Origin of the sequence: Pseudomonas sp. GM102 (assembly GCF_000282555.1) — a bacterium.
Lineage (GTDB): Bacteria > Pseudomonadota > Gammaproteobacteria > Pseudomonadales > Pseudomonadaceae > Aquipseudomonas.
Map to the genome: position 1 here is coordinate 1 of NZ_AKJB01000064.1, position 55951 is coordinate 55951.

A 55951-nucleotide genomic window follows, 5' to 3' on the forward strand; every position below is an offset into this window, starting at 1 on the left:
CTAGGTTTTCACACAGTCTGCTTCGGGGCTCCGTTTTTTTATGGGTATTCAGTAAGACCGAGTCGCGTCCATCGCGGGCAAGCCTCGCTCCTACGGAAATTGCGACCTTGTAGGAGCGAGGCTTGCCCGCGAAGGCGTCATCGAACTCCCCCGGCCTCTATGACCAACACCTCAATCACCAAATCCCCCGCCGGTCGCTTCCACAACACTTCATCGCCCACCTGCGCCCCGAGCAACGCTCGTCCCAACGGCGAGCTCCAATTGATCAAGCCATGGGCGGCATCTGCCTGGTCTTCTCCGACCAATTGCACGCGCTGCTCATGATCGTGTTCGTCGGCAAAGGTCACCCAGTTGCCGATCTGCACTTTGTCGGTCGAGGAGGCCTGTGCGACCACCTGGGCGCTTTGCAGGCGCTGCTTGAAGTAGCGCCAGTCGCGATCGAGGTCGGCCTGGCGCTGCTTATCGGCCAGTTCGCCTTTGGCGCTTTCCTCATCAAGCAGCTTTTGCAGTTCGGCGACTTTCGCCTGAAGCTGCGCCAGACCCACTGGCGTGACGTAATTGGGCTGCGCGCTGACCTGCCGTTCGACTGGCTGATCGGCTTGCGCGGCGGCGTTATCTTCATTGACGAAGGCGCGACTCATGCTGTTCTCCCGTTATAGGGTTTGGGCCACGGTCGCAGGCTTTAAGTTTCGACGAATGTCTGTAAACGACTTATTGCGAGCGATAGGCTCGCGCGGCGTCCCTGTCTTTCTCTTGTTGCCAGGCCCGTTCGCGCTCGTCCCAATGGCGGTCCTTGTACTCGTTACGATCCTCGTTTTCACGCATGGCCTGGCACTGACGGAAGCCATCGGTCCAGCCTTCGGCGTATTGCTTGTCCTTGAGGTAACGCGGAACATTTTTGCGAAACTCACCGGTGATCGCCCCGGCGGCTTGCCGGCCACTGCTGCAACCGTCATCGAAGCCATCGGCGAACGCCGGTGGATAACCCTTGGCGATCAGATCCTCGTGGGTCGATTGGCACCCCGTGATCGCTACCAATAACCCCAACACACCCACGCAACGCCACATCTCGGACTCCCGAGCCGTTCAACGGTCTCTAAGAGAAGTTTAGAAGCGGATTTGTCGGGTGTATGTGAAAGGCGTGTGATTAATCTGTGGGCGTACAAGGATTCAATGTGGGAGCGAGCAAGCCCGCTCCCACAAGGGATTTTCGTCAATAGTGATACCACTTCACCTCAAGCATCACTTCGTTTTCGGGCGAAGCCAGGTGGCTGAATTCGCGCTGGGCGCTCAGACGCACCCCAAGATTGCGCGACAGTTCCCACTGCTGATTCAGGCTCACATTCCGGCGCACTTCGCCATTGGTGAAGTAATCACCCTTGGCCTCCAGGCTGAAATTGCCCAGCGGGTTTTTCCACAGCAGGCCGCTGTTGAAGCCTGCCGCCGGGGCGATGAACTCCGCGAAGTCGTTGTTATGCTCAACACGCACGGTGCCCAAGGCGAAACCGAGCATGTCGTCACCCAGCTGCCAGGTCCCGCCGCCACCGCCATTGACATGGCTGACCAGGGTTTCGTCGTCATGCTTGCCCGGTACGCGCTCCAGGCCGCCGGTGACTTGCCATGACAGCGGTTGCAACAATTCATTGCGAGGCGTCAGCGAGCGGATGGTCGCCAGGTCCAGTTGCTGCAACTGCCAGTCATTGCCTTCGTATTGGCGCAGCTTCATCTGCAGAATTTCGATCTGCGCACCGAGAGGGAAGCTTTCCATGTTGTCGTTGAGGTCGTGATAGGCCATGCGCAGGCCATATTCGCCGAAGGCTTTGTCGCCTCGGGTGCCGATGCCGGCCTGCCAGGTGCGGGATTCGTGACCGTCCTCGGGCAAGCCGGGTTGGGGGATTTCCAGGTCCGGGGGCGGGTTTTGATTGATTGCGCGCAGCAATTCGAAACTGCGTTGAGCCCGTTGCGGGTCACGCTCCTGACCGTTGGCGCGATAACGCTCCAGACGATAAGCCGCATCGATGATCAACGCCTGACGGTCGCGAGGCTGAGCCTTGAACGCCGGGGTTTGCAATTGCTTCTGATCGGCACTGACTTTCAGTACCCATTCCTGCTCTTCAGAGGTTAATGGCTCGGCACGGCTTAGCAGTTCGCGCTCACGGGACGGGCGATACTCGATCGATTCCACCAGTCCGGCTTCTTTCACCGCTTTGACCGTGTCGGTGGGGATAGCGGTCAACGGGAATTGCTCGGTCAAATGCAGGCTCGGTCGCGCCACTTGCAGCAGCTCAAGCAGGCGGTAGGAACAGTTTTCGTCGAAGAAGAAGTAGTCGAACTGGATCTGCTTGAGTTCCCAGACGTGCTCGACCATGCGCTCGGTTTCCTGCTGCGTCAGGTTCAGGCGGTATTCCCACAGATCGCGGTTCTCGAGGCTACGGTATTCCGAGAGCTTTTCCTGATATGGCACCAACGCGAACAGTCCGGGATAGCCACCCATCAGACCTTTCCAGGCATACAGAATGCTGTTGTCCGAACCTTCGATGTAGGCGCCGAAGTTGATCGCGTAACTGAGTAGCGATGTCTTGTCACTCTGCACATTGGCCTGATCGATGCGCAACAAGGTGTGGCCAAACATCGACGATGGGCTGTTCAGATAGGCCGCCGGGAAAATCATTACCGCGCTGTGGGGCGCAACATCCTTGAACCATTGCTTGAACTCGGCGCAGTCCGGTGTCGGCATATCGCTGAGCGTCAGTTGCGCCTTGAGCCAGCGGGTGCGGGCCGGATAAACGCATTGGGCATGCTGCTCGCCGGCGCTGGCCGGGGCATACAGTGCCTGCACGGTCGCCGCCAGTTCACGGTCGGGGTGTTCGTTGCCATCGGGGGCGAGAAAGAACTTCTTGTCGCTGACATAGCTGCGCCAGCCACCGAGCTTGGCGGCTTCGTAATGCCCCAGGGAAATCCAGAAGGGGTCGTTGGCCAGTTGCTGCAAACGTTGATTGTCGATATGTGGCGCGGCGGACAGCGGGGCGCAGACACAGAGCGCCAGCCAGGCAAGGCGTTTGAGCATAGTGAGCAACTTAAGTCGAAAGAAACAAAGACCCAAAGGGGCAGGCCAAAAGGGCCAGGTCCAAAAAACAAAACCCGCTCCCCGAAAGGAGCGGGGTGGGTCGTGATTAAGCTTGAGTGGCGTACTTGGCCAGACGAGGGTCGCTTTTCAGCACGGCCAGGGTGTTGGTATGCACGTCATCAGCGGTCACGTCAGCTTTGCTGAAGATTTGCTGGAAGTGCTGATGAGTCACAGCGGCGAAATGCGCACGGTCTTCCGGCGCCACGCCCAGTACCACGGCGTAAGTGGTCAGCGCTTCGCCCTGACCTTTGGCCATGTCTTCGGACAGCTCGTTCATCATGCCATTCATGGCGATCCAGGATTTGCCGCCATAGGTCAGCGACGCGTTGGTCGAGCAACCGTTGGTGCCGGAGGTCATACCGAACGTTGCGTTACCGGAAGTGCCGTTGGTGGTGGATGCCAGGAAGTGTGCCGGGGTGCCACGCTGACCTTCGAACAGCATGTTGCCCCAACCGCAGTCCGGACCGCCTGGCGCCTGAGCCATGGCGTTGATGGATACAGCGGTGAAGAGAGTACCGAGAAGAATCCGTTTCATAGCTATGTTCTCTTTGTGTGCATACCAATGGACAAGGGTGCTGGCCCCTAATGGTGCCAGTGGGCCGGTTATCATCCAGCCGCGCAGCTTGGAGTTTAGGCAGGTTCCGGGGGTTCCGTAATCTTTTGCGAAACATTCCTTGAAAACACTGATTTTGAGCCGCTCGGCCCGGGGCTGACGCTTTGTCTAGACTTTGGCTTGAGGCGCGCCTTGCCAGTGAGGTACGGGCAGCGCCAGAATGCCGCTATCTGCCCCGCCTGATGTAAGGAAGCCCGATGCCTGATCCTGTTGCTGCCAGCTTGCGTCTAGCGCCTGAAGCGCTGACCCGTCCGTTTTCCGCTGAACAGTTCAGCTTCTCTACCACCAATGATCTGGAGCCCTTCCGCGGTGTGCTTGGCCAGGAACGTGCGGTTGAAGCCTTGCAGTTCGGTGTGGCCATGCCACGCCCCGGTTACAACGTATTCGTCATGGGCGAGCCCGGCACTGGCCGGTTTTCGTTCGTCAAACGCTACCTCAAGGCCGAAGGCAAGCGCCTGCAGACCCCGGCGGACTGGGTCTACGTCAATAATTTCGATGAGCCACGCGAGCCTCGTGCGTTGGAACTGCCGTCGGGCACCGCCGGTGCCTTCATCGGTGATATCAACGGCTTAATCGACAACCTGCTGGCGACCTTCCCGGCGGTGTTCGAGCACCCGTCCTATCAGCAGAAGAAAAGCGCCATCGACCGCGCTTTCAACCAGCGTTATGACCGTGCACTGGATGTGATCGAGCGTCTGGCGCTGGAGAAAGAGGTCGCGCTGTACCGCGACAGCAGCAACATCGCCTTCACTCCGATGAGCGAAGGCAAGGCACTGGATGAGGCGGAATTCGCCCAGTTGCCGGAAGCCGAGCGCGAACGCTTTCACGAGGACATTTCCGGGCTGGAAGAGCGATTGAACGAAGAGCTCGCCAGCCTGCCGCAATGGAAGCGCGAGTCGAGCAATCAACTGCGTCAGCTCAACGAAGAAACCATCACCCTGGCCTTGCAGCCATTGCTCGCGCCGCTGTCGGAAAAATACGCGGAAAACGCCGGCGTTTGCGGTTACCTGCAAGCGATGCAGGTGTACCTGCTCAAAACGGTGGTCGAGCAACTGGTGGACGACAGCAAGACCGACGCCATCGCCCGCAAATTGCTCGAAGAGCAATACGCCCCGAGCCTGGTGGTCGGTCATCCGTTCAGCGGCGGTGCGCCCGTGGTGTTCGAACCGCATCCGACCTACGACAACCTGTTTGGCCGCATCGAATACAGCACCGACCAAGGCGCGCTCTACACCACCTATCGGCAGCTGCGACCGGGTGCGCTGCACCGGGCCAACGGCGGTTTTCTGATCCTCGAAGCGGAAAAAATGCTCAGCGAGCCTTTTGTCTGGGATGCGCTCAAACGCGCCCTGCAATCGCGCAAGCTGAAAATGGAGTCGCCTCTGGGTGAGCTGGGCCGTCTGGCCACCGTGACGCTGACACCGCAACACATTCCGTTGCAGGTGAAAGTAGTCATCATCGGCGCCCGGCAGCTCTACTACACGTTGCAAGACCTCGATCCGGACTTCCAGGAGATGTTCCGCGTCCTGGTGGATTTCGACGAAGACATCCCGATGGTCGACGAGAGCCTGGAGCAATTCGCCCAGTTGCTCAAAACCCGTACGTCCGAGGAAGGCATGGCGCCGCTGACCGCCGATGCGGTGGCGCGCCTGGCAACTTACAGCGCGCGTCTGGCCGAGCACCAGGGGCGTTTGTCGGCGCGAATCGGCGATCTGTTCCAGCTAGTCAGCGAGGCAGATTTCATTCGCGACCTGGCGGGTGACGACATGACCGACGCCGGGCACATCGAGCGCGCGCTTAAGGCCAAGGCCACCCGTACCGGGCGTGTTTCGGCGCGGATTCTCGATGACATGCTGGCCGGGATCATCCTGATCGACACCGATGGCGCGGCGGTCGGCAAGTGCAACGGGTTGACGGTGCTGGAAGTCGGCGATTCGGCTTTCGGGGTGCCGGCGCGGATTTCCGCCACGGTTTATCCGGGCGGCAGCGGCATCGTCGACATCGAGCGCGAGGTCAACCTTGGCCAGCCGATCCACTCCAAAGGCGTGATGATCCTCACCGGGTATCTGGGCAGCCGTTATGCCCAGGAATTCCCGCTGGCGATTTCCGCGAGTATCGCTCTGGAGCAGTCCTACGGTTATGTCGACGGTGACAGCGCGTCTCTTGGCGAAGCGTGCACGCTGATCTCGGCCTTGTCGAAAACCCCGCTCAAGCAGTGCTTTGCGATTACCGGTTCGATCAACCAGTTCGGTGAAGTGCAGGCGGTGGGTGGGGTCAACGAGAAGATCGAAGGTTTCTTCCGACTCTGCGAAGCCCGTGGTTTGACGGGGGAGCAAGGTGCGATCATTCCTCAGGCCAACGTCGCCACGCTGATGCTCGACGAAAAGGTGCTGGCGGCGGTGCGCGCGGGGCAGTTCCATGTCTACGCGGTACGCCAGGCCGACGAGGCCCTGAGCCTGTTGGTCGGCGAGCCGGCCGGTGCACCGGATGAGAATGGTGAATTCCCTGAAGGCAGCATCAATGCGCGGGTAGTGGAACGCTTGCGGGTGATTGCGGAAATGGTTAGCGAGGAAGACCTCAAGGAAGCCGAAAAAGAGTTGGCGCAGGAAGCAATGCTTGAAATCAAACCGGCCTGAGTTGCCCGCCAAAAGTAGCAAGCTCCTGTGGCGAGGGGGCTTGCCCCCGTTCGGCGGCGAAGCAGTCGTAAAATCGATTGATACAGTTTTTCTGATAAACCGCTTCAGCCGCTTTCGGGGCCGCTTCACGGCCCAACGGGGGCAAGCCCCCTCGCCACAATTATGGCGTCAATATTCACGCAGTGACCACTCGGCACCTTCTGGTCTCGGTTCGCGTGCGAGCCAGACTTTTCTTCTATTATCTGCTCAAGGATATCGACAGTAATCACTGGATCGAGACAGCCTTCCCGTGGAGGCTGAATACCGGATCTACCGAGGGTCGCCGCCATGTCGCGCAACCTCTGCCTCACCCGTCAATGCCTGGGCCTTGTGACCCGTATCGAATGTGCTATCCGCCCGCTGGCGGGAGATACGGGCATGTGGACCTTGCTCTTCGCCGCCGGAATGGCCGGCGAGCAGCCTTCTGCCATCAAGGCCCAAGGCCCGTTCCGTGGGCCTGTCGTGGCTGAATCGATCCTCGACACTATTGTTGAAAGCCTGACTTTGCATGGCTACGAGCTGGCCGACGACCCGCAAATCTGGTGTCTGCATTTGCAAGCCCAGTTGCGAGAGATCAATGGTGGTCGTTACCGCAACCTTAGCGGTCCCGAGTTTCGGCCCGAGCACTGAACAGACTATTGATCAAGGTTGCCTGGCTCTGCCTTGTCGAGTTTGACCTCAAACCCATATTGCACGGTGGTGAGGTTGGTTCGCTGATAAGTTTCCAGACGTGTGGGCTGGCCATAGAAATAATGCACTGCGAATAACGCCGGGCCTTGCGCGCTCGCGTCGTGACTGACCGAAAGAATCTCCTTCAAATAGTTGCCACTGTCGTCCTTGGCGAAAAAACGCCAGTCCTGGGCTGGAAACAGTTTCAAATCCACCACCAACGCATTCCCTTTGAGCTCAAGGCCTTTGGGCAATTGGTGGGTGTCGTATGTTTGCTGGTCGACAGTCGCCAGGTACTGCGGCATGGAGCCCACGGCGTAGGCCGGGGTTTCTGGAAACAGGTTCAGATCATAGGTGATGTCGCCGCGTATCGGATCGACCTGATACGCCTCCGGCGGCAGCTCGATTGGCCCATCGCGCTGGCCGTTGCGGTCTTGGGTAAAGAACGTCACCGGGCTTTCACCGGGATTGAAAGAGGAGCCGAGCAGCTCGTCATTGAAGCTTCTGGGGTGATCGAATTCGATGCGCGCGGCACTCGGGTCATCCACCGACTGACTGATGCTGATACTTTTTTTCAGTTGTTCCTCGCCCAGCGTTGCGCCCTTGAGCCAGGTCGCGGCCTGGTCGTCATACACCACCACCGGCAAGATCAGTGGCTGGATGGTTTTTTCCGTGGTGTGCGGGTCGAAGCGGCGTATCGGCAGGTTCAGGTCCTTGTGGGTCACCGTGACCGCCGAAAAGTCCAGCAAGCTGACTTCGAGGGTGTCGATCGGCCCGTTGAAGTAGACCTTGGTGTAATGCCGGGTTTGTTGCTTTTCAAACGCACGCTGCTCGTCATCGAGCTGTTTTTCGAACGCTTCGCTCCAGGCTTTCTGCTGTTGCATCTGCGCCAGTTGTTTTTGATAAAACGCAATTTGCGCGGCGGTTTCGTTGATCGCACCCGAGCGCGAGAGGAATTGCCCGGTGGCGTCCCTGGCCTGAACGATCAGTGGGTTGAGTGATGTGTCACGTATCTCGGGGGCCAGCGGCGCGCTGTTACTGAATTCGATTTCGGCGTAGTTATCGCCCAGTTTCAATAAGGTGACACTGAGATTGTCGTTGGTGCGAGTCTGGCCGACGTCCTTTTTCGTCAGGTCGAAACTGTAGAGCCGGCGTGGGGCGATGACGTCCACCTTGCCTTGCAGGCTCACCGGTTGTGGTTGGCTTTTCTTGTCCGCCTCCAGGCCTTCGATGAAGGGGTAGGTCACCGTCAAATCATCGGGGTTGGTCAGGTTGGAGCTCGACGGGCTCAGCTGAATGCCGGGATCGGTTTCCGACCATTCCGGCTGGAACGCGATGACGTGCTTGTTGCTCAGGGTCACCGATTGCCATTCCAGGCCATGAGGAAAAAGGAACGCGCCCGGAATGTTGAAATTGAAGGGGAATACCGGCTGCAAATCGGTCAGGTAATCCGAGCTGGACTCCTTGTGCAGCACGAACAAACCGTCGATGTAGGTGTCGACCAGCGCCTGGGGCGTGGGATAGTGCTTGAGCACGGCAAGGGCGTCTTCGCCGTATTCGGTGACCACTGGTTTGGTGTCGAGCCTGAGTTGCGCGCGTTCGAGCAACAGGAGTGGGCCGCCGAGCTCAGCCACGGCATCCTTGAGTTTGGGATCCTCGATCGTCTCCAGGGATTGTTCGAACTGTGCGATCTTTTCTTCGAGGCTGACCTGACGTTTCTCATCGCCGGGTGAGCAACCACCGAGCAGCAACGTGAGGCAAAGTCCGGCACTCGTTAAAGGCAATCGCACATCCATTTCCAGTCTTCCTGTCCGACGTCGCTGACCTGTCAATCATCTGGACACTAGCAGAAAAACTTTGTCACACACACGCAGGTTACGGATTTTCCGGCGGTTTCTGGGTGTAACAGGTGGCTGTTATACTCGCGCCATTTCCAGCCCCTTGTGTGAGATTCAATGGAACGCTTTATCGAAAATGCAATGTACGCCTCCCGTTGGTTACTGGCGCCGATCTATTTCGGTTTGTCCCTGGGCTTGCTGGCGTTGGCACTGAAATTCTTCCAGGAAGTCTTCCACGTCATTCCTAACGTGTTCTCGATGGCCGAGTCGGATCTGATTCTGGTACTGCTTTCGCTGATCGACATGGCGCTGGTGGGCGGCTTGCTGGTGATGGTGATGATCTCTGGCTACGAGAACTTCGTTTCTCAGCTGGATATCGACGACAGCAAGGAAAAGCTCAACTGGCTGGGCACCATGGATTCGTCTTCGTTGAAGATGAAGGTCGCAGCGTCCATCGTGGCGATTTCGTCGATCCACCTGCTACGGATCTTCATGGACGCCAAGAACGTCGATCCCGAGCATTTGAAGTGGTACGTGGTCATTCACATGACCTTCGTGGTGTCGGCGTTTGCCATGGGCTATCTGGACAAGCTGACCAAGCACTGATCTGCACCACCCCTGTAGGAGCGAGGCTTGCCCGCGAAGGCGGCGTAACAGATAACACTTATGTCGACTGACACGGCCTCTTCGCGGGTAAGCCTCGCTCCTACAAGGGGGGGGGGAAACAGACGGGTGGTGTCGTCTGTGGCTTGTACTTTGGCCCGCCGAGGCATATCCATGTAGAGATCCTGGCTCGCCACTGCCTGAGGTGCGCTCATGAACCTGCAAGAGCTGAATGCGTATGCCGTCGCCGGAAAGGTCGATGAGCTGAACCTGATCTCGATGGAAGGCGTGTTTTACGTGCTGGAAGCACGGATGCATGGCGCGGGGCATCCATTGCGCGATGCGCATGGCGAGATATTGCATCTGCGCTCGGTCGAGCATGCGCGTGAAGTGCTTCATGCCTTTCCCAAGTTGTCGTTCAACGTCGTGCATACCTCGGTTCAGGATGAAATGTGCGGTGCCAGCACCGAGGAAAGCCTGAAAGTACCGATCACTTTCCGTTCCGCGTGACAGGGCCGACACGGCTCATCAACGTGACGGCATCTGTGCTAGTCTGCTCGCCCTTTTGATTCCGGGCGCTCCGGGATGCGCTGTGCACGCACGGCGAGTTCCAGGGCCGTCCGCACAACGGAGCAGTGTCATGTCCGAAGTAAATCTGTCCACCGACGAAACCCGCGTCAGCTACGGCATTGGCCGTCAGTTGGGCGACCAGCTGCGTGACAATCCGCCACCGGGCGTTAGCCTGGACGCAATCCTGGCTGGCCTGACCGACGCGTTCGCCGGCAAGCCAAGCCGTGTGGGTCAGGAAGAAATGTCCGCCAGCTTCAAGGTTATCCGCGAAATCATGCAGGCCGAAGCTGCAGCCAAGGCTGAAGCCGCTGCTGGCGAAGGCCTGGCTTTCCTGGCGGAAAACGCCAAGCGCGAAGGCATCACCACTCTGGCTTCCGGCCTGCAATTCGAAGTGCTGACTCAAGGCGAAGGCGCCAAGCCGACCCGTGAAGACCAAGTGCGCACCCACTACCACGGCACTTTGATCGACGGCACTGTGTTCGACAGCTCCTACGATCGTGGCCAGCCTGCAGAATTCCCGGTTGGCGGCGTCATCGCTGGCTGGACCGAAGCCCTGCAACTGATGAACGCCGGCAGCAAATGGCGTCTGTACGTGCCGAGCGAACTGGCTTACGGCGCTCAAGGCGTTGGCAGCATTCCGCCGCACAGCGTACTGGTATTCGACGTCGAACTGCTCGACGTTCTGTAATGCCCGGCCTGTCGTTATGACGGGCTAATGTGGGAGCGAGCCTGCTCGCGATGCAGTCAACTCGGTTTTTCTGTGAAACCGAGGTGATGCCATCGCGAGCAGGCTCGCTCCCACAGTTTTTTTGTTGTCTCATAGTTCGATCTTGTTGTGCAGCTCACTCGTCGGGCGCAACGCCCGGGCATAGCAGAACAGAAACAGATTGCGCACCAGCTCCTTGAGCACCACTGGCTCGCTGGAACTTAAGCCATTGACGTCCAGATCACCCTGATCCTGCAGCTCGTTCAAGGCTTCTTCTTCAAGCACCGCACAGACTTCCCCGGTTTCCCGATGCAGGATTCTGAGGTAGGGATGTGGGCGGTCCAGCCAGGCATCGATCAAATAAGTCATGAGTCTCATCTCCATTGATGGGTTTCAATGAGAATAATTCTTATTCATCAAATAGCAAGAGTCTATTGGCGGTTTGTGTTTTTTTCTGCGGGGAAGTTGCTGGGCGTCAAGGCGACTGGCGTTTGGCTACTGTGCGGGAATGCTGGGTGATGCGGGGAAGGGTGAAGCACCATCCCACGCCGGGCGCGGGATGGAATACAGCAGACTCAGACTTTTCTGACGAACTCGGATTTGAGTTTCATCGGGCCGATGCCATCGATCTTGCAGTCGATGTCGTGGTCGCCATCGCACAGGCGGATGTTCTTGACCTTGGTGCCGACCTTGACCACCAGCGACGTGCCTTTGACCTTGAGGTCCTTGATCACGGTGATGGTATCGCCGTCCTGCAGGACATTGCCGACCGAATCCTTTTTCACGGTGTCATCGGAGGCCACTTCGGCTTCACCACTGGCGGACCACTCGTGAGCGCACTCCGGGCAGATCAGCTGTGCACCGTCTTCATAGGTGTATTCGGAATTGCATTTCGGGCAGGGTGGCAACGTGCTCACTAAAGCTCCTTGGATTCAGGATGGCTAAAAAGCGCACATTATATAGGGTTTTGTCGCAGGAGGGGCGAGGCGGTGGCGAACCTGTGGGAGCGGCCCGTGGCGAGGGGGCTTGCCCCCGTTCGGCTGCGAAGCAGTCGTAAACCCATTGCATGCGGTTTATCTTTGAAATACAGGGCCGCTTCGCAACCCAACGGGGGCAAGCCCCCTCGCCACAGGTCGCTCCTACAGGGCGCGGATTAGTGCGTGCGGGCTACTGCAAACTCGCTCAACTCAACCAACGCATCGCGGTATTCGCTGGCGGGCAGGGCGTCGAGGCATTTGATCGCCCGGGCCACGTAGTCGCGGGCCAGTTGGGCGGTGTAATCCAGCGAGCCGGAAGCTTCAACGGCTTCGCGAATGCTTTCCAGATCTTCGATGCCACCTTTCTGGATCGCCCGACGAACCAGTGCGGCCTGCTCCTGAGTGCCTTCGCGCATGGTGTAGATCAGTGGCAGAGTCGGTTTACCTTCGGCCAGATCGTCGCCGACGTTCTTGCCCAGGGTTTCGGCGTCGCCACGATAATCCAGCAGGTCGTCGACCAATTGGAAGGCCACCCCCAGGTGATCGCCGAAGGTGCGCAGTGCTTCGCTCTGTTCCGGCGAGGCGCCGGCCAGGGCCGCGGCACTGTGGGTCGAGGCTTCGAAGAGCATCGCGGTTTTGCCGCGGATGACTTCCATGTAGGTTTCTTCGGTGGTGCTGGCGTCGCGGACCTTCGACAGTTGCAACACTTCGCCTTCAGCGATGATGCGCGTGGCTTGCGAAAGGATCTTCATCACCGGCATGGAGCCCAGTTCGACCATCATTTCGAAAGAACGCGAATACAGGAAGTCGCCCACCAGCACGCTCGGCGCGTTGCCCCACATGGCGTTGGCGGTCGAGCGGCCACGGCGCATGCCGGACATGTCGACGACGTCGTCGTGCAGCAGGGTAGCGGTGTGCAGGAACTCGATGGTCGCGGCCAACAGGCGCAGGTCATCGCCTTCGCGGCCAAGTGCCTTGCCGCACAGCAGCACGAGCAACGGGCGCAGGCGTTTACCGCCAGCCGAGGTAATGTAGTCGCCGATTTTCGATACCAGCGGCACTCGGGAAGTCAGCTGTTTCTTGATGATGCCGTCGACGGCGCTAAAATCGTCCGCCACCGCGCGGTAGAAAGCTTGGGGTTGCATCAGCGACAGTTGCTCCAGAAGGGTTGCGCGGCATGCTAGGACCCACGTCCGGGCCTGTCAAGGCGCGATGGACAGCCTCTTGCATCGCCCCGGCAGCTTGCGTACAATCGCGCACCCTGAACTTCCTGGGCAGCACCTGCCTTACGCAATTGCAAACAGGCCTCCAGCCTTATGCAGCCATGCCAGCCAATACCTCTTCTTATAAAGAGCTGGGTGAGCAGGATTATCGGAGAAATACCATGTCTTATGCAGTAATCGTTACTGGTGGCAAGCAGTACAAAGTTGCTCCAGGTGAATACCTGAAGATCGAAAAACTGGAAATCGCTACCGGCGAATCCGTTACTTTTGATCGCGTTCTGTTGGTTGCCAATGGCGACGACGTGAATATCGGCGCTCCAGTTGTTCCTGGCGCTACCGTTGTGGCTGAAGTGATCTCCCAAGGTCGTCACGATAAAGTCCGCATCATCAAGTTCCGTCGTCGTAAGCACCACATGAAGCGTATGGGCCACCGCCAGTGGTACACCGAGATCAAAATCACCGGTATTCAGGCTTAATTTCAGCCTAATTCCTCACTAGGAGAATTGAACTCATGGCACACAAAAAAGCTGGTGGTAGTACCCGTAACGGTCGCGACTCAGAAGCCAAACGCCTTGGCGTGAAGATGTATGGCGGCCAGGTTATCATTCCGGGCAACATCATCGTGCGTCAGCGCGGCACCCAATTCCACGCTGGCTACGGCGTTGGCATGGGCAAAGATCACACTCTGTTCGCTAAAATCGACGGCGTGATCAAGTTCGAAGTAAAAGGCGCCTTCGGTCGTCGTTACGTAAGCATTGTCCCGAAGACTGACGTCGTCGCGGCATAATTACGTAGTTGCTGGAAAAGCCCTGTCTTGCGACGGGGCTTTTTCGTTTGTGGGGTGAGTCTCTTGCAAAGCTGTTTGTGATGGGCTCCAGCGCTGTATTGGCGGTCGTTGATTGAGGTCGCTGCGCTCATTTTTGCAAGAGTCTTATGTCTAGGTTTTTTCGGCTCGTCCGTATGGCGAGAGGCGTTTTGTTATGAAGTTTGTTGATGAAGTATCGATTCGAGTAAAGGCCGGTGACGGCGGCAACGGTTGCATGAGCTTCCGTCGCGAAAAATTCATTGAAAACGGCGGCCCGAACGGCGGTGACGGTGGTGATGGCGGCTCGGTCTACATGGTCGCCGACGAAAACCTCAACACCCTGGTGGACTACCGTTACACCCGGCACTTCGATGCCGAGCGTGGTTCCAACGGCGGCAGCACTGACTGCACCGGCAAGAAAGGTGAGGAGCTGGTGCTGCGCGTTCCAGTCGGCACTACCGTTATCGATTCCGCGACTCAGGAAGTGATCGGCGACCTGACCAAGGCCGGCCAGCGTCTGCTGGTGGCTCACGGCGGCTGGCACGGTCTGGGTAACACTCGTTTCAAATCCAGCACCAACCGGGCGCCGCGCCAGACCACGCCGGGCAAGCCGGGTGAGCAGCGCGACCTGAAGCTGGAAATGAAGGTGTTGGCGGACGTCGGTCTGCTCGGTTTGCCGAACGCCGGCAAAAGTACCTTCATTCGCTCGGTATCGGCCGCCAAGCCGAAAGTCGCCGACTATCCGTTCACCACTCTGGTGCCGAACCTGGGTGTGGTCAGCGTCGATCGCTGGAAGAGCTTCGTGGTGGCGGACATTCCCGGTCTGATCGAAGGTGCTTCCGACGGCGCGGGCCTGGGGATTCGTTTCCTCAAGCACTTGTCGCGTACCCGTCTGCTGCTGCACCTCGTCGACATGGCGCCGCTGGATGACACCAGTGCTCCGGATGCCGCTGAAGTAATCGTCAGTGAGCTGACCAAGTTCAGTCCGTCCCTGGCTGAGCGTGATCGCTGGCTGGTGCTGAACAAGTGCGACCAGATCCTTGAAGAAGAGCACGACGCTCGCGTCAAGGAAATCGTTGATCGTCTGGAGTGGACCGGTCCTGTCTACGTGATCTCCGCGATCGCCAAGCAAGGCACCGAGCGTCTTTGCCATGACATCATGCGTTACCTGGAAGATCGTGCCGATCGTCTGGCTAACGACCCGGCCTACAAGGAAGAGCTGGCCGAGCTCGATCAGCGTATCGAAGATGAAGCGCGCGCCCAGCTGCAGGCGCTGGACGATCAGCGTGCCCTGCGTCGCAGTGGCGTGAAGTCGGTCCATGACATCGGTGACGACGATTGGGACGAAGAAGATGTGGATGACGAAGACGGTCCGGAAATCATTTACGTGCGTGACTGATTCGTTGCGATAAACTTAAGCGCCGCTCACTAGAGCGGCGTTTTAGTATCTGGAAATCGGTAGTCACGAATAACGTTACGGGCAGCGCTGGGTCGTGCTGTCCTCAAGCTAAGGTTGAAGATGATGCGGAGCAAGGTGACAGGTGCGCAGCGTTGGGTCGTGAAGATCGGCAGCGCTTTGCTGACGGCGGACGGCAAAGGCCTGGATCGCGCGGCAATGGGTGTCTGGGTCGAGCAGATGGTTGCCCTGCACGAGGCGGGTGTTGAGCTGGTGCTGGTGTCCTCCGGGGCCGTGGCGGCGGGTATGAGCCGTTTGGGCTGGACTGTACGACCCAGTGCGATGCACGAGTTGCAGGCCGCTGCCGCCATCGGACAGATGGGGTTGGTGCAGGCCTGGGAGTCGAGCTTCGCCGAGCATGGCCGGCATACCGCGCAGATTCTCCTGACTCACGACGATTTGTCCGACCGCAAGCGCTACCTGAACGCTCGCAGTACGCTGCGCGCGCTGGTCGAGCTCAAGGTGATCCCGGTGATCAACGAGAACGACACCGTGGTCACTGACGAAATCCGTTTTGGCGACAACGACACGTTGGCGGCGCTGGTGGCTAATCTGGTCGAGGCCGATTTGCTGGTGATCCTCACTGATCGCGATGGCATGTTCGACGCAGATCCACGCAACAATCCTGACGCCAAGCTGATTTACGAGGCGCGTGCCGATGATCCGGCGCTGGATGCGGTGGCTGGTAGCACGGGCGGTGCACTGGGTCGTGGCGGCATGCAGACCAAGTTGCGCGCTGCGCGTTTGGCGGCGCGTTCTGGTGCGCACACCATCATCGTTGGCGGGCGCATTGATCGCGTGCTGGATCGTCTCAAGGCTGGCGAGCGCATCGGTACCTTGTTGTCACCTGAGCGCGGCATGCTGGCGGCGCGCAAGCAGTGGCTGGCCGGGCATCTGCAAACCCGCGGCACGCTGGTGCTGGATGCGGGGGCGGTGACCGCGTTGTCCCAAGGCAATAAAAGTTTGCTGCCGGTGGGCGTCAAACTGGTCCAGGGCAGTTTCCGTCGCGGCGAAATGGTGGTCTGCGTGGCGCCGGACGGTCGTGAAATCGCCCGTGGTCTGGCTAACTACAGTGCTCTGGAAGCGCAAAAAATCATCGGTCAGTCGTCTGAGGCGATTGTCGGTCTGCTGGGTTACATGGCGGAGCCGGAACTGGTTCACCGCGATAACCTGATTCTGGTCTGAAGGAATACCTGAATGCGTGTGGCAAAAGGATTATTGGGCTTGTTGTTGGCGATGCCGCTGCTGGCCTCGGCCGAGGAAATTGGCCAGGTGTCGACGGTGTTCAAGTTCGTCGGCCCGAACGACCGTATCGTTGTCGAGGCGTTTGATGACCCGAAAGTGGAGGGCGTGACTTGCTACCTGTCGCGCGCCAAGACTGGCGGGGTAAAGGGTGGGTTAGGTCTGGCTGAGGATCGCGCTGAGGCGTCTATTGCGTGCCGTCAGGTTGGGCCGATCAACTTCAAGGGTGAGCTCAAGGATGGCGAGGAGGTGTTCAAGGAGCGCACGTCCCTGGTGTTCAAGACCATGCAAGTGGTGCGATTCCTCGACAAGAAGCGCAATACGCTGGTGTACCTGGTTTATAGCGATCGTTTGATCGAGGGCAGCCCGCAGAATGCGGTGACGGCGATTCCGATTTTGCCGTGGGCACACGCTCAATAATCTGAGGCAAGACGAAGTGTGGGAGCGAGCCTGCTCGCGATAGCGGACTGACATTCGGCATCTATGCTGGCTGGACATCCGCAATCGCGAGCAGGCTCGCTCCCACATTTTTTTGCGGTGTATCTGATAAATCGCAGGCAATAAAAAACCGACCCTGAGGTCGGTTTTTTAATGAGCGTGTCGCTTAGGCAGCAGCGGCAACGTTCAGGGCCTTTACGTGGCCATTCAGGCGGCTCTTATGACGAGCAGCTTTGTTCTTGTGGATGATACCTTTATCGGCCATACGGTCGATAACTGGCACAGCCAGAACGTAAGCAGCTTGAGCTTTAGCAGCGTCTTTTGCGTCGATGGCTTTAACTACATTCTTGATGTAGGTACGAACCATGGAACGCAGGCTGGCGTTGTGGCTGCGACGCTTCTCAGCCTGTTTTGCACGTTTTTTGGCGGAAGGTGTGTTGGCCACCGTCGAGCTCCTCGAAAGACTTTTTAGGAAATAGCAAACAAAATAGGCCGCGAATCATGCCGATGAGTTGATGGCTTGTCAAGGGCGGGAGAGACGTTCCGCTAAGTGGCCGGTTCCGACCCCATGAAAACTACTGCGCTCGGCAATACAGCGTTGAAAGCAGACTCGAAATGCTCATTGACTAAAGTCAACTCCGCTTTCTCTCCTGCTTTCGCCTTGTCTTGCCTTCGCTCGCTACGTTTTCAAGGGGGCGGTGAGCTGGATATTTCTTTCCGGCGTGCGACCTGTAAACTCGCGAGCTTTGGCTCTGTGCTGTTGCGGCGCGGAGTATCGCATAAGTGGGCGCGTTGTTCGCCTGCTGTTTATCGACAGGCAAAAACTCTTTCAATGAATCTGCTCAAATCTTTGGCCGCTGTCAGCTCTATCACGATGCTTTCCCGGGTGTTGGGGTTTGTTCGCGATACCCTTATCGCTCGTGCATTTGGTGCGGGAATGGCGACCGATGCCTTCTTTATCGCCTTCAAACTGCCCAATCTGCTGCGGCGGATCTTCGCCGAGGGAGCATTTTCCCAGGCTTTCGTGCCGATTCTCGCCGAATATAAAAGCCAGAAGGGCGAGGAGGCGACGCGAACCTTCATTGCCTACGTCTCGGGCCTGCTGACGCTGGTGCTGGCTCTGGTCACCGCGTTGGGCATGCTCGCCGCGCCTTGGGTTATCTGGGCCACGGCACCGGGTTTCGTCACTACCCCGGAAAAATTCGAGCTGACCACCGATCTGCTACGGGTCACTTTTCCTTATATATTGCTGATCTCCCTGTCTTCATTGGCCGGAGCGATCCTCAACACCTGGAACCGCTTCTCGGTGCCAGCCTTCGTGCCGACCCTGCTCAATGTCAGCATGATCATCTTTGCGGTGTTCCTGACGCCGTATTTCGATCCGCCGGTAATGGCACTGGGCTGGGCCGTTCTGGTGGGCGGCCTGGCGCAATTGCTGTTTCAGCTGCCGCACCTGAAAAAAATCGGCATGCTGGTGCTGCCGCGCCTGAGTCTGCGCGATAGCGGTGTCTGGCGGGTCATGAAACAGATGCTGCCGGCGATCATCGGCGTTTCGGTGAGTCAGATTTCGCTGATCATCAACACCATATTTGCTTCGTTTCTGGTGGCGGGTTCCGTTTCCTGGATGTATTACGCCGATCGCCTGATGGAATTGCCATCCGGGGTGCTGGGTGTGGCGCTGGGCACGATCCTGCTGCCGACTCTGGCCAGGACCTATGCCAGCCAGGATCGCCACGAATACTCGCGGATCCTCGATTGGGGGCTGCGCCTGTGCTTCATGTTGGTGCTGCCGTGCGCCCTGGCGCTGGGGATTCTGGCTGAGCCGCTAACGGTTTCGCTATTCCAGTACGGTCAGTTCAGTGCTTTCGATGCGGCCATGACCCAGCGCGCGTTGATTGCTTATTCTGTCGGCTTGCTGGGGATTATCGTGATCAAAGTATTGGCGCCGGGCTTTTATGCGCAACAAAATATCCGCACCCCGGTAAAAATCGCGATTTTCACCCTGATTGTCACCCAGCTGTTCAACCTGGTGCTGATCGGTCCGCTGGCTCATGCCGGTCTGGCCCTGGCCATCAGCGCGGGCGCCTGCATCAATGCCGGGCTGTTGTTCTATCAGTTGCGCAAGCAGCAGATGTATCAGCCGCAACCGGGCTGGGCGAAGTTCGGGCTCAAACTGCTGGTGGCGGTGGCGGTGATGTCCGCGGTATTGCTGGGCGCAATGCACTTCATGCCGGCTTGGGCGCAAGGGCATATGCTGGAGCGTTTACTGCGTCTGGGCGCATTGGTGATCGCCGGCGTGGTGGTCTATTTCGGCATGTTACTGTTGATGGGCTTCCGTTTGCGCGACTTCAATCGCAAGGCCTTGAGCTGAGGCTTTTGTCTTGAAAAACACGGGCGGGCCGACGGTTTTGTCGGCTCGATCACTTTGGGTTACGGTGTTGCCTGTCGTCGGCCGCCGGGTGTGGTTATAATCGACCACTTTATGAGCAAGAAGCGCGTTATGCAGCTGGTTCGAGGCCTCCACAACCTGCGCCCCCAGCATCGGGGCTGTGTCGCCACTATTGGCAACTTTGACGGTGTTCACCGTGGTCACCAGGCTATCCTGGCCCGGCTGCGTGAGCGTGCGCTCGAGTTGGGCGTGCCCAGCTGCGTGGTGATTTTTGAGCCGCAGCCGCGAGAGTTCTTCGCCCCGGACACCGCCCCGGCCCGTCTGGCCCGCCTGCGGGACAAACTGCAGCTGCTGGCCCTGGAAGGTGTCGACCGGGTGCTGTGCCTGGCTTTCAATCAGCGCCTGAGCAAACTCAGCGCCAGCGAATTCGTCGATACTATTCTGGTGGACGGCCTGGGCGTGCAGCATTTGGAGGTCGGCGACGATTTCCGTTTCGGCTGCGACCGGCTAGGGGATTTCGATTTCCTGCAACAGGCTGGCGTCCTTCAGGGGTTTACCGTCGAAGCGGCGCAAACTGTCGAGCTGGACGGCATTCGTGTCAGCAGCACTCAGGTGCGTAACGCCCTGGCAGCTGCCGATTTTGCCTTGGCCGAGCGGCTGCTCGGTCGTCCGTACCGGATTGCCGGGCGGGTCCTGCATGGCCAGAAGCTGGCGCGCCAGCTCGGTACGCCGACCGCCAACATACAACTCAAGCGTCGTCGTGTACCGCTGTCCGGGGTTTATCTGGTCAACGTCGACATCGACGGCAAGACCTGGCCAGGCGTCGCCAATATCGGCGTGCGGCCAACGGTCCAAGGGGATGGCAAAGCCCACCTCGAAGTACATCTTTTAGATTTTGCCGGCGATCTGTATGACCGGCGTTTGACGGTGGTTTTCCACCACAAGCTGCGTGAAGAGCAGCGTTTCGCCTCTCTGGAGGCGCTTAAGACGGCGATCAATGCGGATGTCGCCGCCGCCCGTGCCCTGTCGCACCTAGCGCCAATCGCTAATGAAGAGCCTTAAATGACCGACTATAAAGCCACGCTAAACCTTCCGGACACCGCCTTCCCAATGAAGGCCGGCCTGCCTCAGCGCGAACCGCAGATTCTGCAGCGCTGGGACAGCATTGGCCTGTACGGTAAGTTGCGCGAGATTGGCAAGGATCGTCCGAAGTTCGTACTTCACGACGGTCCTCCGTACGCCAACGGCACGATTCACATCGGTCATGCGCTGAACAAGATTCTCAAGGACATGATCATCCGCTCGAAAACCCTGTCGGGTTTCGACGCGCCTTATGTGCCGGGCTGGGACTGCCACGGTCTGCCGATCGAGCACAAAGTCGAAGTGACCCACGGCAAGAACCTGGGCGCGGACAAGACCCGCGAACTGTGCCGTGCCTACGCCACCGAGCAGATCGAAGGCCAGAAGTCCGAATTCATCCGTCTGGGCGTGTTGGGCGATTTCGCCAACCCGTACAAGACCATGGACTTCAAAAACGAGGCCGGTGAAATCCGCGCCTTGGCGGAAATCGTCAAGGGTGGTTTCGTGTTCAAGGGCCTCAAGCCTGTGAACTGGTGCTTTGACTGCGGTTCGGCCCTGGCTGAAGCGGAAGTCGAGTACGAGAACAAAAAATCCGCGACCATCGATGTGGCGTTCCCGATCGCTGATGAAGCCAAACTGGCTGCCGCGTTCGGTCTGCCATCGCTGGGCAAACCTGCTTCGATCGTGATCTGGACCACCACCCCGTGGACCATCCCGGCCAACCAGGCGTTGAACGTTCACCCTGAGTTCAACTACGCCCTGGTCGACGTCGGCGACAAACTGCTGGTGCTGGCTGAAGAACTGGTCGAGTCGTGCCTTGCCCGTTACAGCCTGGAAGGCTCGGTCATTGCGACCACCACCGGTAAAGAACTGGAACTGATCAACTTCCGTCACCCGTTCTACGATCGTCTGTCGCCGGTTTACCTGGCCGAATACGTCGAACTGGGCGCGGGCACCGGTGTGGTTCACTCCTCGCCAGCCTACGGCGTAGACGACTTCGTGACCTGTAAAGCCTATGGCATGGTCAACGACGACATCCTCAATCCGGTGCAAAGCAACGGCGTGTACGCCACGTCGCTGGAGTTCTTCGGCGGCCAGTTCATCTGGAAGGCCAACCCGGCCATCGTCGACAAGCTGACCGAAGTCGGCGCGCTGCTGCACACCACCACTATCGAACACAGCTACATGCACTGCTGGCGTCACAAGACCCCGCTGATCTACCGCGCCACCGCGCAGTGGTTCATCGGCATGGACAAAGAGCCTGCGACCGGCGAAACCCTGCGCAAGCGGGCAATCAAAGCCATCGAAGAGACCAGGTTCGTTCCGGCCTGGGGCCAGGCGCGTCTGCACTCGATGATCGCCAACCGTCCAGACTGGTGCATTTCCCGTCAGCGCAACTGGGGCGTGCCGATCCCGTTCTTCCTGAACAAGGAAAGCGGCGAGCTGCACCCACGCACTGTCGAACTGATGGAAATCGTCGCCCAGCGCGTCGAAGTCGAAGGCATCGAAGCCTGGTTCAAGATGGACGCCGCCGAGTTGCTCGGTGAAGAAGCGCCGCTGTACGACAAGATCAGCGACACCCTGGACGTCTGGTTCGACTCGGGCACTACGCACTGGCACGTCCTGCGCGGCTCGCACTCGATGGGCCACGAGACCGGTCCACGCGCCGACCTGTACCTGGAAGGCTCGGACCAACACCGCGGCTGGTTCCACTCGTCGTTGCTGACCGGTTGCGCCATCGATGACCACGCGCCGTACCGCGAGCTGCTGACCCACGGTTTCACCGTCGACGAGTCCGGCCGCAAAATGTCCAAGTCTTTGGGCAACGTGATCGCGCCGCAGAAGGTCAACGACACCTTGGGCGCCGATATCATGCGTCTGTGGGTCGCTTCTACCGACTACTCGGGTGAAATGGCGGTTTCCGAGCAGATCCTGCAACGCAGTGCGGACGCCTACCGGCGCATCCGTAACACCGCGCGCTTCCTGCTTTCCAACCTGACCGGTTTCAACCCGGCCACCGACATCCTGCCGGCCGAAGAAATGCTGGCGCTGGACCGTTGGGCTGTGGATCGCACCCTGCTGCTGCAACGCGAGCTGCAAGAGCACTACGGCGAATACCGCTTCTGGAACGTCTACTCCAAGATCCACAACTTCTGCGTGCAGGAGCTGGGCGGTTTCTACCTCGACATCATCAAGGACCGTCAGTACACCACTGGCGCCAACAGCAAGGCCCGTCGTTCGGCGCAAACCGCGCTGTACCACATCAGCGAAGCGCTGGTGCGCTGGATCGCGCCAATCCTGGCGTTCACCGCCGACGAGCTGTGGCAGTACCTGCCGGGCGAGCGTAACGAGTCTGTGATGCTCAACACCTGGTACGAAGGCCTGACCGAATTGCCGGAAGGCTTCGAACTGGACCGCGCCTACTGGGAGCGGATCATGGCGGTGAAGGTGGCGGTCAACAAGGAAATGGAGATCCAGCGTGCGGCCAAGGCCGTCGGTGGCAACCTGCAAGCCGAAGTGACGCTGTTCGCCGAAGACGCGCTGAGCGCCGATCTGGCCAAGCTGAGCAACGAACTGCGCTTCGTGTTGATTACCTCGACTGCCGCCGTTGCACCGTTGGTGCAGGCTCCGGCAGACGCGGTGGTCACCGAAGTCGGCGGCCTGAAGCTCAAAGTGGTCAAGTCGAGCCATGCCAAGTGCGCCCGTTGCTGGCACTGCCGTGAAGACGTCGGCGTGAACCCGGAGCATCCGGAAATCTGCGGTCGTTGCGTCGACAACATCAGCGGTGCTGGCGAGGTTCGTCACTATGCCTAATGCCGTTGGCCGTTTCGGACGGCTGAGCTGGCTCTGGTTGAGTTTGCTGGTCCTGGTCATCGACCAGGCCAGCAAGTTCTACTTCGAAGGCTCGCTGAGCATGTACCAGCAAATCGTGGTGATCCCCGATTACTTCAGCTGGACCCTGGCTTACAACACCGGCGCAGCGTTCAGTTTCCTGGCTGACAGCTCAGGCTGGCAGCGCTGGCTGTTCGCCCTGATCGCGGTGGTGGTCAGTGCGGTGCTGGTGGTCTGGCTCAAGCGCCTGGGGCGCAACGAAACCTGGCTGGCGGTTGCGCTGGCTTTGGTTCTGGGGGGCGCGCTGGGCAATTTATATGACCGCATTGCCTTGGGCCATGTGATCGATTTCATTCTGGTGCATTGGCAGAACCGCTGGTATTTCCCGGCGTTCAACTTTGCGGACAGCGCAATTTCTGTCGGTGCCGTGATGCTTGCACTGGATATGTTCAAAAGTAAAAAGACCGGAGAAACCGTTCATGACTGAACAGGTATTGGCTGAGCAACGCATTGGCCAGAACACGGAAGTCACCTTGCACTTTGCGTTGCGCCTGGAGAACGGCGACACCGTCGACAGTACCTTCGACAAAGCCCCGGCGACCTTCAAGGTTGGCGACGGCAGCCTGTTGCCAGGTTTTGAAGCCGCGCTGTTCGGTTTCAAGGCCGGCGACAAACGCACCCTGACTATCGAGCCGGAAAACGCTTTTGGTCAGCCGAACCCGCAAAACGTGCAAATCATCCCGCGCTCGCAGTTCAAGGATATGGAACTGTCGCCTGGCTTGCTGGTGATCTTCAATGATGCGGCTAATACTGAGTTGCCCGGTGTGGTGAAAGAATTCGATGATGCCCAGGTGACCATCGACTTCAACCATCCGCTGGCCGGCAAGACGCTGACCTTTGACGTGGAAATCATTTCCGTCAAAGTACTGTAAGAAACAAAGCAGACCCACTGTGGGAGCGGGCTTGCCCGCGATAGCGGTACATCAGCCGACATCAAAGTTGGCTGTCAGGCCCTCATCGCGGGCAAGCCCGCTCCCACAGGGATTGCAATGATCCAATTTTTTCGCGCGCAAGACACGAGGCACAGCATGCAAATCAAACTCGCCAATCCCCGTGGCTTCTGTGCCGGTGTGGACCGGGCGATCGAAATCGTCAACCGCGCCCTGGAAGTCTTCGGGCCACCGATCTATGTGCGCCACGAAGTGGTCCACAACAAATTCGTCGTCGAAGACCTGCGCGCCCGTGGGGCGATCTTCGTTGAAGAGCTGGATCAGGTGCCGGATGACGTGATCGTGATCTTCAGCGCCCATGGCGTTTCCCAGGCCGTGCGTACCGAAGCCGCAGGCCGTGGCCTGAAGGTGTTCGACGCTACCTGCCCGCTGGTGACCAAGGTACACATCGAAGTTGCGCGTTACAGCCGCGACGGCCGTGAATGCATCCTCATCGGCCACGCCGGTCACCCGGAAGTCGAAGGCACCATGGGCCAGTACGATGGCAGCAATGGTGGCGCGATCTATCTGGTCGAGGACGAAAAAGATGTCGCCGAGCTGCAGGTAAACAACCCTGAAAGACTGGCCTTCGTCACCCAGACCACCCTGTCCATGGACGATACCAGTCGCGTGATCGATGCCCTGCGTACTCGGTTCCCGGCCATCGGCGGCCCGCGCAAGGACGATATCTGCTACGCCACGCAAAACCGTCAGGACGCCGTCAAGCAGCTGGCAGACGAATGCGATGTAGTGCTGGTGGTCGGCAGCCCTAACAGCTCCAACTCCAATCGCCTGCGTGAACTGGCCGAACGCATGGCCACCCCGGCCTATCTGATCGATGGTGCCGAAGACTTGCAAAAGAGCTGGTTCGACGGTGTCGAGCGGATTGGCATCACTGCCGGTGCCTCCGCTCCGGAAGTACTGGTACGTGGCGTGATCCAGCAATTGCAGGCCTGGGGCGCTACTGGCGCCGATGAACTGGCCGGCCGCGAGGAGAACATCACGTTTTCCATGCCTAAAGAGCTGCGCGTGCGCTCCTTGCTTTAACGTTTTCCCCCTGGACACAACGCCTGCTCAGCCTTATGGCTGCGCAGGCTGACGCGGCCGGTCCGGGCCAGCACCACCTGGAGCTGACTCACCGGTTCGTGGCTTGCGCATAGGTGCAATGTCCCCGCTTGAAAGGCCCGTCCGGGCATCAGTGGTTCGCCCAGACTGCTGAAACGCACGAAACGCTTGACCGCCCAATTGCCGACAATCGGCACCTGGGTGCTGCTCGCATGTTCAACCAGCAGCGGATTGCTGCTGTCTTCCGGGCCTTTACCGCTGACATCCAGAATGATCCGCCAGCCCTGACCCCAGTCGCCGTTGATGCCGTGTATCACAACACTCTGATTGCGTGTGATAGCAGCAGTTCTGGCATTACGCATACCACTGAGAATCGACTGCGCCGCTTGCTCCCGATGGTTCGATTCTGTCAGTGCGGCGAACGCCGGGCTGACCAGTTGCAGAACAATCCCGACAATTGTCAGTCCCATGAGCAGTTCGATCAGGCTGAATCCTTGCTGATGCATGTCATTTCCCTCCCTGGAGTGCTGCGGCCCGCGCGATCCCTGCGCGAGTAATGGCAAAACAACCGTACATCTGTCGGTCGAATGTTCTAGCGTGTAGAAGCAGGTATAGCCGACGGCAACGGAGGGCACCGATGGATCATCGTACAAAAGGTTTCACGCTGATCGAGCTGCTGATCACGCTCGCCGTGTTTCTGATCCTGGTCAGCCTGGCTGTTCCGGCGTTTACCCGCTCGGTGCAAAGCACCAAGGCCGACACCGAAATCGGCGACCTGCAACGTGCGCTCAATTTCGCCCGGCTTGAGGCGATTGACCGGGGCATTACCACCCGGGTTCGCCCGACAGCCGGCGGCAGTATCTGGACCGGCGATCTGACCGTTTATGACGGTACTGGCAATCCGGCCAATGTATTGCGGGTTGTTCCAGCGATGAGCAGTGGCGCCACTCTGACGCTAACCTCAGGAGTGACTGCTATTGATTTCAACAATCTGGGCGGTTTGTCGGCACCGTCCACGGCCGTCGTGATCAGTTATGTACTGGGGGCACAGAGCAGGACGCTGAATGTGTGTTTGAACGGACGAATTCTATTGGGTGGAAGTTGCGGATGAGGGGTTGGAGCAAGCGCGCACAGGAGGGCATGACGCTGATCGAGGTACTGGTCGCGTTGTTGGTTCTGGCCGTAGGGTTGTTGAGCGCGGCGGCGATTCAGCTCAATGCGCTGAAGTACACCGACAGCTCGCGGATGACCAGCCAGGCGAGTTTTATCGCCTACGACATGATGGACCGCATTCGTGCCAACTCCGGCGCTGATTACACCGTCACGCCACCGACCTCCGGCAATTTGAGCGTGGCCCGGGATCAGGATCTTTACGATTTCACCAGCAACATCGTCAATTTCGGCGGCGCCACGGCGACCGGCAGCATCACCCGAAACCAACGGGTGTACACCATCACCATCACCTGGGACGACTCACGGGCCGCCAATACCGCCGACTCGCGCCGCAGTTTTGTCCTTACCAGCCGCGCCACCGTTGATCCGGCGACGACACCATGAACAGAAACAGCAGAGGTTTCGGCCTGATCGAGTTACTGATCGCCCTGGCGTTGAGTCTGGTCGTGGTGCTTGGCGTGGCGCAGATCTTCATCGCCGCTAAAAATACCTACGTCAGCCAGAATACCGCCGCCGGCATGCAGGAAGATGCACGGTTCGTCCTGAGCAAGATGATTCAGGAAATCCGTATGGTCGGCATGTTCGGTTGCCTGGGTACGATTGTCGATGCCAGCTCGGCGGGGAGTTTCAATGCCAGTCAAATCACGCCGATCAGTTGGGACAATGCCAACCTCAAATTAACGCTTGTCACCGCCGATGTCGGCGGCAGTGGCGGGGTGCCAACCTGGACAGTAATTTCCGACTGCCGCAACACCGCGACGGCCTATACAGGCCTACGAACGCCAACATCTGGGCAGTTGGCATTTCCGATCCGGCGGCTGGTCTATGGCTTTAGCAACAATCAACTGTTGATGGGCTCTGGGGCCGGCACACCGACGCAACAGGTGCTGGTGAACAATGTCAGAGCTTTCAATGTGAGCTTTGGCCTCGCCAGTTCAGCCACGGATACGGCCGCCTCCAGCTACAGCAGCAACCCATCCGATCCGGCACGCATCCGTAGTGTGCGACTGATGCTGACGCTGACCGACCCGAACAACCGGGTAAGCGATCAAACCTTCAACGTGGTTGCCGCCTTGCGCAACCGGTTGCCATGAGGGGAGGGCCGATGAGTATTGCTCCCATGACCCCTCACGCCCAGCGCGGCATGGCGTTGCTGGTCAGCCTGGTGTTTCTCCTGGTGCTGACGTTGATCGGGCTTTCATCAATGCAGAGCGCCACGCTGCAGGAAAAAATGGCCAGCAGCGTGATCCTGCGCAACCAGTCGTTCCAGAGCGCGGAAGCGGCATTGCGCGTCGGCGAAAGCGCGGTGCAACTCAACACCTACTCATTGCCGGTCTGCAGCGGTACCAGCCAATGCGCGCCGCCGGCCGAAGCGTCGGTCATTACCGCCGTCGGGTTCAACTCCACCTCGGGGGTGACCTGGGTCGCCTCCGGCAGCGGCTTTTACGGGGTGCAGAACATCGGCACCACCCTGACGGCCGTGAACGTACCGAGCAACACGTCGGCAACGTTATACCGGGTGACCGCAGTGGGCATCGCGGGTAACTCGCGCAGTGTGGTGGAGAGTATCTATGCGAAGTACTGAGGCCCGCACAGGCTGGCGCCGCTGGTTGTTGCAGTTGTTCTGCGGCGCGGCGTTGAGCCTTTATCTGGCAGCGCCGACTTACGCCTTCACGCCCTCGGATTCGCCGCTGTTGAACGCCGCCGTGGCGCCCAATGTGATGCTGTTGCTCGACGACTCGAGGAGTATGAACAGCATTATCTGGGCGGCAGGCTTCGACCCGACGATCGCGCGCACTCAGGTGACCATTTGCCTCTCGAATGGTACGTGCTTGAAAGGCCGGGAACTTGACATGACCGATAACAATATTGCCCTGTCGAGTTTGACTCACGGGACATGTTCGAAGGAGGGATGGTACGGTTTTTATAAAAACAGCCTTCTCGGTCTGGAGTCTCTTTGCCTCAAGCTTCCCGATCCGGTGGGGAACGAAGATACGCTTTATACGGCCAATTACCTGTCCTATCTGATAAGCCTGGCCAACAATTCCGACCGGGATTTCACCGATGGCTCGATCCCCAATGATTACCGGATGAATGTGGCGCGCAACGTTTCCAAGGCGTTGGTGGCCAGCAACCGCTCCCTGCGTATCGGCCTGGCGACGTTCAATCTGGCGGTCGGAAACCATAAGGATGACGGTGGTTACATCGTCCGTTCGGTCAGTGATTTGTCGGCAGTCAGCGGCACCGTGACTCAGGCTCAGGCCGATACCAACTACAACGAGTTGATTGAAGGAATCGACGAGCTGAGCGCGCAGGCCAATAGCCCCTTGGCTGAAGCCTATTACGAGATCTCCCGCTATTTCCGTGGCATGACGCCGTACAACAACTCGACACCCGCCACCTATACCAGTCCGATTCAGTATCGCTGCCAGAGAAATTACGGGGTGGTGATCACCGGTGGTCTGCCAACCTACGACCGAACGTTTCCGACTGACGATCCACTCGGTGGCAGTGCTTTACCGAACTGGGACGGTATCAGCAGTAACGATGGCGCCAACCGTTTTGGCGACAACGAGGGCGATACCCTGTACCTGGATGACATCGCCAAGTTCGCCTTCGACATCGACATGCGCTCCACGGGCGCCGATGCTACGGGCAAAAGCTGGAATGCCCTGGATTTTCCCCGGCAGAACATGAATACCTATACCGTGGGTTTCACCGCGGCAAACCAGATGTTGGCGGACGCTGCGACCTACGGACAGGGAAGGTACTACCAGGCGACTGATGGCACGGGACTGAACAGTGCACTTTCTTCGGCTTTGAGCGACATCACCTCCAAGGCCGGATCAGGTGGCAGCGGCGTTACCAGCGGCACGACCCTGACCAGCAACTCAGCCTACTTCCAGACCACCTACGACCCCAAGGACTGGCGCGGCACCATCAAGTCTTTTGGCTTTACCTCGGCGGGCGCGGTGAACACGGCCGCGGTGTTGTGGACGACCGATACCACCATCGTGCCCGGTGCTACCGCGCCGACCTACCAGTCCTGGAATACCCTGACCAACGCCGTCGTTACCCTGGCCTACAGCAATTTCTCCCCAACCCAGCAGACCTCCCTCAGCCAGAGCCTGCCCACTGGTATCACCGGCAGCGATCTGGTGGAGTGGAGCAAGGGCACCAACAAAACCGGGTTGAGAACGCGCAGTGTGTTGCTCGGCGATATTATCAATTCGCCTCTCGTACTGGCCGCGCCCACGGACCAAACCGCATCCGATCTAGTGGGTGATACCACCTACAGCATCTACCTCGCCACCAAAGCCGCCAATATGAACTCCAGCCTGGTGGTGAATGCCAACGACGGTTTTGTAAACGTCATCAACTCGACCAATGGTGTCAGACGCTACGGCTATATGCCCTCCAGTGCGTTGCCATCATTGCTCTATATCTCTGACCCCACTTACATCAATGGTGTGAGCCACAAATATCTGGTCGACGGTCAGGTCGGCGTGTTCGATGCCCAACTCGACAGCGCCTGGAAAACCCTTGCGATCGGTGGAACAGGTGCGGGCGGCAAAACCTTCTATGCGCTGCAACTGTTCGACGCTTCGGCCGGTAACGTGATTAACGCGTTGTGGGAAATCAGTGCGCCGACCACAGCCAGTACGGCGAACGTTTTCAATGATCTGGGTTATGCCTATGCGCGCCCCGAAGTGGCACGCTTGGCCGATGGTCGCTGGGCCGCGTTTATCTCCAACGGTTATGGCAGCAACTCCGGGGTGGCAGCACTGTATGTGGTGGATATCCGCGACGGCTCGCTAATCAAGAAAATCGTGGTCGACAGTACGGAAACCACCAATGGTCTGTCGTCGGTGAAGCTCAGGGTCAACTCGCAGAATGTGGTGCAGGCCGCCTATGGGGGCGACCTGAAGGGGCGGTTGTGGAAGTTCGATTTGAGCGGCGCCACCACCGATACCTGGGGTGTGGCGTTTTCCGGCAAGCCGTTGTTCACCACAGCGGGCGGCGCGACTCAGCCGATCACGGTACAACCGCTGCTCGCCGATCATGCATCGGGCGGCAAGCAAGTGTTGTTCGGCACCGGCAAACTCAATGAGAGCGCCGACAAGACCAACAAGGATCTACAGGCGTTCTATGCCGTATGGGATGCGGAGGGTGGCGCGGGGCAAATCACCGCTTCCAGCTTGCAGGCGCAGACGGTGACCGGCGTGTTCTCTGGCAGCAGCGGGCAATTCATCACCACCAGCCAGAATGAGGTGACCTACCCAGCAAAGAAAGGCTGGTACTTGCCGCTGGTCTACAACAACGTACTGACCGGGGAGCGGGTGATCAATCAGGCCAGTCTGGTGGCAGGGCGAATCGTTTTTACCACGGCCAGTATGGATACCGTTGACCCCTGTGCCGGCTTCGGCTCCGGCAAACTGGTCGAACTCGATGCGTTCAGCGGTAAGATGCTCAATTACGCGGTGCTCGATACCAACGCCGACGGGGTGGTCGATAGTACTGACACGATTTCCAGCGGGGTGATCTTCACCGGCGGGATCCCGACCCTGAATGCGGTCGTCAATGATGCATCCCGCAAGATTGTGAACGACTCCGGTGGTGGCGTGACCACTCTGGTGGAAAAATCCGGTGGCGGCAGCGGCCGTCGCATCATGTGGCGACAAATACAGTAAGTGAGAGTTGAGGCATGCGCAGATCCAACCGAGGTTTTACCCTGATCGAAATCATGATCGTGATAGCGATCATCGGGATCGTCATCACCATTGGCTATCCGAGCCTCACCGAGTATGTAAAAAAGGGCCGCCGTACTGAAGTGGCTGGTCTGCTTTCCGAGCAGGCACAGATCCTTGAGCGTTTCTATTCGAAGAATAATGTGTACACCAATGCCACCGGCCTGAGTGCCGGCAATGATTTCTATACCATCACCCCGACCCTGACCGATCAGACCTTCCTGCTGACGGCAACACGCAAGGCCGGTTCGACCATGGCGAGCGACAAGTGCGGTAATTTCACGCTGACCAATACTGGCGTTCGGGGCATGGTCAATGCAACGTCCGGCCTGACCACCAAGGATTGCTGGGGTCGCTGAGTTTATTTTTCAGGCGCCCTTTGCGCCTTCTGTCTATTGAACGGTTGGATCAGAACATGAGCAGGCAACAGCAAGTGGTGATTGTCGGCGGCGGGGTGATTGGCCTGCTGACGGCGTTCAATCTCGCCTCCGAAGTGCAGAGCGTCGTGCTGCTGGATCGCTCGAATGTCGGTCAGGAGTCATCCTGGGCCGGTGGCGGGATCGTTTCGCCACTCTACCCGTGGCGCTACAGCCCGGCGGTCACCGCGTTGGCTCATTGGTCCCAGGATTTTTATCCACAGCTGGCGGAACGCCTGTTCACCGCCACGGGTGTCGATCCTGAAGTGCACACCACCGGGTTGTACTGGCTGGACCTGGATGACGAAGCCGAAGCGCTCGACTGGGCCAAACGGGAAAATCGTCCGCTGCGGGCTGTGGATATCTCTGCGGCACACGATGCGGTGCCGGTATTGGGCGCCGGTTTTTCGCGGGCGATCTATATGGCCGATGTGGCCAATGTGCGTAATCCACGGCTGGTGAAATCCCTCAAGGCCGCGTTGCTGGCGCTACCGAACGTGACGATTCATGAGCAGTGCGAAGTCAGCGGGTTTATCCGTGAAGGTGCTGCGGTGGTCGGGGTACAGACCTCGATGGGGGCCATTGCAGGTGATCAGGTGGTTTTGACGGCCGGGGCCTGGAGCGGTGACTTGCTGAAAAGCCTGGGCCTGGAGCTGCCGGTCGAGCCGGTCAAAGGCCAGATGATTCTCTACAAGTGCGCGGCGGACTTCCTTCCAAGCATGGTCCTGGCCAAGGGGCGTTATGCCATTCCTCGGCGCGACGGACACATTCTGATCGGCAGTACACTGGAGCATGAAGGCTTCGACAAGACACCGACCGACACCGCGCTGGAAAGCCTGAAGGCCTCGGCGGTGGAGTTGATTCCGGCGCTGGCGGAAGCCGAGGTGGTGGGGCATTGGGCCGGGCTGCGGCCGGGGTCGCCGGAAGGGATCCCCTATATTGGCCGGGTGCCGGGATTTGACGGGCTCTGGCTCAACTGCGGGCATTACCGCAATGGCTTGGTGCTGGCGCCGGCCTCGTGTCAGTTGTTTGCGGATGTGATGTTGGGACGGACGCCGATTATCGACCCGGCACCGTATGCACCGGCCGGGCGTATTTGATCGCATGATTTTTGTTGTCGGTCAGATCGCCTTCGCGGGCAAGCCTCGCTCCTACAGGTTTGAGTCGATCAATAAGCTTGCGAACGACATCAATCTGTAGGAGCGAGGCTTGCCCGCGAAGAGGCCCTCAATCCAACCCCAATTTCTTGAGCCTGTAACGCATCGACCGAAACGACAGATTCAACCGCTGAGCCGCCGCTGTGCGGTTCCAGCGGGTTTCTTCCAGGGCCTGGAGGATGAGTTTGCGTTCGACGTTTTCCAGATAGGCTTCCAGATTGTCGATTTGCGTGAGGTCCGGCACGTCGCCGTCCGGGTTGCAGTTACCTTCGGCCAGGCGCAGGTCGCTGGCTTCGATCTGTTTGTTCTCGCACAAGGTGTGCGCTCGCTCAAGCATGTTCTCCAATTCCCGCACGTTTCCTGGAAAACGATAGCTTTTCAGTGCGTCGAGGGCTTGCGGGTGGAGTTTTGCAGCGGGTTGGCCAGTGCCGGTCGCCAGTCGCTTGAGCATATTGTTGGCCAGCAGCTCAATGTCGTCGCGGCGTTCGCGCAAGGGCGGCACCCGCAATTCGATCACATTAAGGCGGTAGTACAAGTCCTGGCGAAAGCGTTCGGCGGCGACTTCGGTATCGAGGTCTTTGTGGGTGGCGCAGAGTATGCGCACATCGACCACGGTTTCCTGCTGCCCACCGATGCTACGCACGGCTTTCTCTTGAATGGCCCGCAAAAGTTTGACTTGCATCGCCAGCGGCAGGTCTGCCACCTCATCGAGGAACAAAGTGCCGCCCTGGGCAGCCTGGAACAGCCCGGGTTTGTCTTCGATGGCGCCGCTGAAACTGCCTTTGCGATGGCCAAAAAATTCGCTTTCCATCAATTCCGACGGAATCGCCCCACAGTTCACCGGCACGAATGGCCGGGTGGCGCGTGGGCCTTGATCGTGGATCAGTCGAGCGACCAGCTCCTTGCCGCTGCCGGACTCACCGCTGATGTAGACCGGAGCCTGGCTGCGGGCCAGTTTGTCGATTTGTTTGCGCAGGCTGCGCATTGGCAGTGAGTCGCCCAGCAGGCGACGGTCGATGGTACTGCTGTCGCCGCCTGACGCAGGCAAACTCAGCGCGCTGGTGACCAGTTCGCGCAGGCGGGTGAGATCGACCGGTTTGGTCAGGAAATCGAAGGCGCCAGCCTTGAGGGCGTTGATTGCCGTCTCCAGGCTGCCGTAGGCGGTGATCATCGCCACCGGCACTTGCGCATAGCGCTGCTGGATGTGCTGCACCAGCGCCAGACCGGTGCCGTCGGGCAGGCGCATGTCGGTCAGGCACAGGTCGAATGTCTCCTGTGCCAGCAGTGCTTGCGCTTCTGCGAGATTGCGCGCACTGAAAGTGTCGAGTTTCATCCGTCCCAGGGTGATTTCCAGGAGTTCGCGGATATCCGGCTCGTCGTCGACGATCAGGATTTTTTGCCGTGGGCTCATGTTCAACTTTGTTTCCGTCCGTGAGCAAAAGTGATGCGAAAGCAGCCGCCGCCTTGGCGTGGTTTGAAGTCTAGGCGGGCCTGATTGCTTTCGCACAGCTCACGGGACAGATAAAGCCCCAGGCCAGTACCCTGGCTGCTGGTGGTGAAGAACGGTTCGAACAAGTGCGAGCGCTGGTTCGGCGCCACGCCGGGGCCATCGTCCAGGACTTCAAGGGTCGGCAACTGGCTCTCCGGGTCGAGGTACAACTCAAGCCAGGCCTGAGCCTGAGCGTGCTTCAGCGCGCTATGGCGCCAGGCGTTGCGCAGCAGATTGTCGAGAATCTGGGTCAGCTGATTCGGATCCATCAGGGTTTTGAAGTTCCCCGAACCGATGCTCAGGTGAATTTGCTGACGTTCGGTCGCCCCTTCGCGCGCTTCAGCGACAAAGTGCTCCAGCCACGGCCGTAGATCCAGCCGTTGCGGAACGGTTTGCTGGCGACGGGACAGTTGCAGGACGTTTTCGATTACCCGATTCATTCGCTGAGAGTGGTCTTGAATAATCTGTGTCAGACGCCGATCCGCGCCGTTCAGTTCCTCGGATTCCTGCAGTAACTGGGCGGCATGACTAATGGCACCCAGTGGATTACGGATCTCATGGGCAATGCCGGCAGTCAGGCGACCGAGGGCGGCGAGTTTAAGTTGCTGGGCCTGTTGGGCGATTTGGGCGAGGTCTTCGAGAAAAACCAGCGTCTGGTGGTGCGGGCTTTGGTCCAGAGCAATAAAGCTTGGTTGCAGCTCCAGCCCATTGCTGGCGATTTTCAAGCTTTGCGGACGCAACGTCGGATTGTTGAGCCACAGTTGAAGCCGCTCGACCAACGGCATCGAATAGTCGTCGATCAACTGGCGATCCAGTTTTTCCTGCCCCAGCAAGGTCAAGGCGCTGTGATTGGCCAGTTGCACACGCCGTTGGTCGTCGAGCACCAGAATGCCCGTGCGCATGCGTTGCAGGATCAGAGCGTTGAGGGCTTCGAGGCCGAGCACTTCGCTGGCCCGTTGCTCGGCCAGGGTTTCGCTGACTTCCAGCCTTCGGATCAAGCCTTGCACCAACAATGCTGCGGCAAAGCACAGGGCGCCGAGCGTGCCGATTTGCAGGTAGTCGTTGGGACTGATGGGGTGGCTGAAGCTCAGAAGGAAGCTCAAACCCACGATGCCGAGGGCGCCAACGGCCGCAATCAGCAGGCCGATGCGCCCGCGCAGCAGGGTGTTGCTGATGACCACCGACACTATCAGCAGGTTGCCGATGGCGCTGGGCATGCCGCCAGCGGCATAGAACAGGCCGCATAACAGCAGGACATCGACCAGCGCCAGGCTGAACAACTGCGCCGGGCGCCGGGTGTTCCCCTGAAAGACCACCAGCAGGATATTCAGCACCAGGTACAACCAGCTGCCGTTACGCAGCAAGTCGTCATTGGCGAACGTCAGCAACTGGTTGTCCATGTTGCTGGAGATCAACAGCACCAAGGTGATGCCGATGCTTAAACGGTAGAGGTGATAGAGGCGCAGCAATCGCTGGGCCCGTTTGTTGCCGGGACTGGAGGTCTCAGCGATCACTGGAGCCCGGGCCTTGCTCAAGGTGAGCCTGGCTGCAATACCACTGTTGTTGAAGGCTCAGCGCACGGTCGCGGGGCAGGTGTACGCCGCAATGAGCGCAACGGACCATGGGTGGAGCATCTTGCTCTCGCGGCGTGTTGGCGCCCGAAACCGGGGCCTTGAACTTGCGCCAGAGCCATACCGCAGCGGCAATCAGGGCGATCCAGAATAATAAACGAAGCATGGTGAGCTGCTTTTTGAGTAGTGAATTGGCAGTTTAGCCAAGGACGGGTCAGGCGCACAGTGCAATACGCCCGCCCCTGAAATCCGGTAATAAAAAAGGCGCCTCGAAAGGCGCCTTTTCGGCATAACACCCCAGCGTCAGTCGAACACGCCGAAGGTCATGTAGCTGAACCACGAACGGTCAGTATTGTTGGCTTCAGACTCGTGCTGCTCTTCTTCGATCACATCGCCGTTTTCATCTTTAGGCTTGAGCTCGTTCGGAATCGAATCCTTGGCATCCTGGAACTGTCTCTGCACGTCCTGGTTGGCGCGGGTTTCACCCGGCGGCAATGGTGGACGGGATTCGATCAGGCCCAGGGTGGCCTTGCTCAGCCACGAGCGGTTGTCGGCTTCATCCACCGACGGCACGAACTGACCGTCCACCAGGCTTGGGTGGTTCGGGTAGTTGAGCTTCAGGGTTTCGAGCGTGGTAGCGGCCAGTTCGTCCAGGTGCAGACGCTGGTAGGCTTCAGTCATCACCGCCAGGCCGTCACCGACCGAAGGGGTTTCCTGGAAGTTTTCCACCACGTAACGACCACGGTTCGCGGCGGCGACATAGGCCTGACGAGTCAGGTAGTAGTCGGCAACATGAATCTCGTAGGCCGCCAGCAGATTGCGCAGGTAGATCATGCGCTGCTTGGCGTCCGGCGAGTAGCGGCTGTTCGGGAAGCGGCTGGTCAATTGGGCGAACTCGTTGTAGGAGTCGCGAGCGGCGCCCGGGTCACGCTTGGTCATGTCCAACGGCAGAAAACGCGACAACAGGCCGACGTCCTGGTCGAAAGAGGTCAGCCCCTTGAGGTAGTAGGCGTAATCCACGTTCGGGTGCTGCGGGTGCAGACGAATGAAACGCTCGGCGGCGGACTTGGCAGCCTCAGGCTCGGTGTTCTTGTAGTTGGCGTAGATGAGCTCGAGTTGAGCCTGATCGGCGTAGCGACCGAACGGATAACGCGACTCCAGCGCCTTCAGCTTGGCTGTGGCGGCGGTGTAGCTATTGTTGTCCAGATCGTGCTGAGCCTGCTGGTACAGCTCGACTTCGCTCAAGTTTTCGTCTACGACTTCCTTCGATGAGCAAGCAGCGGTCAATGCGAGGATGGCGATCAGCAGCAGGTGTTTCACTTGCATGGCGGCTTGCGTCCCTATGACGGCCGCTGTCTTGGGCGGGGCCGTCCTGTTATGATGAGTGCCCCGTTGAAAAGCCTCGGGGCAAAAGACGCCGTATTTAACCACAAGCGCGCAGCCGAAACCAAAGGCTGTGCCGACGCCTAGTCTGAGCATGTCCGATAAAATTGAACTTCGCGCAGAGGTGCCGTCCGAATTGGGCGGCCAACGCCTCGATCAAGTCGCCGCACAATTATTCGCTGAGCACTCGCGCTCGCGCCTTTCCGCCTGGATCAAAGACGGCCGCCTGACTGTGGATGGGGCGGTTATCCGCCCGCGAGACATCGTTCACGGTGGCGCCATTCTTGAACTGACTGCCGAGCAGGAAGCTCAGGGCGAATGGATCGCTCAAGACATCGAGCTGGACATCGTCTATGAAGACGACGACATCCTGGTGATCAACAAGCCTGCGGGCCTGGTGGTGCATCCGGCTGCCGGCCACGCTGATGGCACCTTGCTCAACGCCTTGCTGCACCACGTGCCGGACATCATCAATGTGCCCCGCGCCGGTATCGTGCATCGCCTGGACAAGGACACCACCGGTCTGATGGTGGTGGCCAAGACCATTCAGGCGCAGACACAGCTTGTCACGCAATTGCAGAGCCGCAGCGTAAGCCGGATCTACGAGTGCATCGTGATTGGTGTCGTGACAGCCGGCGGCAAGATCAACGCGCCGATCGGTCGCCATGGCCAGCAACGCCAGCGCATGGCCGTGATGGAAGGTGGCAAGCAAGCCGTCAGCCATTACCGCGTGCTCGAACGTTTCCGCTCCCACACTCACGTGCGGGTGAAGCTGGAAACCGGTCGTACACACCAGATTCGCGTGCACATGGCGCACATCAACTACCCGTTGGTCGGAGATCCTGCCTATGGCGGTCGTTTCCGAATTCCGCCAGCCGCTAGTGTGACCATGGTCGAATCCTTGAAGAATTTCCCGCGTCAGGCGTTGCATGCGCGCTTCCTGGAGCTGGATCATCCGACCACCGGTAAACGCATGAGCTGGGAATCGCCACTGCCGGATGACTTCGTCTGGTTGCTGTCGCTGCTCAAGCAAGACCGCGAGGCGTTCATCGGATGAGTGACTGGCTGATTCCCGACTGGCCTGCGCCTGCCGGGGTGAAAGCCTGCGTTACCACCCGTGCGGGCGGCGTCAGTCTGGCGCCGTTCGACAGCCTCAACCTGGGCGATCATGTCGATGACAGCCCCGAAGCTGTCGCAGAGAACCGCCGTCGCCTTACCGATCATTTCTCTATTCAACCAGCCTGGTTAAAGCAGGTTCATGGCATTGTCGTGGCCCAAGCGGATCCAGGTCTGGTAGCTACCGCTGACGCCAGTTGGACGGCTACACCCGGTATCGCTTGCACCGCAATGACCGCCGACTGCCTTCCGGCGCTGTTTTGCGACCGTGCCGGCACCCGCGTCGCTGCCGCCCATGCCGGTTGGCGCGGGTTGGCGGCAGGTATGCTGGAAGCGACACTCGACAGTCTGGCCGTGCCGCCTGAGGACGTGCTGGTCTGGCTTGGCCCGGCCATTGGCCCACAAGCCTTTGAAGTCGGCCCGGAAGTGCGCGAAACCTTCGTCGAGCAATTGCCCGAAGCCGCCAAAGCTTTTGTGCCGAGCCAGAATGCCGGCAAGTTCATGGCCGACATCTATGAGCTGGCGCGTTTGCGTCTGGCCGCTCGTGGGGTTACCGCTGTTTATGGTGGCGGTTTCTGCACCGTGACCGATCCTCGCTTCTTTTCTTACCGCCGTAGTCCACGCACCGGCCGGTTTGCCTCCTTGGTCTGGCTTGAACGCTAGACTTCTCTGATCTGCATCAACATCACGACGCTTGAACCTCCCAGAATCGACCGCATCTATAGCGGTATCTGGCAGGTTTCTTCATTCAGGATGTTTATAGGTCCGGCCTGCTCAAAAGGAAGGTGACCCATGCGTATAGACCGTTTAACCAGCAAGTTGCAGTTAGCCTTGTCCGACGCCCAATCCCTGGCCGTCGGCCTCGATCATCCGGCCATTGAGCCGGCGCATTTGATGCAGGCCATGCTTGAACAGCAGGGTGGTTCGATCAAACCGCTGCTGATGCAGGTGGGTTTTGACGTCAACAGCTTGCGTAAAGAGCTGACCAAAGCCCTCGATCAGCTGCCAAAAATCCAGAACCCGACTGGCGACGTAAACATGTCGCAGGATCTGGCGCGTCTGCTTAATCAGGCCGATCGCCTGGCCCAGCAGAAGGGCGACCAATTCATCTCCAGCGAACTGGTGCTGCTCGCCGCCATGGACGAGAACAGCAAGCTCGGCAAATTGTTGCTGGGCCAGGGCGTGAGCAAGAAAGCCCTGGAAAATGCGATCAACAACCTGCGCGGTGGTGAGGCAGTCAATGATGCCAACCACGAAGAGTCACGTCAGGCGCTCGACAAATACACCATCGACCTGACCAAGCGCGCCGAAGAGGGCAAGCTCGATCCGGTGATCGGCCGTGACGACGAAATTCGTCGCACCATTCAGGTCCTGCAACGCCGCACCAAGAACAACCCGGTACTGATTGGTGAGCCTGGCGTGGGTAAAACCGCCATCGCCGAGGGGCTGGCCCAGCGCATCATCAACGGCGAAGTGCCGGATGGCCTGAGAGGCAAGCGTCTGTTGTCCCTGGACATGGGGGCGCTGATTGCCGGTGCCAAATACCGCGGCGAGTTCGAAGAACGCCTCAAATCCCTACTCAATGAACTGTCGAAGCAGGAAGGGCAGATCATTCTGTTCATCGACGAACTGCACACCATGGTCGGCGCCGGCAAGGGCGAAGGCTCGATGGATGCCGGTAACATGCTCAAACCTGCGTTGGCTCGTGGTGAACTGCACTGCGTCGGCGCGACCACGCTCAACGAGTACCGCCAATATATAGAGAAGGACGCGGCCCTCGAGCGGCGCTTCCAGAAAGTATTGGTGGATGAGCCGAGCGAAGAAGACACCATCGCCATCCTCCGTGGCCTGAAAGAGCGTTACGAGGTTCACCACAAGGTGGCAATAACCGACGGCGCGATCATCGCCGCGGCCAAGCTCAGTCATCGCTACATCACTGATCGTCAGCTGCCGGACAAAGCCATCGACCTGATCGACGAAGCCGCCAGCCGCATCCGCATGGAGATCGACTCCAAGCCGGAAGTGCTGGACCGTCTGGAGCGTCGTCTGATTCAGCTGAAGGTGGAATCCCAGGCGCTGAAGAAAGAAAGCGACGACGCGGCAAAGAAACGTCTGGAAAGATTGCAGGAAGAAATCGTTCGTCACGAGCGTGAGTACTCGGACCTCGAAGAAATCTGGAACTCGGAAAAAGCCGAAGTCCAGGGTTCGGCACAGATCCAGCAGAAGATCGAACAGTCCCGTCAGGAACTGGAGGCCGCACGCCGTAAAGGCGACCTGAACCGCATGGCCGAGCTGCAATACGGGGTGATCCCGGACCTGGAGCGCAGCCTGCAAATGGTCGACCAGCACGGCAAAAGCGAAAACCAGTTGCTGCGTAGCAAGGTGACTGAAGAAGAGATCGCCGAAGTCGTGTCGAAGTGGACCGGCATCCCCGTGGCGAAAATGCTCGAGGGCGAGCGCGAAAAACTGATGAAGATGGAAAGCCTGTTGCACCAGCGTGTGATCGGTCAGGACGAAGCGGTGATCGCTGTCTCCAACGCGGTGCGGCGTTCCCGCGCCGGGTTGTCCGACCCGAATCGCCCGAGCGGTTCGTTCATGTTCCTCGGCCCGACCGGTGTCGGCAAAACCGAGCTGTGCAAGGCGCTGGCCGAGTTCCTGTTCGATACCGAAGAGGCGATGGTGCGGATCGACATGTCCGAGTTCATGGAAAAACATTCCGTGGCTCGACTGATCGGCGCGCCACCGGGCTACGTGGGCTATGAAGAGGGCGGTTACCTGACCGAGGCGGTGCGTCGCAAGCCTTATTCGGTGATCCTCCTGGACGAGGTCGAGAAGGCCCACCCGGACGTGTTCAACATCTTGCTGCAAGTGCTTGAAGATGGCCGTTTGACCGACAGCCATGGCCGCACGGTGGATTTCAAGAATACCGTGATCGTCATGACCTCCAACCTTGGCTCGGTGCAGATCCAGGAGCTGGTAGGGGATCGCGAAGCGCAGCGCGCGGCGGTGATGGATGCGATTTCCACGCACTTCCGGCCGGAGTTCATCAACCGGGTTGACGAAGTGGTGATTTTCGAGCCGCTGGCTCGGGATCAGATCGCCGGCATTACCGAGATCCAGTTGGGTCGCCTGCGTAGCCGCCTGACCGAGCGAGAGCTGAAGCTTGAGCTCAGTCCGGAAGCGATGGATAAGCTGATCGCCGTTGGTTACGACCCAGTCTATGGCGCACGGCCGCTGAAGCGGGCGATCCAGCGCTGGATCGAGAACCCATTGGCACAGCTGATTCTGTCGGGTCGATTCATGCCCGGCGATACCGCCAAAGGTGTCGTGGAAAACGACGAAATCGTTTTCGTCTGACGCTCGGCGGCAGTTCCATAAAAGGAGGCCTCGCATTGCGAGGCCTTTTTTTCGCCAGGCTGTTGAACTCAAAGGAAAAGGCTTGTAAAGTGCGCCCCGCAGTAAGTCACCCCGAGGGGTTTCTGCTCCCCAAGCAGGAATCTGAAATAAGTTGCAAATCATTAACTTGAAAGCAATTTAGGGGGTTGACAGAGGTGCTTAAGATTGTAGAATAGCGCGCCTCAGACACACGAACGCAGCGATGCGAACGGGTCGAAGAGGTGAAGCAAGCTTCACAGTTGTAAATTGAAATATCAGTTGTAATTGAAATATGTAGTTCCGTGATAGCTCAGTCGGTAGAGCAAATGACTGTTAATCATTGGGTCCCAGGTTCGAGTCCTGGTCACGGAGCCAATTTCAAACCGGGGTATAGCGCAGTCCGGTAGCGCGCCTGCTTTGGGAGCAGGATGTCAGGAGTTCGAATCCCCTTACCCCGACCATTTTTGGGTCGTTAGCTCAGTTGGTAGAGCAGTTGGCTTTTAACCAATTGGTCGTAGGTTCGAATCCCACACGACCCACCATTTTTGAAACCAGTTAACGCTGGGATCAGATCTTAAGATCAGACGCCAAAAGCTCTGCTCGCAGAAGGCGCCTTTCAAAGGTGCCTTTTTTTTACCGGGGTATAGCGCAGTCCGGTAGCGCGCCTGCTTTGGGAGCAGGATGTCAGGAGTTCGAATCCCCTTACCCCGACCATATTAAAAATCCTCGTATCGAAAGATACGGGGATTTTTTTTGTTTTCGATTTTTTGTCTTCGAGAAATAACACTTCAGTCATCGTACAACTTGCCGATAACGAGGCGATGGGGTACTGCCGAAACAACGCCCCTTATCTAAGCCACTACAAAAAAAGGGCGTTCGTTATGGTGCTTCGACAGTTAAATATCGCTCCTCGGGCAGCCTTGGGGTTTGCCCTGATCGCCGTATTGGTCGCTTTGCTCGGGATTTTTGCCCTGGGGCAGATGTCGAGCATTCGTGACAGCGAGTTGGCGGTGGAGAAGCAATGGTTGCCGAGCATTCGCGGCGGTGACGAGATCCGCGAAATCATGCTGCGCATCCGTACCATTTCCCTGCGCATGGCCCTGGATCAGGATCCGAAGAACATCCCTGTCTACCGCGGCCAGATGGACACTCGCGACAAAGAGTTGAGCGAGAAGATTGCGGCGTATGACAGGTTGGTCAACACAGTCGAAGGCAAAGCCTTGTATGACCAGTTCAAAACCACCTTCGCGGCTTATCGTTCCGGTATTGCTCAATCGTTCTCCCTGGCCGAACAGGGACGCCGCGACGAATTGACCAAACTGCTGCTGATCGACATGAAAACCGTGGTCGATGGCTCGGGTAAACAGCTCAATGACCTGGCGGATCTGTTCGCCAAACAAGTCGCCGCCGAGAGCCAGAAATCTGCAGCGCATTACGAAACATCGAGGATGATCGTCAGCCTGTTTATCGCATTGGCGGGATTAGCCACCGTCGGCCTGGCCATGCTGCTGACCCGCAGCATCGTCAAACCTTTGAGCGAAGCGTTGCATGCCGCAGAAAACGTGGCGCGAGGCGATCTGACTTGCCCCATCGAAACCCATGGTAACGACGAAGTGAGCCGCTTGCTCCAGGCGCTGGCGACCATGCAACACAACCTGCGTGAAACTTTGCAGGGCATCAGCGGTTCGGCGGCGCAACTGGCGACGGCGGCCGATGAGTTGAACGCAGTCACCCTCGACAGTACGCAGAACCTGCAACAGCAGAACAACGAGATTGAGCAAGCCGCGACGGCCGTCACCGAAATGACCACGGCGGTGGAGGAGGTTGCACGCAACGCGGTGTCTACTTCCGACGCCACACGCCAATCCAGTGAGTCGGCGCACGTCGGTCAAGCGCGGGTCAGCGAAACTGTCAGTGCCATCAGCGCCCTCGCCAGCGATGTGCAGACGACGGGCGGGTTGGTGCAATCGCTGGCCAACCAGTCGCAGGACATTGGCAAGGTACTGGATGTGATTCGGGCCATTGCTGAACAGACCAACCTGCTGGCCCTCAATGCAGCCATCGAAGCGGCCCGCGCTGGCGAAAGCGGTCGAGGTTTCGCGGTGGTCGCCGACGAAGTGCGGGCTCTGGCTTACCGCACGCAGCAATCGACCCAGGAAATCGAGCAAATGGTTCAGGGTATGCGCACCGGTTCAACCCAGGCGCTGGACTCCATGCAAGCCAGTTCCTCGCGCGCGGCCAGTACATTGGCCTTGGCGGAGCGAGCGGGCGAGGCGTTGCAGACCATCACTGAGTCGGTCCACCAGATTCACGAGCGCAATCTGGTGATTGCCAGCGCCGCTGAAGAGCAGGCACAAGTGGCGCGTGAGGTCGATCGCAATCTGGTGAACATTCGCGATTTGTCGGTGCGCTCCGCCGCCAGCGCCGATCAGACCAGTGCCTCAAGCCATGAGCTTTCACAGCTGGCCAATTCATTGCGAACCATGGTGCAGCGCTTCCAGGTGTAAATCCGCCAGACGAAAAAAACCGCGCTTCCCGAAGGAAAAGCGCGGTTTTGTTCTCGCAAGCTTAGGCGCCGTCTTGGTCTTTCAAGTGCTCGAACAGACCTTTTGGCATTTTCTTGCCATTGGCTTCGAAGTTGGCTTTTACGTTGTCGTAAGCCTCTTGCTCGTCGATGAAGCCGTCATGGTTGGTGTCGATCTTGTCAAAATTGGACTTCGGCGCGACTTTCAGAAATTCGGCACGGGATACCTTGCCGTCGCCATCCGAATCGGTTTTCGCCATCGAGGCATCGCCACACTTGCCTTCGCCACATTTGCCTTCGGGCGTTTTCACGACCTGTTCCGCCGAGGCCAGCAGGTAGCCTTGAGTCAGTGGCTGCGAAGCGAAGACAGAACCGGACAACATCATGCCACCGGCCAGGACAGCGCCGAGCAGGCCAACGGTGTTTTTGCTGAGAGTACGGGACATTACAAATCTCCTGGGTTGCACGACACAACCGCTCGATAAAAGGACGCCACGTGAGTGCGGCAATGACCGAAGCAGGCAGTGCCTTGCTCGGGTGTGGCCATTTAGCGGGCGTGGTGTATCGCTACTGTGTCGCGCAAGGGGGGCTTTGTAAGCGAAGGGATGGAATCAGGGGGGAGATACAGTGAGAAACACAAGTGCCTGGAAGTTGGACCGAGGCGCCTGCATCGCGGGCAAGCCACGCTCCCACAGGTTATGTGTCGATCGACACTTAACCTGTGGGAGCGAGGCTTGCCCGCGAAGAGGCCCTAAGTAACGCCGAAAATCTTAATGCAGCTTCAGCCGCGGCTCAGTCCCGCGCCCAATCTTGCTACCGAGCATCAACATCGCCGTGCGGAATGCGCCATACAACGCCATCTGGTGCATGCGATACAGCGACACGTAAAACATCCGCGCCAGCCAGCCCTCGAGCATCACGCTGCCGGTCAGGTTGCCCATCAAGTTACCCACAGCCGAAAAACGCGACAGCGAAATCAGTGAACCATAGTCGGTGTATTTGTATTCCGGCAGGGCTTTGCCTTCGATCCGCAGTTTCAGCGATTTGGCCAGCAACGAAGCCTGCTGGTGCGCAGCCTGGGCGCGCGGCGGCACCCCCGGTTGTGGGCAGGCCGCGCAGTCACCGAAGGCGAAGATGTTCTCGTCGCGGGTGGTTTGCAGGGTCGGCAGCACTTGCAGCTGGTTGATGCGGTTGGTTTCCAGGCCATCGATGTCCTTGAGGAAACCCGGCGCGCGAATCCCGGCGGCCCAGACTTTCAGGCTGGCGTTGATCACCTGGCCATCGGCGGTAATCGGGCTGTCTGCCGTCACTTCGCTGACCGCGGCATTGGTCATGACGTTGACCCCGAGTTTCTCCAGGGTTTTATGCACAGGGCCGCCGATCCGCTCCGGTAGCGCAGGGAGCACTCGTGGCCCGGCTTCGATCAGGGTGATGTGCATGTTTTCCGGTTTGATCCGGTCCAGGCCATAGGCCGCGAGTTCATGGGCGGCGTTGTGCAGTTCCGCGGCCAGTTCGACCCCGGTGGCACCGGCGCCGACGATGGCCACGCTGATCTGTTGCACCGCGTCGGTTTGCCCGGCGTGGGCGCGCAGGTAGTGATTGAGCAGTTGCTGATGGAAGCGCTCGGCCTGTTTGCGGGTGTCGAGGAACAGACAGTGCTGCGCCGCGCCTTGAGTGCCGAAGTCGTTGGTGGTGCTGCCGACGGCAATCACCAACGAGTCGTAAGGCACTTCGCGCGCCGGCACCAGCTCCAGACCTGCCTCGTCGTAGGTGGCGGCCAGCTGGATTTTCTTCTGTGTGCGATCGAGCCCGCTCATGCGCCCCAGCTGGAACTCGAAGTGGTTCCATTTTGCCTGGGCAACATAGTTGAGTTCGTCTTCGGAAGAGTTCAGGGAACCTGCCGCCACTTCGTGCAACAGCGGTTTCCAGATGTGGGTCAGGTTCGCGTCGACCAGCATCACACTGGCCGTGCCGCGCTTGCCCAGAGTCTTACCCAGACGGGTAGCCAACTCCAGACCGCCGGCGCCGCCGCCAACGATGACAATACGATGAGTCATGGGGATATCTCGCAAGGCTAAAAGAAATCGGTGCAGTCAACCGAGCGAGCGCAAGGCAGCTCATAGCGTCAGGTAACTGATAAGTCGGCTCAACAGGCCTAAACCCATGGTCACTGCCAACACCAGCACCAGGAGCATCCACGGCCGGAAAGGCCGGCGCTCGACTTGGTGTTGGGACAGGTTCAGGTACTCTTCGACATGCTTCTGGTCGTCGGGGTTCAGGCGGCTGGTCATAAAGGCCTCGTCAGGTAGACGTTGCTGAATGTGTAGACGCTACAGCGCGCAGCGATGTTGCGACTTATCCGGTATGGAACGGAGCATAGTTGCTGGCGGGAATGGCGAATGATTCCACTTTGTAACACTCGGCGACCAACTCCTGCAACGGACTCACAGGCTGATCCCGACATCGAAGACGATGCTGCGACCCAGGTTGCTGCGCAGGAAATCCGGGGCCTCGGGGTGTGCGAACAACACTCGGGCGAAGGTCGGGCCGACCAGCGACAACGAGCGCCAGCCCTGACGCAGGTACTCGGTGGGCGGTGGAAAGTGGCTGTTGAGGTCCAGCACTTCGCGCTTGAGGCTGGCGAAGGCGATGATGTCCAGATCCCCCAGGTCCATGCCACGCTCTTTGTAGTTGTGGGCTTTTTTGCGCAAGGTCGGCGCCAGTCTCAGCAGAAATTCATTGGCCGGGATGCGCCGGGGCTTGGCCTCGCGGCGCACTAGCTGGCTCAGGGAAAACGCGCTGCGCCGACGTTGCAACTCGTCGCGCCATTCGTCGTTGAGGCGCCGACCTTCGTCGAGCACGAAAAACACCTCGAAATTCGCGTCGCGGAACAATACGTCTGGCGGCTCCCCGGCGGGGGCAAATTCGTCGGCGCGATAGGGAATGTTCAGGCCTTGCAGCAGGCGCTGGCAAACCCAACGCTCACGCTCCCATTTGCGGGCATTGGAGAGGAACGTGTTGGCTTGCTCGGCCGCGATGGTCAGCAGGCGTAAATAATCTGAATCATCCATAGGCCCAAGCTTAGCGTTCAAATGTGATCTGAATAATAAGTCTGCCGCGATTTCTTCAGACAGAGTCTTACCCGTTTTTTCTGGCATGCCTATGGGTGTTCACGCTTTAGCCTCTCCATGTTGTGTTTGATGACCTCCATCACGGCAGCGGTCATCACCGAGGTGGAGACACCAAACATCAGGATTCCGTTGGCTGCCTCCAATGGGCCAAGCAGACGCCAGCGTGGGGACATGATGATATCGCCGTAGCCTAGCGTGGCGAAGTTGACCGCCGAGTGATACAGCGCGGTGGAGAATTCTTCGAACTCATTGAGCAGCATGAACAGCGTGGCCCAGATGGCGATCTGCACGAAATTACTCAGCAGCATCAGCAGCATCACCATCGACAACAACAGGATATTCAGCCATTGCGATTCAGCGGGTTGGGCATGCCTGAAATGCACGTAATGACGCAGGCATATAGTCACGAAAATGGCTTGCAGTAGCAGGCAGAACACCATCACGGGAAGGCCGGCCAGTAGATTCAACAGCATGGGAATATCCTCTGCCGCCGTGTCAGGTCTGTCCCTGGTTGTCTGGCCCGGGTTCTTGTACTTGATCCACCCATTCCCAGAACAGCTGATAGCCGACCGCGAGTATCACAGGGCCGATAAACAGGCCGAGGATACCGCCCGTGACCATGCCGCCCAAGGCGCCGATCAGCACCACGGGCATCGGCACATCGACACCACGACCCAGCAGAAGCGGTTTGAGGACGTTATCGACCAATCCCGCGATGAAGACATAAATGGCAAACACAATGGTCGCCGTACTGGCACCTTCGCTCATGAAAACAAAGACGATGACCGGAAGGGTAATCAGGGTGGCCGGTAATTGCATGATGCCAAGCAGCAGCACCGCCAAGGCGAGAAGACCGGCGCCGGGAACGCCCATGAATACAAAGCCGATGCCCACCAATAGCATCTGGATGAACGCGATGCCGACCACCCCCAACGCCACTGCCCGGATGGTTGCGGTGCACAGATCGGCGATTTTCGGCCCGTTGATTGGACCGCTGAAACGCGTAACGATTTGCACCGCGCTACGATGGCCGCTTTCTCCGTACGCTAAAAAAATACCGGCAACAATCAGGGCGACGATGAATAAAAGGAGCCCCATGCCGACACCCGCAAGCTTGCTCAGCAGGGAGAGGCTGACACCTTTGATCTGCGGCATGAACTTGTGTGCCAGATCGGGCAGGTCAGTGGTGGCTTGCGCCCACAAGTTATAAAGAGGTTCGCCCACCAGTGGCCAGCTGGCTATCGCATCGGAGGGTGGCGGAATATGGAAACTGTCGGTTTTGACCATGGTCATGACCCTCTCCACGGAATCCGCAATCGAGGCTCCCAAAAGGTAAATAGGCACCATAAGAATACTGATGACGATCAATACGATCAGCGTCGCGGTGATCCCGTCTTTATTCCCCAGCTTGCTTTTGAACCTGACTTGCAAAGGGTAGAGGGTGATTGCCAGGATCACCGACCACAGCATCAGGTCGAGGAATGGGCTGAATATCTGAAAGCAGAACATCACCAGAACGGCAATCACTCCGGCACGAATCAGTACATCGAGCAGATCCCGGGAAAAAATCTTTTCGAGCATGGGCGTGGGAACCATTGATTACCTCCAGTAGAGAGTGGCAAAGGCTGCGTTCGGTAAGTCCAGCATAGACGGGCTGGCTACGTGCTAGCGGCAGGAGAGCCAGAGTGTTTCCGATGCCGCTCAGCGATCCTGGTCCTCCCAATCCACCGGATGAATCATCAGATAGCTGTCGACTGCAGTACCTATGGTTGGAAAGAACGCTGTTTCGCCAAGCCGCGCAAAAAGCCCGAATCGCTTCAGCTTGTCCTTGACCGGGTCCTTCATCTCGGCCACGCACAACTTGATACCCGCCGCGTGCAAGGTTTCGTCCAGTTCCGCCAACATGTCGGCGGAGGTCACGTCCACGCTGGTGACGGGTTCCGCCGCAACGACCAGCCAGCGCACGGGCGTAGGCGATGCAGCCACGGCGTCCAGCACTCGGTCATGGAACAACTCGGCGTTGGCGAAAAACAACGGCGCATCCCAGCGAAACAGGACCAGGCCGGGTACAAGGCGTGCGTCGGGATAGCGCTTGATGTCGTGATAACCCTTGACGCCTTCCGCGCGCCCCAGCACTGCGGAGTAAGGACGCCAGCCATCCCACAGAAATTCGATGACGGCGATCACGATGGCCAGGCCGATCCCCTCGATCGCACCCAGCACGGCCACGCCGATGGTGCAGACAATTGACAGCCAGAACTCCCAACGCTGGATTCGATAAATTCGTCGCAGGTCGGTGACCTCAATCAGGCCGATGGCCGAGGCGATCACCACCGCGGCCAGTGCGCTGGTAGGTAAATCCTTCAACAGGTTTGGTGCCACCACCAGCAGTAAGGCAACAGCAAGCGCGCCGATGACGCCGGTCAACTGGGTTTTGGCGCCTGCAGCCTCGGCCACGGGCGTACGTGACGAACTGCTGCTGATCGCAAAACCCTGAAAAAATCCGGCGGCCAGGTTGGCGACGCCGAGGCCCACCATTTCCTGGTTCGGGTCGACATAGGTGCGGGTCCGCGCCGCATAGACACGTGAGAGCACGCTGGTATCGGCGAACGAAACCAGGGCAACGGCGCAGCCGCCGATCAGGACGGGGACGATGTCATCGCGGGTGATCCAGGGGATGGCGAACGCAGGCAAGCCTTGCGGAAGAGAGCCAAGAACTGACACTCCCGCACGCGCTGCAAGGTCCAGCACACCCACGGCGATGGTCGCCCCTGCCACGGCGATCAGAATGCCCGGCACGCGTTTGTTGCCCTTGAGCAGCAGAATCACGGCCAAGGTGCCTGCGCCGACCATGAAGGCGGTCCAGTTGGTTTTTCCTTCCATTACCGCCGTAGTGATCGCCCACAGGTTTCTCAGCGGGCCATCGGATTCAATCGAAAAACCGAAAAACTTGGGCAGTTGGCTGATCAATACCGTCAGCGCGATCCCGTTCATGTACCCGTAGCGGATCGGTTTGGAAAGAAGCTCCGTGACAAAGCCCAAGCGCGCTATGCCGGCCAGGATGCACACCACCCCCGATACGATCGCCATCATGCTCGCAAGGGCGATGGCACGATGCGGATCACCGCCGGACAGTGGCAGGACGACGGCGAGAATGACGGCAGCCAGCGAGGAATCCGGCCCCAGCACCAGAATCCGGCTGGGTCCGAACAGCGCATAAGCGAGCAGCGGAACGATGGTCGCGTAAAGGCCATAGATGCCGGGTACGCCCGATGCCACCGCGTAGGCGATGCCGACAGGCACCAACATCGTGGTCAGCACCAGTCCGGCCACGAGGTCGTGCCGCAACCAGGTTATTTTGTAACCGCGCAGCGTGCGTAGTCCGGGCAGCCAACGACTCCAACCGGTATCGCCGCCGGTGTTGCGAGGGGCAATGCGTCCCGGTTCCGGGACGGGAGGCGAAGCATCCGAATGGCTCATAGGACTGTGGCCCTTTGGTGTACAGCGCAGATCCGCTTGAACGTGCCGGTCAGAATTTTTCCGGAATTCGCCGCAGCGGATAATCCGGTTCACGATAGCCGCCTGATTTCTGCCGTTTGGGCAAAATCACCTTCTCGCGCGGTACATTCTTGTACGGAATACGGCTGAGCAAATCAGAGATGATGTTGAGGCGGGCCCGCTTCTTGTCGTTCGAGTTGGCCACAAGCCACGGAGCATGATCGGTGTCGGTCGACTTGAACATGTCGTCACGTGCGCGCGAGTAGTCATACCAGCGGCTGTATGACTTGAGATCCATGGGCGTCAGTTTCCAGGTTTTGCGGCCATCCTTGATCCGAGCCTCGAGCCGGCGAGTCTGCTCCTCTTCGCTGACTTCCAGCCAATACTTGAACAGCATGACGCCCGAGTCGACCATCATGCGTTCCATGAGGGGGGCCAGGGCCAGGAAACGGGTCACCTGCTCATCGGTACAAAATCCCATCACGCGCTCGACCCCTGCGCGGTTGTACCAACTGCGATCGAAGATCACCACTTCGCCAGCCGCGGGCATGTGCGCCAGGTAGCGCTGTATATACATCTGGCTCTTCTCGCGATCGGTCGGTGCAGGTAGCGCCACCACCCGAAAGACACGCGGGCTCACCCTCTCAGTGAGCGCCTTGATCGTCCCACCCTTGCCGGCGCCATCCCGCCCTTCGAAGACGATACAGATCTTGATGCCCTTTTGTTTCACCCATTCCTGCAACTTGACCAGTTCGACATGCAGTCGGCGTAACTGCTCAAGATAGTCTTTGTTCTTCAGTTTCAAGGGTTCAGCGGAGTTGCTTTTAACAGGGGTTTTCTTCTTGTCCTTTGCCATGACCCAAGCCTCACCTATGCCAGTAGCTGACTGCCGATAGATAGACCCTGCAGGTGCAGCTATCAGCTTGCAGATCGCGCATTGCTTCGAGCAAACCTGGCGTCAGTCGTGGACGGCCCTCTGCTCTTGACGTTCAACTCCATCACCAACCGCGTGAGTCTAGTCCATGAATCAACCTTCTACAGGGTTGCTACAGGGCATTGCACAAAACGGATAGCGATCTGCGCAAAGCGGCTATTGCCCTGTGCCCGGCGTCTCTACCCTCGGCTGTACGGACGTTAGCCGCGTTACCGACTCTTAAAAAAACAACAACAACAAGAGATAGATGCCATGCGCAAGATCGACGTACATGAGGTGATCGACAACGCTCGATTCAACCGCTTTCACTGGATGGTGCTGTTCTGGTGCGCCCTGATCATCATCTTCGACGGATACGATTTGGTGATCTACGGCGTGGTGTTGCCGATGCTGATGAAAGAGTGGGGGCTCAGTCCCCTGCAAGCCGGCGCGCTGGGAAGTTATGCACTGTTCGGGATGATGTTCGGGGCGCTGTTTTTCGGCCCGCTGTCGGACAGGATTGGCCGCAAGAAAGCCATCACCCTGTGCGTGATGCTCTTCAGCGGTTTTACCGTGCTCAATGGTTTTGCTCGTAACCCTACCGAGTTTGGCCTCTGCCGGTTCATTGCCGGGCTGGGCATTGGCGGGGTGATGCCCAATGTCGTGGCGCTGATGAACGAGTACGCGCCGAAGAAAATCCGCAGCACGCTGGTGGCGATCATGTTCAGCGGTTACTCGGTGGGCGGCATGCTCTCGGCGGGGCTCGGCATCGTGCTGATCCCCAGTTTCGGCTGGCAGTCAGTGTTTTACGTGGCGGTACTGCCGTTGCTGTTATTGCCGTTGATCATGTACTTCCTGCCTGAATCGGTGGGTTTCATGCTGCGTCAGGGGCGCAATCAAGAGGCGCGCAACGTTCTGGAGCGGGTTGACCCGGCTTACGTTGCACTCGCCAGCGATCAGTTGCACATGAGCGAAGTGAAGGGCACCGGCACCCCGGTGTTGCAACTGTTCCGCGAGGGTCGTGCGCTGCGCACGCTGATGCTGTGGCTGGCATTTTTCTGCTGCTTGCTGATGGTCTACGCCTTGAGTTCCTGGCTGCCGAAACTGATGGCCAACGCCGGTTACAGCCTGGGCTCGAGTCTGTCGTTCCTGTTGGTACTCAACTTCGGTGCCATTTTCGGCGCGGTCGGCGGTGGCGTACTCGGCGACAAGCTCAACCTGCCGTGTGTGTTGGCGGTGTTCTTCGTCGTTGCTGCGGTATCGATCACCTTGCTGGGCTTCAACAGTCCGATGCCGGTGTTGTACCTGCTGATCGCCCTTGCCGGCGCCACCACCATAGGCTCGCAGATTCTGTTGTACGCCTGCGCCGCGCAGTTCTACTCCATGACCATTCGCTCCACCGGTTTGGGCTGGGCGTCGGGCATCGGCCGCAACGGCGCCATCGTCGGTCCGCTGCTGGGCGGTGCCTTGCTGGGGATCAGTCTGCCGCTGCAACTGAACTTCATGGCGTTTGCCTTGCCCGGTGCGGTGGCCGCTCTCGCCATGACCGTGTTCGCCATCAGCAGCCAACGCAGCGCCAAAGGTGCCACCCAGACGCTTGCGCCGACCAGCGCCTGAACCCGGTAGTGGCGGCACGGCGTCATGCCGTGTCGCCGGCCTGGGTCCCCCACACATTTTTCCGAACAAGAGCGACCGGGCCTGTGCCACGGATCGCCTGACGAGTCTTGCGGCGAGGTTTCATGAAAGCGTTATTTCAGGACTTTTCCCTGTCTGCTGCCGTCGCCGGATTTATCGCCACGGTGATTTCCTACGCAGGCCCCTTGGTGATCATCTTTCAGGCCGCCGAGACCGCACACCTCTCGCGGGAAATGTTGTCGTCCTGGGTCTGGGCGATTTCCATCGGCAGCGCCGTGCTCGGCATCGGTTTGAGCCTGCGTTACCGCGTCCCGGTGATCATCGCGTGGTCGGCACCGGGCTCGGCGTTGCTGGTGGCCCTGTTGCCGGGGATCTCCATGCCGGAGGCGGTGGGCGCTTACCTGGTCAGCAGCCTGATTATCTTTCTGGTCGGGGTGTCGGGGGCGTTTGACCGGATCATCGGCAAACTGCCCGGGGCGATTGCGGCTGCGATGCTGGCGGGGATTCTGTTCAGCTTCGGCACGGGGTTGTTCGTTTCGCTGCAAGGCAAGCCACTGCTGGTGCTGGCGATGTTTGCCACGTACCTGATCTGCAAACGGGTGATGCCGCGCTATGCGGTGTTGATGGTGCTGCTGGTGGGCTGTTCGATTGCGTTTCTCGCCGGTGATTTGCACCGCGAAGCACTGGTGATCGGTTTGGCCACACCGGTATGGATCACCCCCGCGTTCAGCCTGAGTGCGACGCTGAATGTCGCCTTGCCGCTGGTGATGGTGGCGCTGACCGGCCAGTTTGTTCCCGGCATGGCGGTGCTGCGTGCCAGCGGCTACCCAACGCCAGCCGGCCCGATTATCGCCAGCAGCGCGTTGGGCACTGCGCTGTTGGCGCCGTTCGGTTGTCACGGGTTGAATCTGGCGGCGATTACCGCGGCCATTTGTACCGGTCGCGAGGCCCATGAAGATCCACGCAAACGCTATGTGGCTGGAGTAGTGGGCGGGCTGTGTTACCTGGTGCTGGGGATCTTCGGTGCCACGCTGGTTTCGTTGTTTTCGGCGTTCCCCAAGGAGCTGATCGCAGCCCTGGCCGGGCTGGCGCTGTTCGCGGCGATAGCCGGGGCGCTGGCCGGCGCAATGGCCGTACCGAGTGATCGCGAAGCCGCGCTGGTGACCTTTCTCACCACCGCCTCGGGCATGTCGTTGTTTGGTTTGTCCGCCGCTTTTTGGGGGCTGATTTTCGGCATGCTCACGCACGTGCTGTTGAGTGCCCGGCGTCCCGCGCCGGCGACTCAAGCCGCTCCTGCGCAGGAGGGGGCGCGCTGATCGAGTAGTTAATCGAAACCCGATTCTTATCCGTTTTCACCATCCCTCGCGGCGAATCCGCACTTCAACCTGTCGATCAATAACAATAAGAGAACAGCGATGAAACAGATTTTTCCAGCAACCGGTTCAGTGTTGTCCCTGGCGGTCGTCTCGGGTTTTTCCAGTGGCGTAATGGCCGCTGAGGGGGGCTTTATCGAAGACACCACGGCCACCTTGCAGGCGCGTAACTATTACTTCAGCCGGGACTTTTCCGACATCGTTGGGGCCAATCAACAGTCGAAGGCCGAAGAGTGGGCGCAGGGCTTCATCCTCAATGTCAAATCCGGTTATACCCAGGGCCCGGTCGGTTTTGGTGTGGATGTCATCGGCCTGCTCGGCCTCAAACTCGATAGCAGCCCGGACCGGGTCAATACCGGTTTGCTGCCGGTGCATGATGATGGTCGCGCGGCAGATGATTACAGCCGTCTGGAAGGTGCGCTGAAGATGCGTTACTCCAAGACCGAGCTGAAAGTGGGTGAGTTGCAACCCAACGTGCCGGTGCTGGCCTTCAGCGATATCCGGCTACTGCCGCCCAGCTATCAGGGCGCAAGCATCAGCTCCAGTGAAATCGATGGTCTGACCTTGCAAGGCGGCCACTTGAATTCAACCAGCCTGCGCAACGAGGCCGGCGACGAAAAGATGCAAGCGATGCTCGGTCATGTTCCGCAGCGTCAGGTCAGCAGCGATGGTTTCAACTTTGCCGGCGCCGACTACGCCTTCAATGACAAACGCAGCTCGGTCAGTGCCTGGTTCGGGCAACTGGAAGATATCTACAACCAGCGCTTTCTCGGCCTCAAACACAGCCAGCCGATGGGCGACTGGACCCTGGGTGCCAACCTCGGCTACTACGATTCGCGCGAAGACGGCAAAAAATTGCTGGGCAATATCGACAACCAGGCGTTCTTCTCCTTGCTGTCGGCCAAGCGCGGCGGCCACACGTTTTATGTCGGCTATCAGGGCATGTTCGGCGACAGCGCCTTCCCACGAGTCTTTGCCAACATCTCGCCACTGGGCAATGAAGTGCCGACCTACGAGTTCGCGTACACCGATGAACGCTCCTGGCAGGCACGTTACGACTACGACTTCGCGGCCCTCGGCATGCCCGGCCTGACGAGCACCGTGCGCTACATCACCGGCAATAACGTTGACACCGGCAAGGGCTTTGAAGGC

At 58.9% G+C, this 55951-nt stretch carries 51 protein-coding genes, 4 tRNA genes and 1 pseudogene (1 of these 56 cut by a window edge); 34 read left to right on the forward strand and 22 right to left on the reverse strand.

Annotated elements, in window-relative coordinates; all coding sequences use genetic code 11:
- Window positions 1-137 precede the first annotated feature (137 nt).
- The 4 genes from PMI18_RS12985 to PMI18_RS12970 form a co-directional block, all read right to left on the reverse strand.
- Window positions 138-641, reverse strand: coding sequence for a GreA/GreB family elongation factor (locus tag PMI18_RS12985; RefSeq protein ID WP_007901834.1), 504 nt, complete (start codon window positions 639-641; stop codon window positions 138-140).
- Window positions 642-711: 70 nt separating this feature from the next.
- Complete coding sequence (locus PMI18_RS12980; RefSeq protein WP_007901835.1) at window positions 712-1068, reverse strand: hypothetical protein; 357 nt, start codon at window positions 1066-1068, stop codon at window positions 712-714.
- A 145-nt stretch (window positions 1069-1213) separates the two neighbouring features.
- Entirely contained in the window at window positions 1214-3067 is a 1854-nt protein-coding gene (locus PMI18_RS12975) for an Lnb N-terminal periplasmic domain-containing protein (protein ID WP_007901836.1), read from the reverse strand.
- A 106-nt stretch (window positions 3068-3173) separates the two neighbouring features.
- Window positions 3174-3662, reverse strand: a complete 489-nt coding sequence (locus PMI18_RS12970; RefSeq protein WP_007901840.1) for a DUF3015 domain-containing protein — start codon at window positions 3660-3662, stop codon at window positions 3174-3176.
- Between the two features lie 275 nt (window positions 3663-3937).
- Here PMI18_RS12970 and PMI18_RS12965 point away from each other — a divergent pair, with 275 nt between their 5' ends.
- A complete protein-coding gene (locus PMI18_RS12965; protein WP_007901842.1) occupies window positions 3938-6376 on the forward strand; it encodes a Lon protease family protein in 2439 nt (812 codons plus the stop codon).
- A gap of 327 nt (window positions 6377-6703) precedes the next feature.
- Window positions 6704-7045, forward strand: a complete 342-nt coding sequence (locus tag PMI18_RS12960) for a PA4575 family protein (RefSeq protein WP_007901845.1) — start codon at window positions 6704-6706, stop codon at window positions 7043-7045.
- A 5-nt stretch (window positions 7046-7050) separates the two neighbouring features.
- Here the strand turns inward: PMI18_RS12960 and PMI18_RS12955 are convergent, their stop codons facing one another.
- The gene (locus PMI18_RS12955) at window positions 7051-8880 is read right to left on the reverse strand and encodes a hypothetical protein (RefSeq protein ID WP_007901847.1); all 1830 of its coding nucleotides are present in this window, start codon (window positions 8878-8880) and stop codon (window positions 7051-7053) included.
- Window positions 8881-9039: 159 nt separating this feature from the next.
- Here PMI18_RS12955 and PMI18_RS12950 point away from each other — a divergent pair, with 159 nt between their 5' ends.
- The 3 genes from PMI18_RS12950 to PMI18_RS12940 all read left to right on the forward strand — a co-directional run bounded on the left by PMI18_RS12950 (window position 9040) and on the right by PMI18_RS12940 (window position 10783).
- The gene (locus PMI18_RS12950; RefSeq protein ID WP_007901849.1) at window positions 9040-9528 is read left to right on the forward strand and encodes a TIGR00645 family protein; all 489 of its coding nucleotides are present in this window, start codon (window positions 9040-9042) and stop codon (window positions 9526-9528) included.
- Window positions 9529-9738: 210 nt separating this feature from the next.
- Window positions 9739-10035 carry a DUF6482 family protein gene (locus tag PMI18_RS12945; protein ID WP_007901853.1) on the forward strand — a complete coding sequence of 99 codons (297 nt, stop codon included), beginning with the start codon at window positions 9739-9741 and terminating at the stop codon, window positions 10033-10035.
- Between the two features lie 130 nt (window positions 10036-10165).
- The gene (locus tag PMI18_RS12940) at window positions 10166-10783 is read left to right on the forward strand and encodes an FKBP-type peptidyl-prolyl cis-trans isomerase (RefSeq protein WP_007901858.1); all 618 of its coding nucleotides are present in this window, start codon (window positions 10166-10168) and stop codon (window positions 10781-10783) included.
- A gap of 129 nt (window positions 10784-10912) precedes the next feature.
- Here PMI18_RS12940 and PMI18_RS12935 read toward each other — a convergent pair whose 3' ends face one another.
- The 3 genes from PMI18_RS12935 to PMI18_RS12925 all read right to left on the reverse strand — a co-directional run bounded on the left by PMI18_RS12935 (window position 10913) and on the right by PMI18_RS12925 (window position 12923).
- Window positions 10913-11170 (reverse strand): PA4570 family protein, encoded by a 258-nt coding sequence (locus tag PMI18_RS12935; RefSeq protein ID WP_007901862.1) that lies wholly within the window; start codon window positions 11168-11170, stop codon window positions 10913-10915.
- Window positions 11171-11376: 206 nt separating this feature from the next.
- Window positions 11377-11718: a zinc ribbon domain-containing protein YjdM gene (locus PMI18_RS12930; protein ID WP_007901863.1), complete on the reverse strand. Its 342-nt coding sequence runs from the start codon at window positions 11716-11718 to the stop codon at window positions 11377-11379.
- 236 nt (window positions 11719-11954) lie between these two features.
- Entirely contained in the window at window positions 11955-12923 is a 969-nt protein-coding gene (locus PMI18_RS12925) for a polyprenyl synthetase family protein (protein WP_007901866.1), read from the reverse strand.
- A gap of 239 nt (window positions 12924-13162) precedes the next feature.
- Between PMI18_RS12925 and rplU the strand changes: the two genes are divergently transcribed.
- The 5 genes from rplU to PMI18_RS12900 all read left to right on the forward strand — a co-directional run bounded on the left by rplU (window position 13163) and on the right by PMI18_RS12900 (window position 16924).
- On the forward strand, window positions 13163-13477 hold the full coding sequence (gene rplU, locus PMI18_RS12920; protein WP_007901869.1) for a 50S ribosomal protein L21: 315 nt from the start codon (window positions 13163-13165) through the stop codon (window positions 13475-13477).
- 35 nt (window positions 13478-13512) lie between these two features.
- Window positions 13513-13788 (forward strand): 50S ribosomal protein L27, encoded by a 276-nt coding sequence (rpmA, locus tag PMI18_RS12915; RefSeq protein ID WP_007901871.1) that lies wholly within the window; start codon window positions 13513-13515, stop codon window positions 13786-13788.
- A 193-nt stretch (window positions 13789-13981) separates the two neighbouring features.
- Window positions 13982-15205 carry an Obg family GTPase CgtA gene (cgtA, locus tag PMI18_RS12910; RefSeq protein WP_007901876.1) on the forward strand — a complete coding sequence of 408 codons (1224 nt, stop codon included), beginning with the start codon at window positions 13982-13984 and terminating at the stop codon, window positions 15203-15205.
- A gap of 123 nt (window positions 15206-15328) precedes the next feature.
- Entirely contained in the window at window positions 15329-16447 is a 1119-nt protein-coding gene (gene proB / locus PMI18_RS12905) for a glutamate 5-kinase (RefSeq protein WP_032830120.1), read from the forward strand.
- A gap of 12 nt (window positions 16448-16459) precedes the next feature.
- Window positions 16460-16924 (forward strand): CreA family protein, encoded by a 465-nt coding sequence (locus PMI18_RS12900; RefSeq protein ID WP_007901880.1) that lies wholly within the window; start codon window positions 16460-16462, stop codon window positions 16922-16924.
- A gap of 184 nt (window positions 16925-17108) precedes the next feature.
- Here the strand turns inward: PMI18_RS12900 and rpsT are convergent, their stop codons facing one another.
- Window positions 17109-17387, reverse strand: a complete 279-nt coding sequence (gene rpsT, locus PMI18_RS12895) for a 30S ribosomal protein S20 (protein WP_007901883.1) — start codon at window positions 17385-17387, stop codon at window positions 17109-17111.
- Window positions 17388-17774: 387 nt separating this feature from the next.
- On the opposite strand from rpsT, the gene murJ reads away from it, so the two are divergent.
- From murJ to ispH, 6 genes are all read left to right on the forward strand, one after another.
- Window positions 17775-19313, forward strand: coding sequence for a murein biosynthesis integral membrane protein MurJ (gene murJ, locus PMI18_RS12890; protein WP_007901885.1), 1539 nt, complete (start codon window positions 17775-17777; stop codon window positions 19311-19313).
- 129 nt (window positions 19314-19442) lie between these two features.
- On the forward strand, window positions 19443-20393 hold the full coding sequence (gene ribF, locus PMI18_RS12885; protein WP_007901886.1) for a bifunctional riboflavin kinase/FAD synthetase: 951 nt from the start codon (window positions 19443-19445) through the stop codon (window positions 20391-20393).
- Window positions 20394-23225: an isoleucine--tRNA ligase gene (gene ileS, locus PMI18_RS12880; protein WP_007901888.1), complete on the forward strand. Its 2832-nt coding sequence runs from the start codon at window positions 20394-20396 to the stop codon at window positions 23223-23225.
- Window positions 23218-23730 (forward strand): signal peptidase II, encoded by a 513-nt coding sequence (gene lspA / locus PMI18_RS12875; RefSeq protein WP_007901890.1) that lies wholly within the window; start codon window positions 23218-23220, stop codon window positions 23728-23730. The genes ileS and lspA overlap by 8 nt, the downstream gene beginning before the upstream one ends.
- Window positions 23723-24175, forward strand: coding sequence for an FKBP-type peptidyl-prolyl cis-trans isomerase (gene fkpB / locus PMI18_RS12870; RefSeq protein WP_007901892.1), 453 nt, complete (start codon window positions 23723-23725; stop codon window positions 24173-24175). Before lspA ends, fkpB begins: the two co-directional genes overlap by 8 nt.
- 156 nt (window positions 24176-24331) lie before the next feature.
- Complete coding sequence (gene ispH / locus PMI18_RS12865; protein ID WP_007901894.1) at window positions 24332-25279, forward strand: 4-hydroxy-3-methylbut-2-enyl diphosphate reductase; 948 nt, start codon at window positions 24332-24334, stop codon at window positions 25277-25279.
- Here ispH and PMI18_RS12860 read toward each other — a convergent pair.
- Window positions 25248-25803: pseudogene (locus tag PMI18_RS12860) on the reverse strand (GspH/FimT family pseudopilin). The gene ispH and the pseudogene PMI18_RS12860 overlap by 32 nt on opposite strands.
- Before the next feature lie 131 nt (window positions 25804-25934).
- On the opposite strand from PMI18_RS12860, the gene PMI18_RS12855 reads away from it, so the two are divergent.
- The 7 genes from PMI18_RS12855 to thiO are packed head-to-tail and all read left to right on the forward strand — an operon-like array spanning window position 25935 to window position 32734.
- The gene (locus PMI18_RS12855) at window positions 25935-26408 is read left to right on the forward strand and encodes a GspH/FimT family pseudopilin (protein ID WP_007901897.1); all 474 of its coding nucleotides are present in this window, start codon (window positions 25935-25937) and stop codon (window positions 26406-26408) included.
- A complete protein-coding gene (gene pilV / locus PMI18_RS12850; RefSeq protein ID WP_007901900.1) occupies window positions 26405-26854 on the forward strand; it encodes a type IV pilus modification protein PilV in 450 nt (149 codons plus the stop codon). The genes PMI18_RS12855 and pilV overlap by 4 nt, the downstream gene beginning before the upstream one ends.
- Entirely contained in the window at window positions 26851-27564 is a 714-nt protein-coding gene (locus PMI18_RS12845; protein WP_007901902.1) for a PilW family protein, read from the forward strand. The genes pilV and PMI18_RS12845 overlap by 4 nt, the downstream gene beginning before the upstream one ends.
- Window positions 27565-27575: 11 nt before the next feature.
- Entirely contained in the window at window positions 27576-28055 is a 480-nt protein-coding gene (locus PMI18_RS12840) for a pilus assembly PilX family protein (RefSeq protein ID WP_007901905.1), read from the forward strand.
- On the forward strand, window positions 28042-31161 hold the full coding sequence (locus PMI18_RS12835) for a pilus assembly protein (RefSeq protein WP_007901907.1): 3120 nt from the start codon (window positions 28042-28044) through the stop codon (window positions 31159-31161). Before PMI18_RS12840 ends, PMI18_RS12835 begins: the two co-directional genes overlap by 14 nt.
- Window positions 31162-31175: 14 nt before the next feature.
- A complete protein-coding gene (locus tag PMI18_RS12830) occupies window positions 31176-31577 on the forward strand; it encodes a type IV pilin protein (protein WP_007901909.1) in 402 nt (133 codons plus the stop codon).
- Window positions 31578-31633: 56 nt separating this feature from the next.
- Window positions 31634-32734, forward strand: coding sequence for a glycine oxidase ThiO (thiO, locus tag PMI18_RS12825; RefSeq protein WP_007901911.1), 1101 nt, complete (start codon window positions 31634-31636; stop codon window positions 32732-32734).
- A 127-nt stretch (window positions 32735-32861) separates the two neighbouring features.
- Here the strand turns inward: thiO and PMI18_RS12820 are convergent, their stop codons facing one another.
- The 4 genes from PMI18_RS12820 to PMI18_RS12805 all read right to left on the reverse strand — a co-directional run bounded on the left by PMI18_RS12820 (window position 32862) and on the right by PMI18_RS12805 (window position 37177).
- On the reverse strand, window positions 32862-34202 hold the full coding sequence (locus PMI18_RS12820; RefSeq protein ID WP_007901916.1) for a sigma-54-dependent transcriptional regulator: 1341 nt from the start codon (window positions 34200-34202) through the stop codon (window positions 32862-32864).
- A 2-nt stretch (window positions 34203-34204) separates the two neighbouring features.
- Window positions 34205-35794, reverse strand: coding sequence for a sensor histidine kinase (locus tag PMI18_RS12815; protein WP_033036529.1), 1590 nt, complete (start codon window positions 35792-35794; stop codon window positions 34205-34207).
- On the reverse strand, window positions 35784-36017 hold the full coding sequence (locus PMI18_RS12810; protein ID WP_007901926.1) for a PP0621 family protein: 234 nt from the start codon (window positions 36015-36017) through the stop codon (window positions 35784-35786). Before PMI18_RS12810 ends, PMI18_RS12815 begins: the two co-directional genes overlap by 11 nt.
- A gap of 137 nt (window positions 36018-36154) precedes the next feature.
- Window positions 36155-37177 (reverse strand): outer membrane protein assembly factor BamD, encoded by a 1023-nt coding sequence (locus PMI18_RS12805; protein WP_007901929.1) that lies wholly within the window; start codon window positions 37175-37177, stop codon window positions 36155-36157.
- A 151-nt stretch (window positions 37178-37328) separates the two neighbouring features.
- Here PMI18_RS12805 and rluD point away from each other — a divergent pair, with 151 nt between their 5' ends.
- From rluD to PMI18_RS12765, 8 genes are all read left to right on the forward strand, one after another.
- The gene (gene rluD / locus PMI18_RS12800; protein WP_007901932.1) at window positions 37329-38291 is read left to right on the forward strand and encodes a 23S rRNA pseudouridine(1911/1915/1917) synthase RluD; all 963 of its coding nucleotides are present in this window, start codon (window positions 37329-37331) and stop codon (window positions 38289-38291) included.
- A complete protein-coding gene (gene pgeF / locus PMI18_RS12795) occupies window positions 38288-39013 on the forward strand; it encodes a peptidoglycan editing factor PgeF (RefSeq protein WP_007901934.1) in 726 nt (241 codons plus the stop codon). Before rluD ends, pgeF begins: the two co-directional genes overlap by 4 nt.
- A gap of 129 nt (window positions 39014-39142) precedes the next feature.
- Window positions 39143-41707: an ATP-dependent chaperone ClpB gene (gene clpB, locus PMI18_RS12790; RefSeq protein WP_007901941.1), complete on the forward strand. Its 2565-nt coding sequence runs from the start codon at window positions 39143-39145 to the stop codon at window positions 41705-41707.
- A 317-nt stretch (window positions 41708-42024) separates the two neighbouring features.
- Window positions 42025-42100, forward strand: a tRNA-Asn gene (locus tag PMI18_RS12785).
- Window positions 42101-42109: 9 nt separating this feature from the next.
- Window positions 42110-42186 (forward strand) — tRNA-Pro (locus PMI18_RS12780).
- A 5-nt stretch (window positions 42187-42191) separates the two neighbouring features.
- Window positions 42192-42267 (forward strand) — tRNA-Lys (locus PMI18_RS12775).
- A gap of 95 nt (window positions 42268-42362) precedes the next feature.
- A tRNA-Pro gene (locus tag PMI18_RS12770) sits at window positions 42363-42439 on the forward strand.
- 167 nt (window positions 42440-42606) lie between these two features.
- Entirely contained in the window at window positions 42607-44232 is a 1626-nt protein-coding gene (locus PMI18_RS12765; protein ID WP_007901943.1) for a methyl-accepting chemotaxis protein, read from the forward strand.
- A gap of 61 nt (window positions 44233-44293) precedes the next feature.
- Here the strand turns inward: PMI18_RS12765 and PMI18_RS12760 are convergent, their stop codons facing one another.
- The 8 genes from PMI18_RS12760 to ppk2 form a co-directional block, all read right to left on the reverse strand.
- Complete coding sequence (locus tag PMI18_RS12760) at window positions 44294-44695, reverse strand: HvfA family oxazolone/thioamide-modified RiPP metallophore (protein ID WP_007901946.1); 402 nt, start codon at window positions 44693-44695, stop codon at window positions 44294-44296.
- A gap of 324 nt (window positions 44696-45019) precedes the next feature.
- On the reverse strand, window positions 45020-46306 hold the full coding sequence (locus PMI18_RS12755) for an NAD(P)/FAD-dependent oxidoreductase (protein ID WP_007901948.1): 1287 nt from the start codon (window positions 46304-46306) through the stop codon (window positions 45020-45022).
- Between the two features lie 60 nt (window positions 46307-46366).
- Window positions 46367-46540, reverse strand: coding sequence for a DUF3094 domain-containing protein (locus tag PMI18_RS12750; RefSeq protein ID WP_007901951.1), 174 nt, complete (start codon window positions 46538-46540; stop codon window positions 46367-46369).
- A gap of 153 nt (window positions 46541-46693) precedes the next feature.
- Window positions 46694-47320, reverse strand: coding sequence for a DUF1780 domain-containing protein (locus PMI18_RS12745; RefSeq protein ID WP_007901952.1), 627 nt, complete (start codon window positions 47318-47320; stop codon window positions 46694-46696).
- A gap of 89 nt (window positions 47321-47409) precedes the next feature.
- A complete protein-coding gene (locus tag PMI18_RS12740; RefSeq protein WP_007901954.1) occupies window positions 47410-47853 on the reverse strand; it encodes a potassium channel family protein in 444 nt (147 codons plus the stop codon).
- Between the two features lie 22 nt (window positions 47854-47875).
- Window positions 47876-48976 carry an AI-2E family transporter gene (locus tag PMI18_RS12735; RefSeq protein ID WP_007901957.1) on the reverse strand — a complete coding sequence of 367 codons (1101 nt, stop codon included), beginning with the start codon at window positions 48974-48976 and terminating at the stop codon, window positions 47876-47878.
- Between the two features lie 105 nt (window positions 48977-49081).
- Window positions 49082-50860, reverse strand: coding sequence for a SulP family inorganic anion transporter (locus PMI18_RS12730; RefSeq protein ID WP_007901959.1), 1779 nt, complete (start codon window positions 50858-50860; stop codon window positions 49082-49084).
- A 49-nt stretch (window positions 50861-50909) separates the two neighbouring features.
- Window positions 50910-51734, reverse strand: a complete 825-nt coding sequence (gene ppk2 / locus PMI18_RS12725; RefSeq protein ID WP_007901960.1) for a polyphosphate kinase 2 — start codon at window positions 51732-51734, stop codon at window positions 50910-50912.
- Window positions 51735-52064: 330 nt separating this feature from the next.
- Here ppk2 and PMI18_RS12720 point away from each other — a divergent pair, with 330 nt between their 5' ends.
- From PMI18_RS12720 to PMI18_RS12710, 3 genes are all read left to right on the forward strand, one after another.
- Complete coding sequence (locus PMI18_RS12720) at window positions 52065-53408, forward strand: MFS transporter (protein WP_007901961.1); 1344 nt, start codon at window positions 52065-52067, stop codon at window positions 53406-53408.
- 122 nt (window positions 53409-53530) lie between these two features.
- Window positions 53531-54742: a benzoate/H(+) symporter BenE family transporter gene (locus tag PMI18_RS12715; RefSeq protein WP_007901962.1), complete on the forward strand. Its 1212-nt coding sequence runs from the start codon at window positions 53531-53533 to the stop codon at window positions 54740-54742.
- Between the two features lie 99 nt (window positions 54743-54841).
- On the forward strand, window positions 54842-55951 hold the 5' portion of the coding sequence (locus PMI18_RS12710) for an OprD family porin (protein ID WP_007901963.1). The gene runs 159 nt beyond the window's last position; only the first 1110 of its 1269 coding nucleotides appear in the window; the start codon lies at window positions 54842-54844; its stop codon lies beyond the right edge, outside the window.

Bases quoted from the DNA above. Each gene is read 5' to 3' on its own strand.
- PMI18_RS12985 (WP_007901834.1), bottom strand. From the start codon at position 641: ATGAGTCGCGCCTTCGTCAATGAAGATAACGCCGCCGCGCAAGCCGAT.
- PMI18_RS12980 (WP_007901835.1), bottom strand. From the start codon at position 1,068: ATGTGGCGTTGCGTGGGTGTGTTGGGGTTATTGGTAGCGATCACGGGG.
- PMI18_RS12975 (WP_007901836.1), bottom strand. From the start codon at position 3,067: ATGCTCAAACGCCTTGCCTGGCTGGCGCTCTGTGTCTGCGCCCCGCTG.
- PMI18_RS12970 (WP_007901840.1), bottom strand. From the start codon at position 3,662: ATGAAACGGATTCTTCTCGGTACTCTCTTCACCGCTGTATCCATCAAC.
- PMI18_RS12965 (WP_007901842.1), top strand. From the start codon at position 3,938: ATGCCTGATCCTGTTGCTGCCAGCTTGCGTCTAGCGCCTGAAGCGCTG.
- PMI18_RS12960 (WP_007901845.1), top strand. From the start codon at position 6,704: ATGTCGCGCAACCTCTGCCTCACCCGTCAATGCCTGGGCCTTGTGACC.
- PMI18_RS12955 (WP_007901847.1), bottom strand. From the start codon at position 8,880: ATGGATGTGCGATTGCCTTTAACGAGTGCCGGACTTTGCCTCACGTTG.
- PMI18_RS12950 (WP_007901849.1), top strand. From the start codon at position 9,040: ATGGAACGCTTTATCGAAAATGCAATGTACGCCTCCCGTTGGTTACTG.
- PMI18_RS12945 (WP_007901853.1), top strand. From the start codon at position 9,739: ATGAACCTGCAAGAGCTGAATGCGTATGCCGTCGCCGGAAAGGTCGAT.
- PMI18_RS12940 (WP_007901858.1), top strand. From the start codon at position 10,166: ATGTCCGAAGTAAATCTGTCCACCGACGAAACCCGCGTCAGCTACGGC.
- PMI18_RS12935 (WP_007901862.1), bottom strand. From the start codon at position 11,170: ATGACTTATTTGATCGATGCCTGGCTGGACCGCCCACATCCCTACCTC.
- PMI18_RS12925 (WP_007901866.1), bottom strand. From the start codon at position 12,923: ATGCAACCCCAAGCTTTCTACCGCGCGGTGGCGGACGATTTTAGCGCC.
- rplU (WP_007901869.1), top strand. From the start codon at position 13,163: ATGTCTTATGCAGTAATCGTTACTGGTGGCAAGCAGTACAAAGTTGCT.
- rpmA (WP_007901871.1), top strand. From the start codon at position 13,513: ATGGCACACAAAAAAGCTGGTGGTAGTACCCGTAACGGTCGCGACTCA.
- cgtA (WP_007901876.1), top strand. From the start codon at position 13,982: ATGAAGTTTGTTGATGAAGTATCGATTCGAGTAAAGGCCGGTGACGGC.
- proB (WP_032830120.1), top strand. From the start codon at position 15,329: ATGCGGAGCAAGGTGACAGGTGCGCAGCGTTGGGTCGTGAAGATCGGC.
- PMI18_RS12900 (WP_007901880.1), top strand. From the start codon at position 16,460: ATGCGTGTGGCAAAAGGATTATTGGGCTTGTTGTTGGCGATGCCGCTG.
- murJ (WP_007901885.1), top strand. From the start codon at position 17,775: ATGAATCTGCTCAAATCTTTGGCCGCTGTCAGCTCTATCACGATGCTT.
- ribF (WP_007901886.1), top strand. From the start codon at position 19,443: ATGCAGCTGGTTCGAGGCCTCCACAACCTGCGCCCCCAGCATCGGGGC.
- ileS (WP_007901888.1), top strand. From the start codon at position 20,394: ATGACCGACTATAAAGCCACGCTAAACCTTCCGGACACCGCCTTCCCA.
- lspA (WP_007901890.1), top strand. From the start codon at position 23,218: ATGCCTAATGCCGTTGGCCGTTTCGGACGGCTGAGCTGGCTCTGGTTG.
- fkpB (WP_007901892.1), top strand. From the start codon at position 23,723: ATGACTGAACAGGTATTGGCTGAGCAACGCATTGGCCAGAACACGGAA.
- ispH (WP_007901894.1), top strand. From the start codon at position 24,332: ATGCAAATCAAACTCGCCAATCCCCGTGGCTTCTGTGCCGGTGTGGAC.
- PMI18_RS12855 (WP_007901897.1), top strand. From the start codon at position 25,935: ATGGATCATCGTACAAAAGGTTTCACGCTGATCGAGCTGCTGATCACG.
- pilV (WP_007901900.1), top strand. From the start codon at position 26,405: ATGAGGGGTTGGAGCAAGCGCGCACAGGAGGGCATGACGCTGATCGAG.
- PMI18_RS12845 (WP_007901902.1), top strand. From the start codon at position 26,851: ATGAACAGAAACAGCAGAGGTTTCGGCCTGATCGAGTTACTGATCGCC.
- PMI18_RS12840 (WP_007901905.1), top strand. From the start codon at position 27,576: ATGAGTATTGCTCCCATGACCCCTCACGCCCAGCGCGGCATGGCGTTG.
- PMI18_RS12835 (WP_007901907.1), top strand. From the start codon at position 28,042: ATGCGAAGTACTGAGGCCCGCACAGGCTGGCGCCGCTGGTTGTTGCAG.
- PMI18_RS12830 (WP_007901909.1), top strand. From the start codon at position 31,176: ATGCGCAGATCCAACCGAGGTTTTACCCTGATCGAAATCATGATCGTG.
- thiO (WP_007901911.1), top strand. From the start codon at position 31,634: ATGAGCAGGCAACAGCAAGTGGTGATTGTCGGCGGCGGGGTGATTGGC.
- PMI18_RS12820 (WP_007901916.1), bottom strand. From the start codon at position 34,202: ATGAGCCCACGGCAAAAAATCCTGATCGTCGACGACGAGCCGGATATC.
- PMI18_RS12810 (WP_007901926.1), bottom strand. From the start codon at position 36,017: ATGCTTCGTTTATTATTCTGGATCGCCCTGATTGCCGCTGCGGTATGG.
- PMI18_RS12805 (WP_007901929.1), bottom strand. From the start codon at position 37,177: ATGCAAGTGAAACACCTGCTGCTGATCGCCATCCTCGCATTGACCGCT.
- rluD (WP_007901932.1), top strand. From the start codon at position 37,329: ATGTCCGATAAAATTGAACTTCGCGCAGAGGTGCCGTCCGAATTGGGC.
- pgeF (WP_007901934.1), top strand. From the start codon at position 38,288: ATGAGTGACTGGCTGATTCCCGACTGGCCTGCGCCTGCCGGGGTGAAA.
- clpB (WP_007901941.1), top strand. From the start codon at position 39,143: ATGCGTATAGACCGTTTAACCAGCAAGTTGCAGTTAGCCTTGTCCGAC.
- PMI18_RS12765 (WP_007901943.1), top strand. From the start codon at position 42,607: ATGGTGCTTCGACAGTTAAATATCGCTCCTCGGGCAGCCTTGGGGTTT.
- PMI18_RS12760 (WP_007901946.1), bottom strand. From the start codon at position 44,695: ATGTCCCGTACTCTCAGCAAAAACACCGTTGGCCTGCTCGGCGCTGTC.
- PMI18_RS12755 (WP_007901948.1), bottom strand. From the start codon at position 46,306: ATGACTCATCGTATTGTCATCGTTGGCGGCGGCGCCGGCGGTCTGGAG.
- PMI18_RS12750 (WP_007901951.1), bottom strand. From the start codon at position 46,540: ATGACCAGCCGCCTGAACCCCGACGACCAGAAGCATGTCGAAGAGTAC.
- PMI18_RS12745 (WP_007901952.1), bottom strand. From the start codon at position 47,320: ATGGATGATTCAGATTATTTACGCCTGCTGACCATCGCGGCCGAGCAA.
- PMI18_RS12740 (WP_007901954.1), bottom strand. From the start codon at position 47,853: ATGCTGTTGAATCTACTGGCCGGCCTTCCCGTGATGGTGTTCTGCCTG.
- PMI18_RS12735 (WP_007901957.1), bottom strand. From the start codon at position 48,976: ATGGTTCCCACGCCCATGCTCGAAAAGATTTTTTCCCGGGATCTGCTC.
- PMI18_RS12730 (WP_007901959.1), bottom strand. From the start codon at position 50,860: ATGAGCCATTCGGATGCTTCGCCTCCCGTCCCGGAACCGGGACGCATT.
- ppk2 (WP_007901960.1), bottom strand. From the start codon at position 51,734: ATGGCAAAGGACAAGAAGAAAACCCCTGTTAAAAGCAACTCCGCTGAA.
- PMI18_RS12720 (WP_007901961.1), top strand. From the start codon at position 52,065: ATGCGCAAGATCGACGTACATGAGGTGATCGACAACGCTCGATTCAAC.
- PMI18_RS12715 (WP_007901962.1), top strand. From the start codon at position 53,531: ATGAAAGCGTTATTTCAGGACTTTTCCCTGTCTGCTGCCGTCGCCGGA.